Source organism: Brevundimonas sp. (genome assembly GCF_030656255.1).
In the GTDB taxonomy this organism is placed as follows: Bacteria; Pseudomonadota; Alphaproteobacteria; order Caulobacterales; family Caulobacteraceae; genus Brevundimonas.
In genome coordinates this window covers 1-56,577 of sequence record NZ_JAUSOE010000078.1, presented here as the reverse complement: position 1 = coordinate 56,577, position 56,577 = coordinate 1, and the positions used below count along the sequence as shown (strand labels likewise).

The 56,577-nt window shown below is 68.4% G+C and carries 48 protein-coding genes and 1 tRNA gene; 18 read left to right on the top strand and 31 right to left on the bottom strand.

What is annotated here, in order from left to right; genetic code table 11:
- Positions 1–250 precede the first annotated feature (250 nt).
- Positions 251–2,344 carry a catalase gene (locus Q7J26_RS08510; RefSeq protein ID WP_304936032.1) on the top strand — a complete coding sequence of 698 codons (2,094 nt, stop codon included), beginning with the start codon at positions 251–253 and terminating at the stop codon, positions 2,342–2,344.
- A 93-nt stretch (positions 2,345–2,437) separates the two neighbouring features.
- Here the strand turns inward: Q7J26_RS08510 and Q7J26_RS08505 are convergent, their stop codons facing one another.
- Entirely contained in the window at positions 2,438–4,507 is a 2,070-nt protein-coding gene (locus tag Q7J26_RS08505) for an ATP-binding protein (protein WP_304936031.1), read from the bottom strand.
- A gap of 400 nt (positions 4,508–4,907) precedes the next feature.
- On the opposite strand from Q7J26_RS08505, the gene Q7J26_RS08500 reads away from it, so the two are divergent.
- On the top strand, positions 4,908–5,588 hold the full coding sequence (locus Q7J26_RS08500) for a bifunctional 4-hydroxy-2-oxoglutarate aldolase/2-dehydro-3-deoxy-phosphogluconate aldolase (protein WP_304936030.1): 681 nt from the start codon (positions 4,908–4,910) through the stop codon (positions 5,586–5,588).
- 7 nt (positions 5,589–5,595) lie between these two features.
- Here the strand turns inward: Q7J26_RS08500 and Q7J26_RS08495 are convergent, their stop codons facing one another.
- From Q7J26_RS08495 to Q7J26_RS08430, 14 genes are all read right to left on the bottom strand, one after another.
- A complete protein-coding gene (locus Q7J26_RS08495; protein ID WP_304936029.1) occupies positions 5,596–6,129 on the bottom strand; it encodes a periplasmic heavy metal sensor in 534 nt (177 codons plus the stop codon).
- Positions 6,126–6,536: a hypothetical protein gene (locus Q7J26_RS08490; protein ID WP_304936028.1), complete on the bottom strand. Its 411-nt coding sequence runs from the start codon at positions 6,534–6,536 to the stop codon at positions 6,126–6,128. The genes Q7J26_RS08495 and Q7J26_RS08490 overlap by 4 nt, the downstream gene beginning before the upstream one ends.
- On the bottom strand, positions 6,533–7,117 hold the full coding sequence (locus Q7J26_RS08485) for an RNA polymerase sigma factor (protein ID WP_304936027.1): 585 nt from the start codon (positions 7,115–7,117) through the stop codon (positions 6,533–6,535). Before Q7J26_RS08485 ends, Q7J26_RS08490 begins: the two co-directional genes overlap by 4 nt.
- Positions 7,118–7,183: 66 nt before the next feature.
- On the bottom strand, positions 7,184–7,882 hold the full coding sequence (locus tag Q7J26_RS08480; protein WP_304936026.1) for an EF-hand domain-containing protein: 699 nt from the start codon (positions 7,880–7,882) through the stop codon (positions 7,184–7,186).
- A 46-nt stretch (positions 7,883–7,928) separates the two neighbouring features.
- Positions 7,929–10,865 carry a bifunctional [glutamine synthetase] adenylyltransferase/[glutamine synthetase]-adenylyl-L-tyrosine phosphorylase gene (locus tag Q7J26_RS08475; RefSeq protein WP_304936025.1) on the bottom strand — a complete coding sequence of 979 codons (2,937 nt, stop codon included), beginning with the start codon at positions 10,863–10,865 and terminating at the stop codon, positions 7,929–7,931.
- A 143-nt stretch (positions 10,866–11,008) separates the two neighbouring features.
- Positions 11,009–12,427 (bottom strand): ATP-binding protein, encoded by a 1,419-nt coding sequence (locus tag Q7J26_RS08470; protein ID WP_304936024.1) that lies wholly within the window; start codon positions 12,425–12,427, stop codon positions 11,009–11,011.
- A gap of 3 nt (positions 12,428–12,430) precedes the next feature.
- Complete coding sequence (locus Q7J26_RS08465) at positions 12,431–12,832, bottom strand: endonuclease domain-containing protein (protein ID WP_304936023.1); 402 nt, start codon at positions 12,830–12,832, stop codon at positions 12,431–12,433.
- Positions 12,833–12,899: 67 nt separating this feature from the next.
- Positions 12,900–13,571, bottom strand: coding sequence for a response regulator transcription factor (locus Q7J26_RS08460; protein WP_183196194.1), 672 nt, complete (start codon positions 13,569–13,571; stop codon positions 12,900–12,902).
- Positions 13,572–13,656: 85 nt separating this feature from the next.
- The gene (locus Q7J26_RS08455) at positions 13,657–15,195 is read right to left on the bottom strand and encodes a Do family serine endopeptidase (RefSeq protein WP_304936022.1); all 1,539 of its coding nucleotides are present in this window, start codon (positions 15,193–15,195) and stop codon (positions 13,657–13,659) included.
- Positions 15,196–15,301: 106 nt separating this feature from the next.
- Positions 15,302–15,808, bottom strand: a complete 507-nt coding sequence (locus Q7J26_RS08450) for a cytochrome c-type biogenesis protein (RefSeq protein ID WP_304936021.1) — start codon at positions 15,806–15,808, stop codon at positions 15,302–15,304.
- Complete coding sequence (locus Q7J26_RS08445) at positions 15,805–17,793, bottom strand: heme lyase CcmF/NrfE family subunit (RefSeq protein ID WP_304936020.1); 1,989 nt, start codon at positions 17,791–17,793, stop codon at positions 15,805–15,807. The genes Q7J26_RS08450 and Q7J26_RS08445 overlap by 4 nt, the downstream gene beginning before the upstream one ends.
- A complete protein-coding gene (ccmE, locus tag Q7J26_RS08440; protein ID WP_304936019.1) occupies positions 17,790–18,266 on the bottom strand; it encodes a cytochrome c maturation protein CcmE in 477 nt (158 codons plus the stop codon). Before ccmE ends, Q7J26_RS08445 begins: the two co-directional genes overlap by 4 nt.
- A gap of 70 nt (positions 18,267–18,336) precedes the next feature.
- Positions 18,337–19,158: a c-type cytochrome biogenesis protein CcmI gene (gene ccmI, locus Q7J26_RS08435; RefSeq protein WP_304936018.1), complete on the bottom strand. Its 822-nt coding sequence runs from the start codon at positions 19,156–19,158 to the stop codon at positions 18,337–18,339.
- Positions 19,159–19,175: 17 nt separating this feature from the next.
- A complete protein-coding gene (locus tag Q7J26_RS08430; RefSeq protein ID WP_304936017.1) occupies positions 19,176–20,567 on the bottom strand; it encodes a hypothetical protein in 1,392 nt (463 codons plus the stop codon).
- A 164-nt stretch (positions 20,568–20,731) separates the two neighbouring features.
- On the opposite strand from Q7J26_RS08430, the gene Q7J26_RS08425 reads away from it, so the two are divergent.
- Genes Q7J26_RS08425 through Q7J26_RS08415 form a run of 3 tightly spaced genes read left to right on the top strand, consistent with a single transcriptional unit; the run spans position 20,732 to position 23,585 of the window.
- Positions 20,732–21,664, top strand: a complete 933-nt coding sequence (locus Q7J26_RS08425; protein WP_304936016.1) for an ABC transporter ATP-binding protein — start codon at positions 20,732–20,734, stop codon at positions 21,662–21,664.
- Positions 21,664–22,431: an ABC transporter permease gene (locus Q7J26_RS08420; protein ID WP_304936015.1), complete on the top strand. Its 768-nt coding sequence runs from the start codon at positions 21,664–21,666 to the stop codon at positions 22,429–22,431. Before Q7J26_RS08425 ends, Q7J26_RS08420 begins: the two co-directional genes overlap by 1 nt.
- Before the next feature lie 41 nt (positions 22,432–22,472).
- Positions 22,473–23,585 carry a hypothetical protein gene (locus Q7J26_RS08415; protein WP_304936014.1) on the top strand — a complete coding sequence of 371 codons (1,113 nt, stop codon included), beginning with the start codon at positions 22,473–22,475 and terminating at the stop codon, positions 23,583–23,585.
- 5 nt (positions 23,586–23,590) lie between these two features.
- On the opposite strand, the gene Q7J26_RS08410 is transcribed toward Q7J26_RS08415, so the two are convergent.
- From Q7J26_RS08410 to tsaD, 3 genes are read right to left on the bottom strand one after another with little or no spacing between them, the layout of a single operon-like run.
- The gene (locus tag Q7J26_RS08410) at positions 23,591–23,968 is read right to left on the bottom strand and encodes a Rieske (2Fe-2S) protein (protein WP_304936013.1); all 378 of its coding nucleotides are present in this window, start codon (positions 23,966–23,968) and stop codon (positions 23,591–23,593) included.
- On the bottom strand, positions 23,961–24,959 hold the full coding sequence (locus Q7J26_RS08405) for an NAD(P)H-dependent glycerol-3-phosphate dehydrogenase (protein ID WP_304936052.1): 999 nt from the start codon (positions 24,957–24,959) through the stop codon (positions 23,961–23,963). Before Q7J26_RS08405 ends, Q7J26_RS08410 begins: the two co-directional genes overlap by 8 nt.
- A gap of 26 nt (positions 24,960–24,985) precedes the next feature.
- Positions 24,986–26,200: a tRNA (adenosine(37)-N6)-threonylcarbamoyltransferase complex transferase subunit TsaD gene (tsaD, locus tag Q7J26_RS08400; protein WP_304936012.1), complete on the bottom strand. Its 1,215-nt coding sequence runs from the start codon at positions 26,198–26,200 to the stop codon at positions 24,986–24,988.
- Between tsaD and hemC the strand changes: the two genes are divergently transcribed.
- The 4 genes from hemC (at position 26,199) to Q7J26_RS08380 (ending at position 28,732) form a co-directional block, all read left to right on the top strand.
- Positions 26,199–27,152 (top strand): hydroxymethylbilane synthase, encoded by a 954-nt coding sequence (hemC, locus tag Q7J26_RS08395; RefSeq protein WP_304936011.1) that lies wholly within the window; start codon positions 26,199–26,201, stop codon positions 27,150–27,152. The two genes, tsaD and hemC, sit on opposite strands and share 2 nt — an antisense overlap.
- Positions 27,149–27,886 carry a uroporphyrinogen-III synthase gene (locus Q7J26_RS08390; protein ID WP_304936010.1) on the top strand — a complete coding sequence of 246 codons (738 nt, stop codon included), beginning with the start codon at positions 27,149–27,151 and terminating at the stop codon, positions 27,884–27,886. The genes hemC and Q7J26_RS08390 overlap by 4 nt, the downstream gene beginning before the upstream one ends.
- Positions 27,887–27,926: 40 nt before the next feature.
- Positions 27,927–28,002: transfer RNA gene (locus tag Q7J26_RS08385), tRNA-Thr, on the top strand.
- 376 nt (positions 28,003–28,378) lie between these two features.
- On the top strand, positions 28,379–28,732 hold the full coding sequence (locus Q7J26_RS08380; RefSeq protein ID WP_304936009.1) for a helix-turn-helix domain-containing protein: 354 nt from the start codon (positions 28,379–28,381) through the stop codon (positions 28,730–28,732).
- Between the two features lie 4 nt (positions 28,733–28,736).
- On the opposite strand, the gene Q7J26_RS08375 is transcribed toward Q7J26_RS08380, so the two are convergent.
- Genes Q7J26_RS08375 through Q7J26_RS08360 form a run of 4 tightly spaced genes read right to left on the bottom strand, consistent with a single transcriptional unit; the run spans position 28,737 to position 30,397 of the window.
- On the bottom strand, positions 28,737–29,096 hold the full coding sequence (locus tag Q7J26_RS08375; RefSeq protein ID WP_304936008.1) for a hypothetical protein: 360 nt from the start codon (positions 29,094–29,096) through the stop codon (positions 28,737–28,739).
- 21 nt (positions 29,097–29,117) lie between these two features.
- Positions 29,118–29,567, bottom strand: a complete 450-nt coding sequence (locus Q7J26_RS08370; RefSeq protein WP_304936007.1) for a hypothetical protein — start codon at positions 29,565–29,567, stop codon at positions 29,118–29,120.
- A 13-nt stretch (positions 29,568–29,580) separates the two neighbouring features.
- Positions 29,581–29,922: a hypothetical protein gene (locus Q7J26_RS08365; protein WP_304936006.1), complete on the bottom strand. Its 342-nt coding sequence runs from the start codon at positions 29,920–29,922 to the stop codon at positions 29,581–29,583.
- A gap of 28 nt (positions 29,923–29,950) precedes the next feature.
- Positions 29,951–30,397, bottom strand: a complete 447-nt coding sequence (locus Q7J26_RS08360) for a helix-turn-helix transcriptional regulator (protein ID WP_304936005.1) — start codon at positions 30,395–30,397, stop codon at positions 29,951–29,953.
- 135 nt (positions 30,398–30,532) lie between these two features.
- Between Q7J26_RS08360 and metK the strand changes: the two genes are divergently transcribed.
- The gene (metK, locus tag Q7J26_RS08355) at positions 30,533–31,738 is read left to right on the top strand and encodes a methionine adenosyltransferase (RefSeq protein WP_304936004.1); all 1,206 of its coding nucleotides are present in this window, start codon (positions 30,533–30,535) and stop codon (positions 31,736–31,738) included.
- A gap of 4 nt (positions 31,739–31,742) precedes the next feature.
- On the opposite strand, the gene Q7J26_RS08350 is transcribed toward metK, so the two are convergent.
- The 7 genes from Q7J26_RS08350 to Q7J26_RS08320 form a co-directional block, all read right to left on the bottom strand.
- On the bottom strand, positions 31,743–33,014 hold the full coding sequence (locus Q7J26_RS08350; RefSeq protein ID WP_304936003.1) for a pentapeptide repeat-containing protein: 1,272 nt from the start codon (positions 33,012–33,014) through the stop codon (positions 31,743–31,745).
- A gap of 53 nt (positions 33,015–33,067) precedes the next feature.
- Positions 33,068–33,697 (bottom strand): bifunctional diaminohydroxyphosphoribosylaminopyrimidine deaminase/5-amino-6-(5-phosphoribosylamino)uracil reductase RibD, encoded by a 630-nt coding sequence (locus tag Q7J26_RS08345; RefSeq protein ID WP_304936002.1) that lies wholly within the window; start codon positions 33,695–33,697, stop codon positions 33,068–33,070.
- Positions 33,694–34,407 carry a 2,3-diphosphoglycerate-dependent phosphoglycerate mutase gene (gene gpmA / locus Q7J26_RS08340; RefSeq protein ID WP_304936001.1) on the bottom strand — a complete coding sequence of 238 codons (714 nt, stop codon included), beginning with the start codon at positions 34,405–34,407 and terminating at the stop codon, positions 33,694–33,696. The genes Q7J26_RS08345 and gpmA overlap by 4 nt, the downstream gene beginning before the upstream one ends.
- 261 nt (positions 34,408–34,668) lie before the next feature.
- Positions 34,669–37,203 carry a TonB-dependent siderophore receptor gene (locus tag Q7J26_RS08335; protein WP_304936000.1) on the bottom strand — a complete coding sequence of 845 codons (2,535 nt, stop codon included), beginning with the start codon at positions 37,201–37,203 and terminating at the stop codon, positions 34,669–34,671.
- 222 nt (positions 37,204–37,425) lie between these two features.
- Complete coding sequence (locus Q7J26_RS08330) at positions 37,426–39,354, bottom strand: methyl-accepting chemotaxis protein (RefSeq protein ID WP_304935999.1); 1,929 nt, start codon at positions 39,352–39,354, stop codon at positions 37,426–37,428.
- Positions 39,355–39,419: 65 nt separating this feature from the next.
- The gene (locus tag Q7J26_RS08325) at positions 39,420–40,814 is read right to left on the bottom strand and encodes an OprO/OprP family phosphate-selective porin (protein WP_304935998.1); all 1,395 of its coding nucleotides are present in this window, start codon (positions 40,812–40,814) and stop codon (positions 39,420–39,422) included.
- A gap of 138 nt (positions 40,815–40,952) precedes the next feature.
- Positions 40,953–42,308 carry a dicarboxylate/amino acid:cation symporter gene (locus tag Q7J26_RS08320; protein ID WP_370651927.1) on the bottom strand — a complete coding sequence of 452 codons (1,356 nt, stop codon included), beginning with the start codon at positions 42,306–42,308 and terminating at the stop codon, positions 40,953–40,955.
- A 217-nt stretch (positions 42,309–42,525) separates the two neighbouring features.
- Here Q7J26_RS08320 and Q7J26_RS08315 point away from each other — a divergent pair, with 217 nt between their 5' ends.
- A complete protein-coding gene (locus Q7J26_RS08315; RefSeq protein ID WP_304935997.1) occupies positions 42,526–44,385 on the top strand; it encodes an ATP-binding protein in 1,860 nt (619 codons plus the stop codon).
- Complete coding sequence (locus Q7J26_RS08310; RefSeq protein WP_304935996.1) at positions 44,385–45,719, top strand: sigma-54 dependent transcriptional regulator; 1,335 nt, start codon at positions 44,385–44,387, stop codon at positions 45,717–45,719. Before Q7J26_RS08315 ends, Q7J26_RS08310 begins: the two co-directional genes overlap by 1 nt.
- A 32-nt stretch (positions 45,720–45,751) precedes the next feature.
- Here the strand turns inward: Q7J26_RS08310 and Q7J26_RS08305 are convergent, their stop codons facing one another.
- Positions 45,752–48,256, bottom strand: a complete 2,505-nt coding sequence (locus Q7J26_RS08305; RefSeq protein WP_304935995.1) for an ATP-binding protein — start codon at positions 48,254–48,256, stop codon at positions 45,752–45,754.
- Between the two features lie 215 nt (positions 48,257–48,471).
- Between Q7J26_RS08305 and rpsT the strand changes: the two genes are divergently transcribed.
- The 5 genes from rpsT (at position 48,472) to recF (ending at position 53,473) form a co-directional block, all read left to right on the top strand.
- Complete coding sequence (gene rpsT, locus Q7J26_RS08300; RefSeq protein WP_008262250.1) at positions 48,472–48,741, top strand: 30S ribosomal protein S20; 270 nt, start codon at positions 48,472–48,474, stop codon at positions 48,739–48,741.
- A gap of 454 nt (positions 48,742–49,195) precedes the next feature.
- Positions 49,196–50,656, top strand: coding sequence for a chromosomal replication initiator protein DnaA (gene dnaA, locus Q7J26_RS08295; RefSeq protein ID WP_370651926.1), 1,461 nt, complete (start codon positions 49,196–49,198; stop codon positions 50,654–50,656).
- 149 nt (positions 50,657–50,805) lie between these two features.
- Positions 50,806–51,924, top strand: coding sequence for a DNA polymerase III subunit beta (dnaN, locus tag Q7J26_RS08290; RefSeq protein WP_304935993.1), 1,119 nt, complete (start codon positions 50,806–50,808; stop codon positions 51,922–51,924).
- A 67-nt stretch (positions 51,925–51,991) separates the two neighbouring features.
- Positions 51,992–52,279, top strand: a complete 288-nt coding sequence (locus Q7J26_RS08285) for a GIY-YIG nuclease family protein (RefSeq protein ID WP_304935992.1) — start codon at positions 51,992–51,994, stop codon at positions 52,277–52,279.
- A gap of 54 nt (positions 52,280–52,333) precedes the next feature.
- Positions 52,334–53,473, top strand: coding sequence for a DNA replication/repair protein RecF (recF, locus tag Q7J26_RS08280; RefSeq protein ID WP_304935991.1), 1,140 nt, complete (start codon positions 52,334–52,336; stop codon positions 53,471–53,473).
- Here the strand turns inward: recF and Q7J26_RS08275 are convergent.
- A complete protein-coding gene (locus tag Q7J26_RS08275; protein ID WP_304935990.1) occupies positions 53,470–55,065 on the bottom strand; it encodes a tetratricopeptide repeat-containing sulfotransferase family protein in 1,596 nt (531 codons plus the stop codon). The two genes, recF and Q7J26_RS08275, sit on opposite strands and share 4 nt — an antisense overlap.
- 149 nt (positions 55,066–55,214) lie before the next feature.
- On the opposite strand from Q7J26_RS08275, the gene Q7J26_RS08270 reads away from it, so the two are divergent.
- Positions 55,215–56,577: TonB-dependent receptor plug domain-containing protein (locus tag Q7J26_RS08270; protein WP_304935989.1), on the top strand; the 1,363-nt coding region annotated here is incomplete at its 3' end.

The window sequence follows — 56,577 nt, the reverse complement described above, 5'->3', positions numbered from 1 at the left end:
TTCCTAGCGGAATTCAGACCCGGGGGAGAAAAAACACAGTCTGAATCGTCTGAAATGTCTGAAACAGCCCTCGCCGCCTCCAGTGGCTCGCCGCGTCAGATGGGGTGGCGCACGGCCCAGGCAAGTCGTTCCGGCGCTTCCAAACACGCGTCTGTGCGCAACCGGTCAGAACGTTTGCCGCCCCATGACGTTGGTCTGGCGCCGCCCGCCTTTGTGACGGGTCTGGGCTGCCCGAAAAACAGGATCCGACATGGCCAAGACACCGACGAACGCCGGAGGAATCGCGAGCCTACCGGGCGAGGCAGGCGAACTGCATCAAACCGCCTCGACGCCGCAGACGCGCACCACGACCAACCACGGGACGCCGATCAGCGACAACCAGAATTCGCTGAAGGCCGGGCCGCGCGGCTCGCCCCTGCTGGAAGACTTCATCCTGCGCGAGAAGATCCAGCATTTCGACCATGAGCGGATCCCCGAGCGGATCGTCCACGCCAGAGGCTCTGCCGCGCATGGCTTCTTCGAACTGACCGATAGTCTGTCGGACTTCACCACCGCCAAGATCCTGACCGAGGTCGGCAAGAAGACCGAACTGTTCACCCGGTTCTCGACCGTGGCGGGCGGCGCCGGGTCGGTGGATACGCCGCGCGACGTGCGCGGCTTTGCAGTCAAATTCTATACGACCGAGGGCAATTGGGACCTGGTCGGAAACAACATCCCCGTCTTCTTCATCCAGGACGCAATCAAGTTCCCGGACCTGATCCATGCGGTCAAGATGGAGGCCGACAAGGGCTATCCCCAGGCCGCCAGCGCGCACGACACCTTCTGGGACTTCATCGGGCTGATGCCGGAAAGCACCCATATGGTCATGTGGGCCATGTCGGACCGGGCCATTCCCCGATCCCTGCGGATGATCGAGGGGTTCGGGGTCAACACCTTCCGCCTGATCAACGCCGAGGGCGTGGCGACCCTGGTCAAGTTCCACTGGCGGCCCAAGCTGGGGACCCAGTCCACCTGCTGGGACGAGGCGGTCAAGATCGCCGGCGCCGACCCCGACTATCACCGCCGCGACCTGTATGAGGCCATCGCCCAGGGCGACTTCCCGGAGTGGGAGTTCGGGGTTCAGCTGTTCACCCAGGAAGAGGCCGACGCCCTGCCCTTCGACATTCTGGACGCGACCAAACTGGTGCCGGAAGAGGATTATCCGATCCGGGTGATCGGACGGATGGTGCTGGATCGCAACCCGGACAACTTCTTCGCCGAGACCGAACAGGCGGCCTTCCTGCCGACCAATATCGTGCCCGGCATCGACTTTTCCGAAGACCCGCTGCTGCAGGGGCGGCTGTTCTCCTATCAGGACACCCAGCTGTCGCGTCTGGGCACGGTCAACTTCCACCAGATCCCGATCAACCAGGCCAAGGGCTGCCCCTTCCAGAACTTCCAGCGCGACGGTCATATGCAGACCCAGGTCTTCAAGGGCCGCGCCAACTATGAGCCCAACAGCCTGGCCGAGGCGGGCGAGGACGGCGGCCCGCGCGAGGATCCCAAGGGCGGCTTCCGCACAGCGCCGGCGCCGGTCGAGGGCGAAAAGGTGCGGCTGAGGGCCGAGAGTTTCGCCGACCACTACAGCCAGGCGCGGTTGTTCTTCCAGTCCCAGACCGCGCCCGAACAGGCCCACCTGGCCAGCGCCATCGTGTTCGAGCTGTCCAAGGTGTCGCTGCCGCACGTGCGCGAGCGGATTCTGTCCAACCTGATCAACGTCGATCAGACACTGGCCCAGCGGGTGGCCGAGGGGCTGAACCTGCCCCTGCCCAAGGCGTCCAAGCCGGCGGTCGCCCCCATCAATCTGGAGCCGTCGCCGGCGCTGCGGATCATCGGCAAATATCCGGACATCCTGAAGGGTCGCAAGGTGGCCATCCTGGTCGCCGACGGGTCCGACGGGGCGGTGGTCGCCCAGGTCCGCAAGGCGGTGGAGGGCGACGGGGGTTCGGTCTTCGTCGTCGCGCCCAAGATCGGCGGGGCCAAGCTGGCGGACGGTTCGACCCTGGCGGCGGACGGTCAACTGGCCGGCAGTCCCTCGGTGCTGTTCGACGCCGTGGCCATCGTCCTGTCGGCGGACGGCTGCGCGCAACTGATGAAGGAAGGCGCCGCCGTCGATTTCGCCAAGGACGCCTTCGGCCACCTGAAGGCCGTCGGTTTCACCGCCGAGGCCCAGCCCCTGCTGGACAAGGCCGGGGTCGAGCCGGACGAGGGGGTGATCGACCTGTCGTCGGGCGCCGACGCCTTCCTGACGCCGGCCCGCACCCGTCAGTGGGACCGCGAGCCGAAGGTGCGCATGCTGGCGTAACCCGGACAGGGACCCGATGGAGCCGCACGAACCGTCCCATCATCCAATGGTAGCGGCTCCACCCCTTGCGCTTCAACTCAGGCCCGCTTCGACTCAGGCGGCGGACCCGAAGCGTCGCTCATGGCGAGGGTCCGCCGCCTCGGCGGCCCCATCGTCCAGCACGTCGAGAACGCGCTGCAGCAGGATCGCCGGCGTGATCGGTTTGGCCAGATGGCCGTTTGCGCCGGCGGCGACGCTTTCGGCGATATGTTCGGGCAGGGTGTTCGCGGTCAGCATGATCAGGGGGATGTGGCGAGCCGTTTCTCCCGCCTCCCCTGCCCTCAATCGACGGGTGGCCTCCACGCCGTCCATCTCCGGCATCATCATGTCCATCAGGATGAGATCGAAATCTTCCCGGGCCACGGCCTCCAGCGCCTCGCGTCCATTTTCGGCGAACTGCGGGCTCAGACCTGCGGCTTCGAGGATCATGCCCACCACCTGCCGATTGGTGTCATTGTCGTCCGTAACCAGGACCCGCAATCCGGCAAGCTCTGTCCCGGCGCCCGTCCCGGCGCCTTCATCGGCGGAGCGAACTGACTGTTCGGCCCGAATGACCGCCTGCAGGTCCAGCTCGACCCAGAAGACCGAACCTTTGCCGGGGGTCGAGCGGCAGTCCATGACCCCGCCCATGGCCTGCACGATGTCGCGGCAGATCGCCAGGCCCAGACCCGTGCCGCCGAACCGGCGCGTGATCGTCGCGTCGGCCTGCTGAAACCGGTCGAAGATGGCGTTTCGCTGTTCCGGGCTGAAGCCGATTCCGGTGTCTCGGACCTCGAACCGGAACCTGTCTCCCTTGCGAGAGACATTGAGGCGAACCTCGCCCGAGTCGGTGAATTTGATGGCGTTGGCCAACAGGTTGACCAGCACCTGTTTGAAGCGTGCTGAATCCAGCCAAACCCGTTCGCCGAGGATGTCTCTCAGATCCAGCCTCAAGCCCACGCCCTTTTCATCGGCCTTCAGCCGGCACAGGTCGGCGGCGCCCCTGACCAAGTCCTCCAGGTCCACGGGGGCCGGATTGAGCTTCAGCTCGCCGGATTCGATGCGCGCCAGGTCGAGAATGTCGGCGATCAGGCCGCTCAAATGGTCCGCGGCGCCGGTGATGATGCCGACCAGACGCTGTTGATCCGGCGTCAGGACGGAACTCGACAGCAGCCCGGCGCAGGCGGTCACGCCGTTCAGCGGCGTTCGCAGTTCGTGGCTCATATTGGCCAGGAAGGCCGTCTTGGCTCGGTTGGCTTCTTCGGCCTTGGCGACGGCGGCGGCCAGTTCGCGCGCCTGGGCGCGGCGTTCGGAGATATCGCGGATGTTGGCATGCACCTGCGGCCGCCCGTCCTCGTGCGACACCGACATCCACAGTTCGATGTCGATGGGCGAGCCGTCGCGTCGGATTGCGGGAAGCTCGAGACGACGGCCCAGTCTGGCGGCCCCGCTGTCTCGCCAGCGACGCATGCCTTGTCGATGCCCCTCCTTGTGTTCCGCAGGAATGATGATCGAGACTTCGGCGTTCAGGGCCTCGTCACAGCTGAAGCCGAACAGTCGCTCGGCGCCGTCCGACCAGCCGATGATGCGACCGTCGCGGTCACAGTCCACCAGGGCGTCGGCCGAGGCCGCCAGCGCCTGTCGCATGGCGTTGGTGCGGTGCCGCTCGGCGAGTTCAGCCGCGCAGGCGTCGCCGATCAGCCTGAGCCGCGCGGCCAGCCCGGCGTCGAAGGGGCGGGGCTCAGGATCAAGGACGCACAGGGTGCCGACCATGCAGTCGTTCACCAGAAGGGGCACGCCGACATAGAAGCGGATGTGCGGTTCCCCGACGACGTAACGCCCGGCGCTGAAGCGCGGATCGGCGCGCGCGTCCGACACCCACAACAGGTCTCGGGGGTTCAACAGGGCATGATTGCAGAAGGAGTCCCACCGACAGATCGGAGACGCGGGGAAGCCTTCGGCCCCGACGATGCGGATATGATCGCTCTCGATCAGATTCACCAGACCGATCTGCGTCTGGGCCAGATCGGCGCCCAGTCGGGCCAGCGCCTGAAGACTGGCGTCCGGCGCGCAATCACTCAGCCCCAGGGACTGAAGCATGGCTAACCTGCGGACTTCGTCTTGCGCGCTTGGCAGCTGGATCATGTGACCCTCCTGCGGCTGGTTTTAGATAACGCGGGTTAAGCGGCCGTTTCGTTGCGCGTACGCGTTGTCTCTAACTCGCGCCGCAGTGCGACGCACATGCCGCGCCCCGGCGGCCGGAAGCTTGACGATAAAGGGCGCCATAGACGCCCTGATGGCTCGGCCCCCCGGCGAGCGCCTCGTCATCTGAACACTCGCATTTCAAGCCCGCGCGCCGACATCCTGGGGACTGAGCCTCGCGCCTCTGACACCGGTGAAACAATATGTTCCGCTGCGTCGTCGTAAACCCGGCCCCGCCGCTTTCGCTTTCCGCGTTGGCTGGGATAAGCAGGGGCGACGCCGGGCGACCGGTCGGTGCAACACAGGCGTTCCGGCGCGGGTCGGAACAGGCGGAGACTGAGACATGGCCCATGATCGCGTCAGCGTGCTTCAGGCGCTGGAGACCCAGGGCGTCTGCCCGGTCTTCTATCATTCCGATCCCGAGATCAGCCTGAACGTCATCCGCGCCTGCGCGCGCGGCGGGGCGCCGGTGGTGGAGTTCACCAATCGCGGGGATTTCGCCTGCGACCTGTTCGGCGAGATCAATCGCGAACTGATCAGGACCGACCCGGACGTGGTGCTGGGCATCGGTTCGGTGGTCGATAGCGGCACGGCGTCGCTTTACCTGAACCGCGGCGCGCGTTTCGTGGTCAGCCCCTGCCTGGTCCCCGACGTGGCCAAGGTGTGCAACCGGCGCATGGTGGCCTATTTCCCCGGCTGCGGCTCGGTGACCGACATCGGCGAGGCGCACGAGCTGGGCTGCGACATCGTCAAACTGTTCCCTGGGTCGTCGGTCGGCGGACCGGACTTCGTCAAGGCGGTCCGGGCGCCCATGCCCTGGGCCAAGATCATGCCGACGGGCGGGGTCGATCCGGATGAAGCCTCCATCGCCAAATGGTTCGGCGCGGGCATCGTGGCGGCGGGCATGGGCTCAAAACTGGTGACCGACGAGGCCGTCAAATCGGGCGACTGGGCCGCCATCGAGGCCAAGGTCCGCGCCACCGTGGACGCCGTCGCCGCCTATCGGGCGTCGAAAAAGGGCTGAACCCGCCTTAACCCGGACCGTCGGGGCCGTCCGGTCCCGGCGGCGGGGGCGCGGCGTTGCGGCCGGTCTCGGGCGCCTGGGCGCCGGGACCGGGGCCACGTCGCATCAGCAGGCCGGACAGAACCTTGCGGTCCTCGACATCCAGGTTTTCCAGCATGGCGATGGCCCCGCCTTCCAGACGGGCGCGGCCCCGCATCTCGGCCGTGCGCGACTGATCCAGCAGGGCCTGGACACGGGCTGCGTCCATCCGGGGTTCGGCGGCCGCCTGAACCGCCTGATCCCGCGCCGAGCGGGCGGCCTCGAAATCGGGCCGGGCCGCGAGCGCGGCGGCCCGCATCTTGGCGCGGACGTCGCGCCGCACCTCGGGCTCGAGCTGGGCCATCACCTCTCGGAAGGGGCCGGGACGCGCGGGGCGGCGCAGTTCGGCGACCCGTTCGTCCACCTTGGCCCGGCTGACGGCGAAGGCGACTCCGCCGGCCAGGGCGAACAGGTTCAGGGCCACCGACGCCGCCAGGGCGATCTTCAGGCTGCGTCCGCTCATCCCAGAACCTCCGTATCGTCCACCCCGACCAGGGAGGATTGGTAAAGCACCGCGTCGGCCCGTTCGTCCGCGGTGACATGGGTGGTCAGGCCCACGCCCGCGACCACGCCGGCGCAGGCCGCCGCCGCCCAGCCGGCGCCGAGATAAAAGGCGATCCGATCCAGATGGAAGCGACGGGCCCTGGCCTTCGGCGCGGCGGCCAGCAGGCGCGCCGTCAGGTCGGCCGAGGGCGTCGGGGCGGGCGAGGCGTCCAGCAGGGCGTCCAGCGCCGCCGCCTGGGCCAGCACCGTCTTCAGCGACGGATCGGCGGCGATCAGGCTTTCGGCGAAGGCGCGTTCAGACGCGGGCCACCGACGCAGGTCGGCGCCGTAAGCCTCCGCCAGGGCGTGCAACCGATCCGCCTTCATCGTCCGTCTCCCTTAGTCATCCCTGGCTCCATCCCCGGCGCGATGTCCGCCAGGGCTAGACGCAATGCGCGGCGTCCGCGCGACAGCAAACTCTCCAGCGCCTCGACGCTGACGCTCATCAGGGCGGCCGCCTCGATATTGGTCAGCTCCTGATAATGACACAGGACCACCGCCTCGCGCTGGCGGTCCGGCAGGCGTTTCAGCGCCCCATCGACCCGTGCGCCCGTCTCGGCCGCCAACAGGCCGCGATCCGGCGCCGGACCGTCGTCGGGGCGATCCGGCGGCGTCTCCGTGGGGATCTCGCGCCGTCGCCGCAGCCGGTCGTAGCAGAGGTTCAGCGCCACCCGGTGCAGCCAGGTGTCGAACTTGGCCTGGCCGGGGGTCCATTTTGGCGCCTGTCGCCAGGCCTTCAGCAGCGTCTCCTGGGCCACGTCCTCGGCCTCGCCCGCGTCGCCCAGCATGCGCTGGGCCAGGGCCAGGATTCGCGGCAGCTTGCGCGCGACAAGCGTCTGCGCGGCCGCCGGATCGCCCTGACCCACGCGGCGCACCAGATCCTCGTCGGGGTCGACGATCGCGACCAAACCCGCCTCTTCCGCTGCTGACGAAAGGGACCGATTCGCACGATACGGCCGACCCCGACACCGTTCTTACTCCGAAGCCGGAGCCGGGGAAGCGGGTTGTTGCACCGGACGGCCGGCGCGGCGTTGCTGACGCTCGGCCCCACGCTCGGCCTGGCGTTCCGCACGATGGGCGGTCATGGCGGCCCGACGTTCGTCGGCGGTGACCACGCCGTTGCGGTCGGCGTCCATCTTGTCGAACTGCTCGCCCAGTTTGGCGGCGACCTCGGAGATCACCACGGGGCCGCGTTCACGCCCTTCGGGACCGCGCCCTTCCGGACCGCCGTGACCGCGCATGGCGTGACGGGGACCGCCGCGAGGACCGGACCGAGCGCGTTCAGGACCGGGGCCGCGGTCGGCACGGTCCGGGCGGGCGGCGTGGCCGGCGTCGAACTCGGCACGGCTGATGGAGCCGTCGCTGTTGGCGTCCAGCTTGGCGAAACGGTCGTCGGCGCGCTCGGCCCGCTTGGCCTGCATGGCGGCCTCACGCTCGGCCACGCTGACCGTGCCGTCGCGGTCGGCGTCGAGCGCGGTCAGGCGGGCGACGCGAGCCTCGATGAAGGCGGCGCGGGTCAGGTCGGCGTCGCGGTCTGCGGGTCCGCGCGCATGGGGCGGCGGAGGACCGTCGGCCGGGGGCGGCGGAACCTGGGCGGTGGCGACCCCGGCGCCGGCGTCGAGGACGGCGGCCAAGGCCATGGCGCTGAAGCCGTTCAGAACGATCTTTCTCATCTCGATAATCTCCTCGAACCGCGTTGAGCGGTCGTTGACAGCCCTGTCAGGAGATTGAACGCGGCTCTTCGGACTCTCCGTCGCGACTGATCTCTTCGCGTGTGAGGGGCACCGCACGTTCGAAGGCCTTGCGCGCCCTGGCCCGCAGTTCAGCCAGTTCGGTCTTCAACGACTCGAAGTCCTGAGCGCCCGCCGCCTCGGCCAGCCGCAGCCGGAAGACCGAGGGTTCGGCCTCGGGATCGACCCGGCCTTCGAAGGCGGCGGCCAGCAGATGGGCCAGCCGCTGCTGCACCCGCCAGGCCTCGGCCAGGACCGGGTCGTCGTGCAGGGCCTCCAGCGTCGACAGGGTCAGGGGCTCGCCCAGTACCGCCGCCTGGAGCTGGCGGTACTGGGCCGCGAACTCGGCGTCCACCTGGCCGCCGGGCGACAGTTTCAGGTCCCAGAAGCCGTGCGGGCGGCGCTCCCGATCCATCAGGGCGCGCATCTTGCGGATGTCGGCGGGCACGTCCACGCCGGGACGCGGCCGACGCAGGGCCGCCTCGATCGCCGCCGAGACCCGGTCGCCGAAGGTGGGATCGCTGGCCCAGACGACGCGGGCGCGGGTCAGGACCATGAACTCCCAGGTCTCGGCCTCGCCGGCGTAATAGTCGTCGAAGGTGGACAGCCGCACCGAGACCGGCCCCTTGGACCCGGTGGGGCGCAGCCGCATGTCCACCTCGTACAGGCCGCCCTCGGCGGTATGGGCCGACAGGGCGGCGATCAGCCGCTGGGTGAAGCGGGCGTAGAAGACGTCGGCGGTCCAGCCCTTGATCTCGGACACGGTCTCGGGCGGGGCGTCGTACAGGGTCATCAGGTCCAGGTCGGACCCGGCCGTCATCTCGCGCGAGCCCGCCTTGCCCAGGGCCACCACCGCGACCGCGCCGGGGAAGGCCCCGCCCAGCCGTTCGGTCTCGGCCAGGGCGGCGGGCGACAGGGTGCGCATGGCGGCGTCGGCCAGGGCGGCGTAGGCGCGACCGGCGGCCTCTGGGCCGGCGCGGCCGGTCATGGCGTGGATGCCGATGCGGAACATCTGTTCGCGGTGCAGGCGGCGCACGGCGTTCATGGCGCCTTCGAAATCCTCGGTCTCGCCGGCTTCGCGCAGAATCTGTTCGGTCAGGCCGGTCTCTTCCGACAGGTCGGCCAGGAAACGAGCGTCCAGCACCCCGTCCAGGGCCGCCGGCTGACGCCCCAGGGTCCGGGCCAGGCGCGGCGCGAAGGCCATGACGCCCAGCACCATTTCGAACAGTTTGGGCTGGTTCAGGAACAGGGCCTGGACCTGAACCCCCGCCGCCAGACCGGAGAAGAAGACGGCGAACCGGCGGAAGGCCTCGTCGGGCGCGCCGGACCGGGCCAGGGCCTCCAGCAGGCGGGGCGCCAGGCGGGTGAACAGCTCACGGCCCCGCTCGGTGCGGGTCGCGGGAATGCGGCCGTGGTGCCAGGAGCGGATGGTGTCCGCCACCGACGGCGCCTCGGAAAAGCCCATGCGGCGCAGGGTGTCCAGGGTCTCAGGATCGTTCTCGACCCCGGTGAAGACCAGGCTGCCATAGGCGGAATCCAGCTCCTCCCCGCCCTCGAATAGTTCGCCGTAGCGGGTGTTGACCCGGACCAGCAGGGCCTCGACATGGGCGTCGAAGGCGGCCAGATCGGTCCAGCCGGCCAGGGCGGCGACGGCGGCGCGGCGCTGGGGATCCTCAGGCAGGCGGTGGGTCTGTTCGTCGTCCAGCATCTGGACCCGATGCTCCAGACCGCGCAGTTCGACATAGGCGGCCGACATCTCCTCGGCGACGGCGGCGGGGATATGGTCGGCCTGGGCCAGGGCCGTCAGGGCGTCCAGGGTGCGCGTGGCGCGCAGGGCGGGGTCGCGACCGGCCAGGATCAACTGCTGGGTCTGGGCGTAGAATTCGATCTCGCGGATGCCGCCCCGGCCCAGTTTCAGATTGGCCCCGGCGGCCTGCAGCCCCTCGCCCGTCTTGTGGACGTGGATCTGGCGCTTGATGGCCTGGATGTCGAGGACGGCGGCGTAGTCGAGGCTGCGACGCCAGATGAAGGGGCGCAGGGCTTTCACGAACCGGACGGCGGCGCGCGGGTCGCCCAGCACCGGCCGGGCCTTGATGAAGGCCGCCCGCTCCCAGTTCTGACCGACGCTCTCGTAATAGGCCAGGGCCATCGGACCCGACACCACCGGCGGGGTCGAGGACGGATCGGGCCGCAGGCGCAGATCGACGCGGAAAACATAGCCGTCGGCCGTCCGTTCGGTCAGCAGGGTCGCGATCCCCTTGCCGACGCGATTGGCGAAGTCCTGCATCTCTTCGCCCTCGCGCAGGGCCAGGCCCATCAGGCGCGGCTCGAAGAAGAGCGAGATGTCGATGTCGGACGAATAGTTCAGCTCGTTCGCGCCATGCTTGCCCATGGCCAGGCCGAACAGGCCGGGGATGGGGCCGCGCGAATCGTCGGGGGGCGAAATCAGTCGGCCCCGCGCGCGCTGCTCGGCGGCGACAGCGCGCAGGGCGGCGCGGCAGGCGGCGTCGGCGAAGCTGGACAGGGCGCCCGTCACCTGGTCCAGGTCCCAGACCCCGCCCAGATCGGCCAGCGCCGTCAGCAGGTGCAGATCAGCCTTCAGCACCCGCAACGGGGCGCGCACGGCGTCGGGTTCGTCGTCCAGGGCGTCGGTGTCGGCGAGGATCCGGATCAAGCCCGAGGTCGGGTCTCGTTCCAGAATCCGGCGCAGATGGGCGGGGCGGCGACGCATCAGGCCCGCCAGATAGGGCGAGGCGCCCGCCACCGGCGCCAGGGCGGGCCAGGCGGCGTCCAGGGTCTCGCGCCAACCGTCGGCGTCGGCGGCCTCGATCAGGGTCTCCAGCAGGCGGTCGGCGGCGGCGGGATTGGCGACAGGCCCGGCGGGGGTCAGGATCTGGAACAGGGGCTGAGGCTTGGGATCGGGCATTCAACTCTTCCGCTCATCCCGGCGAAAGCCGGGACCCAGTGCTTTCGCTCGGCGCCGCCGTTGGACCACAATCCTGACACGCGCCACAAGGCCGCGCGCCCAAAGAACTGGGTCCCGGCTTTCGCGGGGATGAGCGGAAATCTCTAAGCCTGCCCCGCGGGGGGCAGCACCAGGGCCACCCGCAGACCTGGTCCGAAGCCCCCATAGGCGCCGGGGCCTTCGTCCAGCACCACCCGGCCGCCGTGGGCCTCGGCCACCGCCGTCACCAGCGACAGGCCCAGGCCCGAGCCCGGCTCGGTGCGGCTGTTGTCAAGGCGGACGAACCGCTGGACGACGCGCTCGCGGTCCTCTTCCGGCACGCCGGGGCCGGTGTCGGTGACCGAATATTCGATCTCGCCCGACGATCGCCGCCGCGCCCGTAGTTTCACCGCCCCGCCGGCCGGGGTGTATTTGATGGCGTTGTCGATCAGATTGGCCAGGGCCTGGGCCAGGAAGGGCTGGTTGCCCTCGATCATCAGGCCGGTTTCCACCTCGGACGAGAAGTCGATCGACTTGTCCTCGGCCGCAGGTTCGTAGAGCTCTGCCATGTCGGCCGCCAGTTCACCCGCGTCCATCGGCTTGGGATCCGGCGCTCCGCCGGCTTGCAGGCGGGCGATGGCCAGGACGGTGTTGAAGGTCTTCAGCAGGTGATCGGCCTCGTCCAGGGCGATGCCCAGGGCGTCCACCCCGTCGATCTTGCCCGCCTCGGCGTCGATCAGGGCCACCTCCAGCTTGGCGCGCATCCGGGTCAACGGCGAGCGCAGGTCGTGGGCGATGGCGTCGCCGGCGTGCCGGATAGAGGCCATGGACCCCTCAAGCCGGTCCAGCATGGCGTTCAGCCCCTGGCCCAGTTCATCCAGTTCGTCGCCGGAGTTGCGGATGGGGGCGCGGACCTTCAGGTCGCCCTCCTGCACCGCCTGGACCACGCGGTTCAGCCCGGCCATGGCGCTTTCGACCCGGCGGCTGATGTAGAGCCCGCCCGCCAGGCCCAGCAGCATGACCAGGGCCATCGCCCCCCACAGGGCCTGGGTCAGGCGCGACAGATATTCCTCGATCCCGCCGATATCCTCGCCGACGAACAGGGTGTCGCCCCCCGCCAGCGGCATGATCACCCCGATGGAGCGGCGGGTCTGGACCCGACCGTCGGGATCGGTGCTGGTCAGGCGGAAGGTGCTCCATTCGCCGGTCCCCGGCCGACGCGCCTCCTTCAGGTCGAACGGCATGACCGACAGATTGCCGGTGACGATCTTACCGTCCGGTCCGGTCAGCAGATACAGATAGGGACCGCCCCGGATCGTGCGTTCGACCAGGGCCTGGTTCAGGGCGTCGATCCCGCGCGTGCGGTGGACGGCGGTCAGGGCGGCCAGTTCCGTCTCGACATCGGTCCGCGCCCGCGTCTGGGCCTCGGACGCCGAGGCGAAATAGACATAGGCCAGGCTCGCCCCCGCCGCCGCCACGAACAGGGCCAGGAACAGCAGGGTCAGCCGGAAGGGCGTGCGGCGAAGGAGGGAGGGAAGACGCATGGGTTAAGAGAACTCTCCCTCCCCCTGCGGGGGAGGGGGGTCGCCGCGCTGCGGCGACCGGGTGGGGCGGGCCAGGCAATGCGCGCGCACATCTTCGATGACCTGGGCCAACTGATCCCGGACCCTGAGATTGTCATAGCGCAAGGTTATCAGCCCCTCTCGGGCAAAGACCGCGTCACGCACGCGATCTTGCCGGGCGCGGTCTTCGTCGAGATGAGACCCGCCGTCCACTTCCACGATCACCCCTCGGGCCCAACAAAAGAAATCAAGGTAGTAGCCCCGCAGGGGCGCCTGTCGACGAAAATGCAGACCGTCAGATCGGAGAGCGCGAAGGGCGACCCACAGACGGGCTTCCGCCGGGGTGAGCGCTTTCCGCATGGCGCGCGCCCGAGCAATGATCGCCATGTCGCCCTGCCCTCCCCACCCGGACGCTACGCGTCCCCCCTCCCCCGAGGGGGAGGGAGAATTATGGCTACGCCTCCAACCGATAACCCGCGCCGCGCACCGTCTGCAGCATCGCCCGGTCGAAGCCCTTGTCGATCTTGGAGCGCAGGCGGCTGATATGGACGTCGATGACGTTGGTCTGGGGGTCGAAATGATATTCCCACACCTTCTCAAGCAACATGGTGCGGGTCACCGACTGGCCGGCGTGGCGCATCAGGAACTCCAGCAGCTGGAATTCGCGCGGCTGGAGATCGATCTCAGTCGTTCCGCGATGGACGGTGCGGGCGATCAGGTTCATTTCCAGGTCGCCGACCTTCAGCACGGTCTGGACGCCGCCGGTCTCGCGACGGCGCGACAGGGCCTCGACGCGGGCGATCAGTTCGGCGAAGGCGTAGGGCTTGACCAGATAGTCGTCGGCGCCGGCCTTCAGGCCCGTGACCCGGTCCTCGACCTCGCCCAGGGCCGACAGGAACAGGACCGGGGTCTGGTCGCCGCCCTTGCGGACGGTCTCGACCATGCCGACGCCGTCCAGGCGGGGCATCATCCGGTCGACCACATAGACGTCATAGCCGCCCTTCTGGGTTTCCAGCAGGCCGAAGGCCCCGTCCACGGCATGGGTGACGTCATGTCCGGCTTCGGACAGGCCCCGCACCATGGCGGTCGCCGCCTCTGCGTCGTCTTCGACCACCAAAATCCGCATCGAAACCCCTCCCGGAATCAAAATCGCCGCCGATGGTAACGCATCGGCGGCGATTCAGTGAGTTACGGCTTAGTCAGATTGCCGATCATTCGCGCGAAAGTTCCAGCACTACCGAGATCGCGCCGCCTCGCTGGCTCCGAACCATGAGAAGAACACCAGGACGTCCCGCGGCGCGAGCGGCTGCAATGGCGCGTTCCAGATCGGCGGGGGTGGCGACCACCTGGTTGTTCGCGCGCTGAATAATAGAGCCGGCCGGAATACCGAGTTGCGCGGCCTTCGAGCCGGGCACGGTTTCGGTCACAACCACGCCCTGAACATCGTCGGAAAGGCCGAGACGTTGGCGGACGGCGGCGCTCAGCGGCGAGACCTTCATTCCCTCAACCGTCGCACCGGACGTAGCCCCCGGAACGGACGGCCCGTTTTCGCCACCCGAAGCGGATTCAAGCTCGTCTTCCGGCGGGCGTTTCGCAGCACGAATGTTGAGCTCCTGGCGCCGCCCGTCGCGAAGGATGGTGAAACGCACATTCTGCCCAGCTTCGGTTGCGGCGACGAGTCGGCGCAATTCGGTCGATCCATCGATATCGCGGCCGTTTACCTGGATGACGACGTCACCGACCTGAACGCCGGCCTTCTGCGCCGGACCATCGGGCGTGACTTCACCGACATAAGCGCCCTTCGTACCCGCCGGCAGACCAAGCGCGCCAACGCCGCCGTCAGGGATATTTTGAATGCTAACGCCGACATAGCCGCGCTCGATGGTCTGTCCCTGCATCAAGCGGGACGTGACGGTCTTGGCGACTTCGGCTGGAATGGCGAAGCCGATGCCGACTGAGGCTCCGGTGGGCGAATAGATGGCCGAGTTCACGCCGATGACGCGCCCATAGATGTCGAAGGTCGGGCCGCCCGAGTTGCCCCGGTTGATGGCGGCGTCGATCTGGATGTAGTCGTTATAGCCGGACGGATCGATGTCGCGGGCCTTGGCCGAGACGATGCCGGCGGTCGCCGTGCCGCCCAGGCCGAAGGGGTTGCCGACCGCGATGACCCAGTCGCCGACGCGGGGCTGGGCCGTCTCTTCGAAGCTGACGTATTTGAAGTCGCTTCCCTCGACCTTGATCACGGCCAGGTCCGTGCCCGGATCGCGGCCGATCAGGCGGGCCGGAAGCTCGCGGCCGTCCGACATCTTGACCTTGATCTCGGTGGCGTCGGCGACGACGTGGTTGTTGGTGACGATGAAGCCGTCCTGGGAGATGAAGAAGCCCGAACCGGCGCCCTGGGTCGTCTGGGGTTCGTCGTCCTCGCCCTGACCGCCGCGACCTTGCGGCGGGACGAACTGGAACGGCAGGCCGGGGATCTGGAAGGCGCCGCCCTGGGGCTGTTCGACCTTGACCGTCACGTCGATCTGAACGACGGCCGGGGCCACCTGTTCGAAGATGTTGGCGAAGCTGTTGGGCGCGCCGGGCGGGGGCGAGAAGCTGTTTCCATTGGCCGGGACAGGGGTGATCCGGTTCACCGCCTGGGGGTCGGCGTGGGCGCCGGGCCAGTTGATGACGCCGCCGGCGGTCGCCGCCGCCGCCAGGGTCAGGCCGGCCGCGGCCCCGAGAATGAACTCTTTGCGCTTCAGCATCGTGGTCCTTGCGATCCTCTGTCAGGGCCGAGCGGGCCCCGCGTTCGCGTTTGATATAGATGGATCCGGCGAGACGCCAATTCCAGCGTTCGATGGATGATCCCGACTAGCGCCCGTCGTGAGGCGAGGTTGCGTCCAGATCGCGGCGAAGCTTCTCATTTTGCAGAGCTTCGTCCAGGCGGCGCTCTTCGTCCGGCGACAGGGGGGCGGCCTCGACCGGGCGGCGGCGCGCGCGCAGCATCAGGACGACGGCGGCCGACAGGACCAGGGCGAAAGGCCCGAACCACAACAGCCAGGTTCCCGCCCGGATCGGCGGGGTGAACAGCACATAGTCGCCGAACCGCCGCACCAGATCGCCGCGCACCGCCTGATCGCTGGCGCCTGTGGCGATCTGTTCGCGGATCAGGCGGCGCATGTCGCCGGCGACGCCCGCCGGACTGTCGGCGATGGCCTCGTGCTGGCAGACGACGCAGCGCACGTCTTCGAACAGGGCCTGGGCGCGGGCCTCCTGCGCCGGGTCGGCCAGGGGCCGGTCGGGTGCGGCGGCGGGTTCGGCCGCCGTCAGCATGATCGCCAGGACCGGCGCGGCCAGCAGGATCGACAGCCGCCTCACGCCGCCGTCCTCCGCCGCGCGCCGACGCCCAGCCGCAGGCGGCGGTCCAGCAGGGACAGCAGGCCGCCCAAGGCCATGATCATCGGCCCCAGGAAGATCAGCCGCGCCCAGGGGTTCCAGTACAGGCGCACGACCCAGGCGGGTTGATCCGGCGTTCCCGCCCGCTCGCCCATCACCACATAGACGTCGTCCAGGCCCCGGAAATCCAGACCGACCTCGGTCGTCGTCTGGCCCCCGGCGGGGAAGAAGCGGCGCTCGGCCGTGACGGTGCTGGCCCGGCCCCGGTCGTTGGACGGCCGCACCGTCAGCCGGCCCTGTTCGGCCAGATAGTTCGGCCCCTCGACCACGCGGACCTGATCCAGGGTCACGGTCCAGGGGCCGGCGGAGACGCTCTGACCCAAGGACAGGGCGCGCGCGGCCTCGGCCTTGAAGCCGGTCTCGACCACCGCCCCCAGGATGAAGACGCCCAGGCCCAGGTGGGCCAGGCTCATGCCCCAGGCGCCCAGCGGCAGGCCCTTGAGCCGGCGCAAGGTCTCGGCGCCCGAGGCGCGGAACAGCCGCGCCCGTTCGGCGACCTCGGCCAACGAGCCCAGGATCAGCCAGGCGCCCAGGCCGATCCCGGCGGCGGCGAGGGCCTTCTTCGGCTCCCACAGGGCGTAGGCGGCCAGGGCCGAAACCAGGGCCAGGCCCGCTGCGACGGCCAGCCTCTGCATCGCCCCGGTCAGGTCGCCGCGCTTCCACGCCAGCAGCGGCCCGGCGGGCAGGATGATGAAGGCGACCGTCATCAGCGGAACGAAGGTGGCGGCGAAATAGGGCGGGCCGACCGAGATGGTGGCGCCGGAGGCCGCCTCCAGGATCAGGGGATAGAGGGTGCCCAGCAGCACTGTCGCGGCGGCCGCAGTCAGGAACAGGTTGTTCAGCACCAAGGCGCCCTCGCGGCTGACGGGAGCGAACAGGCCGCCGCCCTTCAGCTGGGGCGCGCGCCAGGCGAACAGGGCGAAGGCGGCGCCGGCCGTGATCCCGAGAATGGCCAGCAGCATCAGGCCGCGCTGAGGGTCTACGGCGAAGGCGTGGACGCTGGTCAGGACGCCGGAGCGCACCAGGAAGGCGCCCAGCATGGAGAAGCTGAAGGCCAGCAGGGCCAGGAAAACGGTCCAGCCCGCCAGGGCCCCGCGCCGCTCGGTCACCACGGCGCTGTGCAGCAGGGCCGCGCCCGCCAGCCAGGGCATGAAGGAGGCGTTCTCGACCGGATCCCAGAACCACCAGCCGCCCCAGCCCAGCTCGTAATAGGCCCAGAAGGACCCCAGGGTGATGCCGACAGTCAGAAAGGCCCAGCTGGCCAGGGCCCAGGGCCGCACCCACCGGCCCCAGGCGGGCCAGAAGGCCGTCTGCGCCCGGCCCTCGATCAGGGCGGCGACGGCCAGGGAGAAGCAGACGGAGAAGCCGACATAGCCGGCGTAGAGCAGCGGCGGATGCACGGCCAGGGCCGGGTCTTGCAGCAAGGGGTTCAGCGACGCCCCCTGGAAGGGGGCGGGGTCCAGACGGGTGAAGGGGCTGGAGGTGAAGACGGCGAAGGCCAGGAACAGCGAGCCCAACGCGCCCTGCGTCGCCACGGCCGAGGCCTTAAGCCCGAACGGCAGACCCCGCGCGCGGGCCAGGGCGCCGCCGAAGACCGTCAGGACCAGGCACCACAGCAGCAGCGACCCTTCGTGACTGCCCCAGGCGCCGGCGATCTTGTACAGCATCGGCTTGTCGGTGTGGCTGTTGGCCGCGACGTTGGAGACCGAGAAGTCGGACACGACAAAGGCGTAGATCAGGGCCGCGAAACTGAGGGCGACAGCCGCCGCCGCCGCCAGGGCCGCACCCTGCCCCGCACCGGCCAGCACCGGACTGCGCCGCGCCCGTCCCGCCGCGGACAAGGCCGTCTGCAGAATCGACAGAGCCAGGGCCAGAGAGAGGGCGAAGGCCCCGAGTTCGGCGATCATAGGGGGGCGGTCTTGGTCGAAGCGTCCGGCCGCCACTCGCCCTTGGCCTTGATCCGGTCGGCGACCTCGCGCGGCATATAGTTTTCGTCGTGCTTGGCCAGGACCTGGCTGGCGTGGAAGACGCGGTCGGCCCCGAACGAACCCTGGGCCACGATCCCCTGCCCTTCGCGGAACAGGTCGGGCAGGTCGCCATGATACTGAACCTGGGTCGTCGCGATATTGTCGGTGACGGTGAAGACCACGACCCCGTCGCCGGATTTCTGCACGCTGCCGGTCTCGACCAGCCCGCCCAGGCGGATGTTGCGCCCCTCCGGCGCCGTGTCGGCGGTGGCTTCGGACGGGGAATAAAAGAAGGTCACGCTGTCCTGCATGGCCCACAGCGACAGGCCGACCGCCAGTGCCAGGATCGGCGCCACGGCGGCGACGACCCACAGACGACGGCGCGCCTTCGGCGATTTCGGCAGCCAGCTCATGACTCGGCGTTTCCGCTCCCAGACGGAATTTTTCTTGGGTCTATAGCGGCGGAGGCCGGCCGCCAACGCGTCATTGCGCCTTATCCGCCGGCAGACGCCGTTCCAGATCGATCCGGCGGGGGTCGGCCGGGTAGAGGGCGGCGATCAGGGGCGTCCACTGGGCGCGCGTCGCCGCCGCATCGCCCCGCTCGAACGCCGCCTGCCCCAGGAAGAAGCGCGCGCCCAACTGATCCGGGTCCAAGTTCACCGCCTGACGGAAGGCGGCCTCAGCGTCGCCGCCGATCCGGCCGTCATTGGCCCGCACCAGGCTTTCGCCCAGTCGCGCCCAGGCCTGGGCGTCGTCGGGCTCCAGTTCGATCAGCCGGCGAAAGGCCGAGGCGGCGCCCAGCGGGTCCTCGGCCGCGAACCGGGCCGCGCCCAGCATGGCCAGGGCCTGGCGGTCCTGCGGATTGTCGCGGGCCACCCGCGCCGTCACCGCCGCCAGCTGCGCCGGCTCCAGGGTTTCCAGCTGGGTGGACCATTGATCGACCCGCCGCTCATAGGCCTGGTCCGGCAGGCCCGGCGATCCGGTCAGGACATAGAGGGCCAGCGCCCCCGCCGTCGTCGCCGCGATCCCGCCCAGCACCCAGAACCGGTCCTGGCGACCGACGACCGGCGCAGCTGCAGCCACGGCCTGTCCCGCCAGAAGCCGCCGCCCCGCCTCGGCCCGAGCGGCGGCGTGGGCCGCCTCGTCCAGCAGGCCGCGCGCCTTCAGCCGGTCCAGTTCGTCCAGTTCGCGACCGCCGACATCGGCGTCGGCGCCGGCCGGATCGGCCCCGCGTCGCGCCCCGGTCAGCACCAGCAGGCCGGCCATCGCCGCCGCCAGACCGGTCATTATCCAGAAGACGATCATCCCCGCCGTCTATCGCATCAGACGACGCCGGGCGAGGCCCCTCGCGTCGCCCGTGCCGCCTCGGCAGCGGCGGCGCGTCGTCGCACCGCCCGCGCCGCCTCCAGCGCCTCGATCAGGGTCAGGAAGCGGGCCGCCGTCCCGACCAGACGCAGGGCCTGGTCCGGATCGGCCACATCCCCGTCCGATATACTGTCCAGCGCCTCATTGGCCCAGGTGGACAGATAGTCGGTCAGTTCGGTCTTCAGCGCCATCCGGTCCGCCTCGCAGCCGAAGGTGTTGGCCGCGCCGCGCAGGCCCGAGACCGCCCCCAACAGGGCCGCCGCCGCCTCGATGGGTTCGCCCTTGGCCGGCGCCTCCAGCCAGGGGCACAGGCGCGTCATCCGCCCGGTCAGGACCTGGCGCTTCATCGGCAGGGCCGCGTGGACGGCGGCAGACGTCGATTTCATCAGGCCCGAAAGCTGGCCCGCCATCTGGACCCGCGCCATCCGCGCCGTCTTGCCCCAGGGCGAGTCGGGCCGGACCATCAGGGTCATGTCCATTTCCGCCAGCACCCCGGCGCACCAGGTCGCGTCCTCCACCGCCTGGGTCATGTCCGCCCCCTCGCGGGGCGACAGACAGGCGGCGATGCGCTGGACCCGTGTCTGGACCGAGGCCAGCAGGCGTTCGACGAAGACGCCCATTTCGGAATGGCTGAGAATGGCCTCGGTGTCGGCCAGACGGCTGGTGCGGGTGACGATCCGCAGCATCCGCTCGGCGTCGGCGACATGGGCGAACAGGATGTCGATCATCCGCCGCCCGCCCTCGGGCGATATCGCCAGACAGTCCTGGATCAGCAGCCGTAGCCCCGCCAGCTGATTGTCGTCAGGCCGCTCCAGCCAGACCGGCAGGCGGGCCACGGCGGTTCGCGCCAGGGGCACCAGATCGAAACAGCCGGCCAGCTCCGCCGGGCTGGCGGCCGGGGTTCCCGCCTGACCGGTCGTGCGGCCGGGCCACTGGTCGTCCGGCCAGACGTCGTGCGGCCGGTCGCGCAGCACAGCCGCAGCCCGCGCGCACAGCCGATCCGCCGCCAGGGTCCATTCGCCCTCGACCGCGCCCGCCCCGTCCAGCAAGCCCAGGAAGGCCTCCTCGCCCGTCCGCGCCTCGCGCCAGACCCGCGCCAGGACGGCCGGGGGAAAGATCAGGGCCGGGGTTCCGTCGGCGCGGGGCTGGAACAGGGGCAGAAGGGGGGCGAAGGCCAGATCGCGCCGGGCGCGATCGCGGGCCTCCTGCATGATCATCACGGCCAATTCTGCGGCCTTGTCCCCGCCCAGGGACGGCATAGCCGCGCCCAGCTGCGTCAGGGCGGCGTCCGGCGCGGCCTGGACGACCGCCTGCAGGGCGGCGCGGTGGGCGGCGGACAGCGAGGACAAGAGGCACTCCCGTCTGCGAGCGACGAAGACGCCACCGTGCCGTCTTCGGGTTAACAACGGCTTCTCTTTCTTACAAAGACCGGCGCCCCTTGAGCCGGGCGGTCGGAACGCCATATTCCCGCCACGACGACGCCAGGCGCTTCCGCCTCGGATCAGGAGCGCCCATGCCGGTTATCGAGATCGAAGGCCTGACCAAGACCTACAAGTCCGGGCTTCAGGCGCTGAAGCGCGTGGATCTGACTATAGAGAAGGGCGAGATCTTCGCCCTGCTGGGTCCGAACGGGGCCGGCAAGACCACCCTGATCTCCATCGTCTGCGGCATCGTCAACGCCACGACGGGGACGGTGATCGCCGACGGCCATGATATACGCAAGGATTTCCGCGCCGCCCGCACCAAGATCGGCCTGGTGCCGCAGGAACTGACCACCGACGCCTTCGAGACCGTGCTGGCCACCGTCACCTTCAGCCGGGGACTGTTCGGCAAGGCGCCGAACCCGGCCCTGATCGAACAGATCCTGAAAGACCTGTCGCTGTGGGACAAGCGCGACGCCAAGATCATGACCCTGTCGGGCGGGATGAAGCGCCGGGTGATGATCGCCAAGGCCCTGAGCCACGAGCCGGACATCCTGTTCCTGGACGAGCCGACCGCCGGGGTGGACGTCGAACTGCGCCGCGACATGTGGGCCATGGTCCGCAAGCTGCGCGAGCGGGGCGTCACCATCATACTGACCACCCACTATATCGAGGAGGCCGAGGAAATGGCCGACCGGGTGGGAGTGATCCTGAACGGCGAACTGATCCTGGTCGAGGAAAAGACCGCCCTGATGAAGAAGCTGGGCAAGAAGACCCTGACCTTGAACCTGATCGAACCCCTGCCCGCCCTACCGGCCGATCTGTCCGACTGGGATCTGGCGCTGAAGGCCGACGGAAGCGAGCTGGAATATAGTTTCGACGCCCAGGCCGACGACACCGGCGTGCCCTCGCTGATCCGCAGCCTGGAACGGCTGAACATCGGCTTCAAGGATCTGAACACCCGCCAGAGCTCGCTGGAAGACATCTTCGTCAGCCTGGTCCACCGCGATGGGGAGACCGTCTGATGAACTTCAACGGACATGGCGTCTGGGCCATCTATCGGTTCGAAATGGCCCGCGCCCTGCGCACCATCTGGCAGAGCGTGGTCACGCCGGTGATCACCACCGCCCTGTATTTCATCGTCTTCGGCGGCGCGATCGGCAGCCGAATGGAGGCCATCGACGGCGTGGCATACGGCGCCTTCATCGTGCCGGGCCTGATCATGCTGAGCCTGTTCACCCAGTCGATCTTCAACGCCTCGTTCGGCATCTATTTCCCCAAATTCACCGGCACCATCTACGAGATCCTGTCGGCTCCCGTGTCGTCGCTGGAGGTGGTGATCGCCTATGTCGGGGCGGCGGCGACCAAGTCGGCGGTGTTGGGCCTGATCATCCTGGCCACCTCGACCCTGTTCGTGCCGCTGCAGGTGCTGCACCCTGTAGGCATGCTGGCCATGCTGGTGCTGATCTCGGTGACCTTCAGCCTGTTCGGCTTCATCATCGGCATCTGGGCCGGCAGTTTCGAACAGCTGAACTTCATCCCCATGCTGATCGTGACGCCCCTGACCTTCCTGGGCGGCTCCTTCTATTCGATCAATATGCTGCCTGACGTCTGGCGCACGGTGGCCCATTTCAATCCGGTGGTCTATCTGATCTCGGGCTTCCGCTGGACCTTCTATGGCCAGGGCGACGTTCCCATCGGCATCAGCGTGGCCGCCACCGTGGGCTTCTTCGTCGTCTGCCTGGCCGTGGTCATGTGGATGTTCAAGACCGGCTACCGCCTCAAGAGCTGAGCCGTCACGAAACCGGCCAGATCGCCAGCGATTAGAGTATCATGTCCGACGACTCCAAGATCACCCCCGCCACGCCGCCCGCCTCGAACGGTCCATCGGGGGGACCGCCGGAGCCGTTCGTGCGCAAACAGGTGACCTGGGGGCGTATGCCCACGACCACCTTCCACGTCGGCCCCGTGCCGATCGCGCCCAATCCGCTGGACCGGATTCCTGATCGCCCGCTGCGCAAGACGCCGCTGGGCCAGACAGGCCAGGGCGAGGGCCCGGTTTCGGGCCAGGTTTCGAGACAGGCTCAGGAGCCGCCGCGTCGTGTCCCTGCGCCGCGCGCCGGCGGCAATATCCTGAGCGGCTCGCTGATCCCCCAGGCGCGTCAGGGCGCCGGTCCGTTGACGCCGGCGCCTGCGCCACAGCCAGAACCCACACCCGCGCCCAGCGCCGACACCACCGTGCGGCCCCTGCCCGGCGCGGCTGTGGCAGACGCCCCTTCGGCGCCCGCCCCCCTGCCCCCCGTATCGGCCGAGCCGCGAACGGCGCCTGTGGTCGCCCCCGCCGCCTTGGCCCCAGCCTTGGCCTCAGTTGAGCCGTCTCCTGCTGTTGAGGCCGCCCCTTCGGTCACGCCCAGTTTCGCGCGCGCCGCGACCCGACGGCCGTCGCGCCTGCCGCTGTACATCGGCGTCGGCCTCCTGGCGGTTCTGGCGGTCGGCGGCGGCCTGTGGTTCGCTATGCGTCCCGCCCCCGTGGCCGCGCCGGTCGCGCCCGCCCCGGCGGCAGCGCCCGAAGCCGTGACGCCGGCCGCCGCGCCTGTGGAAACCCCGCCGGTCGAGACCGCTGCGCCCGCGCCCGTCGAAGCCGCGCCGGTCGAGGAAACACCCGCCGTCCCGGCCGCCCGGCCTGCGGCCACCCCGGCGCCGACCGCCGCCCAGACTTCGTCCGCTCGACCCGCGACGACGACGCGTCCGCAGACGCCGGCGCAATCCACGACTCAAACCCCGGCGCCCCGTGTCCCTGCGGCTCAGACCCCGGCGGCCGTCGCGACTCCCCAGCCTGCAACGCCGGCCCCGGTCGTCGTCGTCGCGCCTGCGCCGACCGCCGCGCGTCCGCCCCAGACCGATCCGAACGCCCCGGTCGTGACCCGGCCCCAGCCGCTGGACTGAAACAGCTAGGCCGTGCGGATGACGCCGCCGCTGGCCGTCACCGGCCAGGGCGTCAGCCGCCCGCCGGCGCAGGGCCCGCCCTTGCATTCGCCGGTCAGGGGCTCGAACACCGCCCCGTGCCAGCCGCACAGGATCAGGGCGCCGTCCGGGGTCAGATAACGGTCGATCTCCATGGCGATGGGAAAACCGGCGTGGGGACAGCGGTCGACCCAGCCGGCCACCGCCCCGTCCTTGCGCACCACGAAACCGTGGAAGAAGGCCTCGCCGATCTGAAGCACGAAGCCGCGCGCGCCGGGCTCGGCGATGTCGGCCTCGGCGCACAGGGCCACGTTCGGCGGCGTCTTCCAGACCCGTTTGCGCTCGCTCGGCGCCTGGTCAGACACGTTCGGCCTTCAGCGGGCGCGACAGCAGGCCGTCGATCAGGCCGTCCACGGTGATTTCCCCGGCCAGAAGGGCGGCGATGCCCTCGGCGATGGGGGTCTCGACGCCCAGGCGCGCGGCCAAGGCGCGCACGGCCGGCGCGCTCTCATAGCCTTCGGCCACCGAACGTTTGCCGGCCAGGGCCTGTTCGACCGTCTGGCCCTGGCCCAGGGCTAGCCCCAGGCTCATGTTGCGCGACTGGGGGCTGGAGCAGGTCAGGACCAGGTCGCCCAGGCCGCACAGGCCCGCCACCGTCTCGGCCTGACCGCCCATGGCGACGGCCAGACGGGTCATTTCCGCAAAACCGCGCGTGATCAGGGCGGCGTGGGCGCTGCGGCCCAGCTGACGCCCCTCGGACACGCCGCAGGCGATGGCCAGCACATTCTTCAGCGCCCCGCCCGCCTCGGCCCCGACAAGGTCGGTGGCCAGATACGGCCGGAAGCCCGGCGCCGACAGGGTGTTCAGCAGGGCCTGGCCCAGCACCGGATCGGCGCAGGCCAGGGTGACGGCCGTCGGCAGGCCGCGCGCCACCTCGCCGGCGAAACTGGGGCCGGACAGGACTGCGGCCGGGGCGTCCGGCAGGGTCTCGGCCAACACCTCCGTCATCAGCTTCATCGTGCCGCGCTCGACCCCCTTGGAGCACAGCACCACCGGTACGCCGGCGCGGTGATGGGGCGCAAAGGCCGACAGGGTCGCCCGCATATGCTGGGCCGGGGGCACGGCCAGGATCAGGTCGCAGTCGGCCAGATCGGCCAGATCCGCAGTAAACCGCAGCTCCTCCGCCAGGGTCACGCCCGGCAGGTACAGGTCGTTAGCCCGCGTCGCCGTCAGGGCCTCGACCAGTCGCGGCTCGCGCGCCTGAAGCGTCGTCTCCAGTCCGGCGCGGACGCAGACCTGGGCCAGGGCCGTGCCCCAGGCGCCGGCGCCGATGACCCCTGCGGTGCGGAATTCCATGCGCCCTCCCGAGGCGGTCTCGTTGGTCATGCTTTCGCGCCCTTGCGACCCGGCTTGTGCGAAGGATCGGCCAGGGCGCGCGCTTCGTCCAGCGGCCATCGCGGCCGGGCGACCACGTCGATGTCGCTGGTCAACCCCAGGGCCAACCGTTCCGCCCCCGCCAGGGCGATCATGGCCGCATTGTCGGTGCAATAGGCCAGGGGCGGCGCCAGGAAGTCGAAGCCGTGTTTCGCCGCCGTCGCCTGCAGGGTAGCGCGAATGGTCTTGTTGGCCGCCACGCCGCCCGCCACCACGAACAGCCGGTGATCATGGGTCTCGGCATAGGCGGCCAGGGCCCGCTCGGAGCGATCCGACAGTTGGCGGGCGATGGCGCTCTGGACCGCATCGGCCAGATCGGCCTTGTCCTGCTCGGTCTCGCAGGTCTGGGCGATGCGGAAGGCGGCCGTCTTCAGACCCGAGAAGGAGAAGTCGCAGTCCTTACGGCCCAGCAGGGCGCGCGGAAGATCGATCTTCGATCCGTCGCCTTGCTGCGCCAGCCGCTCCAGCGCCGGGCCGCCGGGATAGCCCAGGCCCAAGGCCTTGGCGATCTTGTCGAAGGCCTCGCCGGCCGCATCGTCGATGGTGGCGCCGATCCGGCTCATGTCGCCGACGCCGCGCACCTCGAGCAGTTGGCAGTGACCGCCCGACACCAGCAGCAGCAGAAAGGGATAGGCGACCTCCTCTCCCAACCGGGCCGAGACCGCATGCCCCTCCAGATGGTTGACCGCCACCAAGGGCAGGCCCCGCGCCAGGGCCGCCGCCTTGCCGAAGCTGAGGCCCACCATAACGCCGCCGACCAGGCCCGGCCCCGCCGTCGCGGCGATCCCGTCCAGGCCGTCATAGCCCAGGCCGGCCTCGGCCATCGCGCGGCGTGTGACCCCGGCGATCATCTCGACATGGCTGCGGGCGGCGATCTCGGGCACGACGCCGCCATAGGCCGCGTGATCGTCGATCTGGCTGTGAACGACCGAGGACAGGACCTCGGCCCGGCCGCCCCGTTCGGACGGGTGCAGGCGCACCACCGAGGCGGCGGTCTCGTCGCAGCTGGTCTCGAGGCCCAGCACCGTCAGGGCTTCACCAGGAACGGGGGGGACATCCCGTCCAGTTGCCGCTGCGGCGCCGCTGCTATAGTCGGCGGAACTCTCCATCGGGTCGAGGTAGCGATCCGGCGCCCTGCACGCAACGACCCAAGCGAAGACCATGACCTTTCCTCTCCGCATCGGCACCCGGCGCTCCAAGCTGGCCCTGGCGCAATCCGGCATGATGCAGCGGGCCATCGGCCGCGCCCTGGGCGTGGCCGAGGCCGAGATCGAGGCCGCCGTGCCCCTGGTCGAGATCGTCACCACCGGCGACCGCATCCAGGACCGCCGCCTGATGGAGCTGGGCGGCAAGGCCCTGTTCACCAAGGAGATCGAAGAGGCCCTGCTGGCCGGGCGGATCGACATCGCCATCCACTCGATGAAGGACGTTCCCGCCGAACAGCCCGAAGGTCTGTGCATCGCCGCCATCCCGGAACGCGAGGACGCCCGGGACGCCTTCATCAGCCGCGACTTCGCCGCCTTCGACGACCTGCCCTTCGGCGCGCGCCTGGGCACGGCCAGCCTGCGCCGCCAGGCCCAGGCCCTGGCCCTGCGGCCCGACCTGCAGATCGAGATGCTGCGCGGCAATATCGACACCCGGCTGCGCCGCGCGGCCGAGGGCGACTTCGACGCCATACTGCTAGCGGTCTCGGGCATGGCCCGATTGGGCGTGACCGACCATATCCGTGAAAAACTGTCGCTGGACGCCTTCCTGCCGGCGCCGGGCCAGGGCGCCCTGGCCATCCAGACCCGCGCCGCCGACATCGACGCCCCCTGGGTCGCCGCCCTGAACCACCCGGAGACTGCCGTCGCCGTCGCCGCCGAGCGCGGGGCCATGACGGCGCTGGAGGGGTCGTGCCGCACCGCCGTCGGCGCCTATGCGCTGATCGAGGGCGACACCCTGCGTCTGACCACCGAAATGCTCAGCCCCGACGGCTCGGCCCGCTGGCGCCGTGTCGGCGAACTGTTCCAGCCGACCGAAGCCGACGCCCGCGCCCTGGGACAGCGGCTGGGCGGCGAGGTCCACGGCTTCGCCGGCGACCAGGAAGTCGATCCGGCGACCCTGGACGGATGACCGCCCCGGGCGCCGCGGATCGGAGCCCCCGTGTCTGGATCACCCGCGCTGAGCCCGGCGCATCGCGCACCGCCGCCCGCCTGCGCGACATGGGGTTCACGCCCCTGATCCAGCCCCTGTTGGCGGTCGAGGCCCTGACGCCGCTGGTCCCGGATCTGGATCGGTTCGCGGCCCTGGCCTTCACCAGCCGGAACGGCGTCGCCGCCTTCGCCGCCCTGACGCCCCGGCGCGACCGGCCGGTCTTCGCCGTCGGGGACGCCACCGCCCAGGCGGCGCGCGAGGCCGGCTTCGTCGCCGTCCGCTCCGCCTCGGGCGACCTGACCGCCCTCGCCCGCCAAATCGCCGCCGAACTGAGCGACGCCGCCCTGCTGGCGCCCCAGGCCGAAACGCCCGCCGGTGACCTGGCCGCCGCCCTGGCCGCCGCCGGCGCCCACGCCGTCAGCCTGTATCCCCTGGCCGTCTATCGCACCATCCCGACCGCCGCTGCGCCGCCAGAGGCGTTTGACGCTGTGCTGATCCATTCGCCGCGCGCCGCTCAGGCCCTGGCCGTCCTGGTTGCCGGCACGCCGTCTGCGTTGCGCCTGGCTGGAGCCGTGATCGCCTGTATCTCGCCCGCCGCGGCCGCGCCCCTGACCGCCGTCGGCCTGACCTCGGCGACGGCGGGGACCCCGGACGAGACGACATTGCTCGCAACCTTGAAAGCGGCGCTTGGCAAGCGCGATACGCCCGTATAAAGAGCCCCTCTCGCGCGGGCCGCTTCGCCCTCGCGACCGGGCCGCTTTAGCTCAGCCGGTAGAGCACATCATTCGTAATGATGGGGTCAGGTGTTCGAGTCACCTAAGCGGCACCACCACTTCCCGAGTCTCCAGAGGGCTTATGGCCCCGAGACTTCGATGCGAAGATCCAGCATCGCACCGCTGCAGGAAAAATATCGGAATCGGATCCGACCAGTAGTTGTCGGGCTTTCCTCGGGCCCGGCTTTCAGTCCCTGGGAGGGACGTCACAAGCTATCCCGTTAACCTGATGCGAGTTTGAAACACCAGCATCAGCCGGAACAGTCTTGGTTACTTTCGTTTCAGTTGCGAAAGATTCGCTCAGAACCTCTCCCTCAAGTTGAATATTTACCTATTTGCGGTACGTAGGATTCCTGTATCGTCGAGCTTTGGCTTGACGCACCTGTCGTTTTCAGGCCTGACGCTGGTATTCTCGCTCCCCCGAAGGCCAAGATGAACGACGCAGTCGACCCTGTAGACATCGCAATCGGCGCCCGCATTCGCGCCCGTCGCGAGGAACTCCGCATCACCCAGGCGCAACTGGCCGCCGGCGCCGGCGTGACCTTCCAGCAGATTCAAAAGTATGAGCGAGGCGTCAACCGCGTCTCGGCCGCACGCCTGCTTCAGATCGCTGCTGTGCTCAAGTCCACGGGCGCGGCTCTTCTGGGCGAACTCGAGACGGCCGAGGGCGACGAACTGGTTCTGGCCGCGCCGGGCGTGGCGGAACTGTTGTCCGCCTTCCGCAGCATCCGTGACGCCGAAAAGCGCGACGCCCTGCTGATCGTGGCCAAGGGCCTGCGCGGCTGACCCGTCAGACCTGAGTCTGTCTCAGCACGCGCTCCACCGGTTCGCCGCCCAGCGCGCCGGCCGAGGCGTCCGCCAGCCAGGTCTGGACCGCGACGATCGCACGAAGATCGAGACCGTCAGAACGTCCCGCATCGGCGATGTTCTGGCGCACGACCTCGAGCAGACAGGCGGCCTCGGCGGCGTTGACAGGCTGGTGGTTGAGCAAGCTGGTCTCCGCCTCGACCATCGGTCCGAGATCCAGGTCGGCCAGCAGATTGTCTTCGCTGCCCGAGAGGCCCGATCCGCCGAGCTTGTCGGCCAGTCGGGCCGTGTCGAACCAGGACCGGAAAAGCGGCATGAAGGTCTTCAGAGGTTGGGTATTCACGCTGTGATGTCCTTGTAGATTTCAGGCGATGCGCGACTTGGCGCTAAGGGATGTTTGAGGTCTGGCGTAGGGGGCCGAGGTCGCTTCCCAGACGCCGATCAGACCCAGGATCATGATCTCCACCCAGACCACCATCCGCGTCGTCACGATCGACCAGGTGAGGACGTCGGATCCAAACAACGACGCGGCATGGGTGCCGAGCGCGAGAAGCTGGGCCCCGGCCGCGAACAGCAGCCACCACCGATCGTAGCGAAGACTGAGCCGGACGAACCAGGCCAGAAGACTGACGGAAACGACGGCGACCGCCCATCGGAATTGACCGATGACCAGATGATCGACCCAGCCGGAAGCCAGCTGGGCGACGAAAAGGCCCACGGCGGCCTCGCGCTCGGGCCGACCGCCCTTCCAGATGAGCAGCCCCAGCGCCAGGATGGTCAGGGCCGTGCCGAATATCCAGAGCGGCGAAGGCATTCCGTCGGACCGATCAGGCGGCCAGATGCAACACGCCGGACGACGCCGACGCCTGGGGTTTGCTCTTGTCTTCGCCCATGCCTTCCAGACGCCAGCCGATGGCGTGGTCGTCCGCCACCATCGACAGCCCCGCGTGGCCGGCGGCGACCGCCGCTCGAACCGTCGCGAGCCGGTTCAGACCGGTCACGATATCCTCGAGCGCCGCCTGACCGACCTCGGCCGCCAGCCGCGCCTCGACCCGCCCCTCGAGCGCGGTCTGGATCAGCTTGCTGACCTCGATCATGGCCTGGTCGATCGCGTGTTCGGCGGTCCTGACCTGGCGAGCGACTTTCACCCCGACGTTCATGTTTCGCATTCTGCCGTCCTCCAAAAGGATCCCCGCGTCAGCGGGCCCATTCGGGAGCGATCCGGTCAAACAGGGAGGGAACCACCATGCCTGCCGTCACGATCCCGATGGCGAGCAAGAGGGCGACGGCGGCCCCCGCCACGATGACCGCCAGTCGTGCGCCGACGCCGCGAGGCGGAGCCGGCAAGGACCAGGCGGACCGAACGAGCGGGCCGTCGTCGTCCGATCGTTCGGCCGACGCCGCATCAACAAGCCCGTCTTCCGCCGGTTCGGGAATGAGTATCGGTTTCCCTGAGTAGCCGTTACTCAGCCGGCGGGCCGCCAGTCTGCGGTCCGACACGCCCAGTTTGACATAGGCGCGATGCAGGTGATTGCCGACCGTGCGTGGGGAAATGCCCAATCGCGCAGCGATCTCCTTGTCCTCGAGGCCCAGGCCGGCCAGGCGAACGCACTCGATCTCTCTTGGCGACAGGCTCTCAGGCATCACGCGCTCCCCCGCTTGGTCATAGCGGATTTCGCCGCCACGACCAGACACGGCGTGACCAAAGACGGGAAGATCACTTGAACATATAAGCATGTCTTTATATGTTTGCCGGGCTGACATTGACAGGAGCCTCTTTTGGCCGCTCGTTCTTCCTTCTTCTTCACCTCGGAAAGCGTCTCCGAGGGCCACCCCGACAAGGTCGCCGACCGTATCTCGGACACCGTCGTCGATGCCTTCCTGTCGAAGGATCCCGAGGCCCGCGTGGCCTGTGAGACCTTGGTCACCACCCAGCGCATCGTCCTGGCCGGCGAGGTCCGCGCGACCCAGCCGGGCAACACCAAGGAAGAAAACGAGGCCTTCACCCAGTCCATCATCGACAGCCTGGAGCCCCTGGTCCGCGCCGCAATCAAGGACATCGGCTACGAGCAGGACGGCTTCCACTGGGAGACGGCGGACTACGCCTGCCACCTGCACGCCCAGTCGGCCGACATCGCCGTCGGCGTCGACTCGACCAATGAGAAGGACGAGGGCGCGGGCGATCAGGGCATCATGTTCGGCTATGCCTCTAACGAGACGCCGGAAATGATGCCGGCCACCCTTCAGTACAGCCACAACATCCTAAAACGTCTGGCCGAGGTCCGCCACGCGGGCGGCTCGCAACTGGAGCCGGACGCCAAGAGCCAGGTGACGATCCAGTATGAGGACGGCAAGCCGGTGCGCGCCACCTCCATCGTCCTGTCGACCCAGCACGCCAAGGGCCTGAGCTCGGAACAGGTCGCCGAGATCGTCAAACCCCATATCCTCGACGTGCTGCCGGAAGGCTTCACCGATGAGAACACCGTCTGGCACATCAATCCGACCGGCATCTTCGAGATCGGCGGACCGGACGGCGACGCCGGCCTGACGGGCCGCAAGATCATCGTCGACACCTACGGCGGCGCGGCGCCCCACGGCGGCGGCGCCTTCTCGGGCAAGGACCCGACCAAGGTGGACCGTTCGGCCGCCTACGCCTGCCGCTACCTGGCCAAGAATGTGGTCGCGGCCGGCCTGGCCGACCGCTGCACCATCCAGATCTCCTACGCCATCGGCGTGGCCAAGCCCCAGTCTATCCACGTCGACCTGCACGGCACCGGCAAGATCTCTGAAACCCTGCTGGAAGAGAAGCTGCTGGGCCTGATCGGCGGGGCGACCCCGCGCGCCATTCGTAGCCATCTGGGGCTGAACAAGCCGATCTACGCCCGCACCACCGCCTATGGGCATTTCGGCCGCGAGCCGGACGCCGACGGCGGTTTCAGCTGGGAAAAGACCGATCTGGTCGATCAGTTGAAGGCGCTGGCCTAATCGCTCAGGTGGCCTGATCGTCCAGGGTCAGGCCGCGAACGCCCGTCAGATTGGCGCCCGTGAGGTCCAGCTGACGGGTCTGGGCGCCGTGCAAGGTCGCGCGGCCAAGGTCTGCGTTGGTCATGACGGCCCGGCGCAAATCGGCGCCCGACAGATCCGCCCCCCTCAACACCGCCCCGGTCAGGTCCGCCGACAGCAGCCGATCGGCCGCGATCAGCAGGGGACCGAGCTGGGCGCCCCGCATGTCGGCGCCGTTCAGCTTGGCGTTCTTCAGTCGCGCCCCGCGCAGGTCGGCGCGATAGAGTTTGGCCGAACGCAGGTCGGCGTTCTCCAGGTGTGCGCCTTGCAGCTGCACCCCCTCCATATCCAGGCCGTAGAAGATGGCCCCCTTGGCCGATAGGGCGGTCAGGTTCAGGCCGGTGATCGACTTCAGCGGTCGCAGGTCCACGCCGTCGAACACCGAGGGCTGACCTTCGCTTCCGCCCGTTTCACACCAGCGGGCGTGTTCGCGCAGCATCTCCGCCGCCGGCATCCGGGCCACAGACTCGCCGACCGTGCTCTTGTCAGTCAGGGCGCCTTCCATATTGGCGCCGTCGGCGCACCACATGGTCATCTTGCAGCCCACCAGAATGGCGTCGCGCATATCGGCGCCGGACAGGTTGGCGCCCGAGAGGTCTGCGCCCGCCAGGTCGGCGCCGCGGAAATCGGCCTGTTTCAGGTTGGCGCGGACCATCTTGCAGTCCTTCATCACCGCACCTGAGAAGTCGGCCTTGATGGCGATGATGCCCGACATCTTGGAGCGTTGCAGATTGGCGCCGGCCAGACAGGCCCCGGTCGCCTCGGTCTCCTCGCGCTGACGCGGCTCGATGACCTTGAAGCCCAGTTTGGCGTCGGCGGCGGCGATGGTGCCCTCGCGCAGATCGGCCTCGAACAGGTCGGCGCCCGACAGGTCGGCGCCGCGCAGACAGGCGCCGCGAAGGTCGGCGCGGCGCAGGCTGGCGTCGGCCAGGACGGCGTCCTGCATGTCCGCGCCGAAGAAGTTGGCGTTGTCCAGCTTGGCCCCGGTCAGGTCGCAACCCTCAAGACAGGCGGCGGCGAAGTCGGCGTCGGCCAGGTTGCGCCCCTTCAGGCTCAGACCCGAGATGTCGAGCCAGGCGAAGACCGCGCGCGCGCCGCCGGGACGGGCCTGAAACAGACGGTCGTGCCGGGCGCAGACGACGTCCAGTTCCGCCTGGGTCAGGCGCTTGCGCACAAGGGGTTCAGCAGCCTGGACCATTCAGCCAGATTAACCGCAACCGACTTAAGAAAGCCTTGCGCAACAGGCGGTTGTCACTCGGTCAGCAGACCCTGTTCGCGAAGGGCGTCGGCCAGATCCCCCGCAGAGGTCCAAAGGCGGGTGTAGCCTGCCTCGCCCAGCCGCTTCAGCTCTGTCACCAGATCGGCCTTGGCCGCAGCGACGAACCGGCCGTCGAAGCCGACGCCGTCCGTGCTGATCCGCACCATGGGCCGTCCCGTCTCCAACCGGTGCAGGAAGCCCTCGCACAGGGTCGCGCCCTCGTCGCACATCAGGCCGGTCTCGACCGTCAGACCCTTGGCGCGCAGACGTTCGGTGCCGCGCCCGGCGGCGAAGGGCGACGGATCCAGGCAGGCGATGACGACCCGCTCCACCCCCGCCTCGGTCAGGAAATGGGCGCAGGACTGGCGACCCGACGACCGGGCGCCGCAGGGCTCCAGCGTGACATAGACGGTCGAACCCGCGACCTCGGCCCCGGCGGCCGGCACGGCCTGCTCCTCGGCATGAGGCCGCCCGCCCGGCGCCGTAGCGGCCTGGGCGATGATCCGGCCGTCCTTGACGATGACGCAGCCCACGGCCGGGTTCGGCCAGGTCTCGCCCATGCGAGCGGTGGCCAGGCCTATGGCCTGGGCCATGAAGGCGCGGTCTGCGTCGGTCCAGCTCATGCGACGGTCGGCAGCGCTTCGGCGCGGTCAGCGTCGAGGTAACGGGCCGCCGTCGGCTTCAGATCGGCGTCCAGGTCAATCTCCAGCGGATTTCCGGTCGGGATCTCCACGCCCACGATCTTGTCGTCCGGCACGGCGAACAGCAGTTTGACGATGGCGCGCAGCGAATTGCCGTGGGCCGCGATCAGCACGTCTTCGCCCGCCTTCAGGCGCGGCGCGATCTCGGCGTCCCAATAGGGTTCGACCCGCTCCAGCGTGGTCTTCAGGCTTTCGGTGTCCGGGATCGGCTTGTCGGCGTAGCGGGGGTCGGTGTTGAAATCGAACTCGCCGCCCGGCGCCAGCGGCGGCGGGGGGACATCATAGCTGCGACGCCAGATCTTGACCTGGTCCTCGCCGTGCTTCTCGGCCGTCTCGGCCTTGTTCAGCCCGGTCAGACCGCCGTAGTGGCGCTCGTTCAGGCGCCAGTCCTCGATCACCGGGATGTCGGTCAGACCCGCCGACTGCAGGGCCAGAGCGCCGGTGCGTTTGGCGCGCGTCAGGACCGAGGTGAACATGACCGCCGGCGTGAACCCCGCCTCGGCGATCAGTTCGCCGCCGCGACGCGCCTGGGCCTCGCCCTCGGCCGTCAGATCGACGTCGACCCAGCCGGTGAAACGGTTTTCGAGGTTCCATTGGCTCTGGCCATGGCGGAGCAGGATCAGGCGCGGCATTCGGTCGGTCCTATGCAAACAGACTGTTCGGGTAAGCCGCTGTCATGAAGGGGTCAAGGTTTGCGCCGCGAGGCGATGCTGCATCGCACGCCCGCGCTGCGGTCGCGCCGCTTGCCGCGCCGCAGACCGGCCGCTAGGCTTTGGCCATGTCCGACCGCCTGTTCTTTCCCCTGGCCCTGGCCACCGTCGTCCTGCTGATCGCCCTCGCCGTCGTCTGGCCCTGACGGGCTGGGACGGGCCTGACGCCCGCCCCGCCGAGGATCAGTACAGGATCTTGCGCAGGTTGATCCGGAAGACCCGACCCTGCGGGTCCAGATAGTCGCTCTGATAGTTGACCGGCGTGGCGCCGTCGCTGCTGGTCACCGACACCCGGTCATCGAAGATGTTCTGCACCCCCATGCCGATGCGGGCGCCCTTCAGGAAGGGGAAACGCTCGACCAGGGCGGTGCGCTGGGTCAGGTCGGCGAAGGTGAACAGATTGATCGTCGTCCGGCCCGAGAAGTCCAGATCAGCCGAGCCGGCGGTGTCGCCGTCAACCCTCGTGCCCGACTTCCAGTTGGCGTTGACGAAGGCGCCGAAGCCGTTCTTGGACACGCCGGTCTGCAGCTGGACCTCGTGGCGCGACTGACCGCCCGAGCCGGAGATGGAATCCCCGTCCAGCAGGTCCAGCGGCGCCAGGCCGTCGCGGATAACCACCTCGTCCTGGACACGCCAGGTGTGGGTCACGGAGAGGTTGAACATGCCCTGTCCGGGCTGCATGCCCGGCCCCCGCGAACCGCGCAGACGTCCGCCGCCCGGACCGCCGGGTCCGCCGCCGGGTCCGCTCATGACCACGGTCGTTCCGCCGCCAGGACGTCCGCCGCCGGGGGGCGGACCACCGCCCGGGCCGCCGGGACCCTGGCCCATCAGGGCCGGATTGGCCTTGCCGAAGGGCTTGGAGAAGTTGAAGCCCCACTGCACGTCCTGCTGCTTGCGGCTGGAGAAGTTCAGGGCGCGGGCGTCGATCGACACCAGGTTGCCGTCGGCGTCGCGGACGAAACGGTCCGGCAGGGCGGCCTCGAGATCGGGGGTGATGGCCGGGAAGCTCGAAATCTCGTCTTCCGCCTCGGTGCGGGTATAGGCCAGGTTCAGTCGGAAGTCGGTCGCCGAGAAGGGCTGCCAGTTGACGCCCAGCTTCAGGATGCGCCGATCCTCGGCCTTCAGGTTGGGATCGCCGCCGGTGACCTGTGTGACCTCGACGGTCTGGCCGGTCGAATAGTCGAAGACCGCAGTATTGGGCGTGGAGATCGTGGGATCGTTCAGTTGCTGGATCGTCGGGGCCTTGCCCTCGTTCGAATAGTTGGCCGACAGCGACAAGCGTTCGACCGGCGACCAGTTCAGACCGGCGCCGACGGTGGAGACGCCGCCGAAGTCCGACAGCTCCTGATAGGCCAGGTTCATATTGGCCGACAGATCGCCGATCTTGGGCAAGACGCCGCGATCCACGCTGGAGATCGGAAGGTCGAAATTGGCCTGCAGGCTGCCCAGGTCGCGCGACAGCGACCGGTCGGTCGTGTCACCTGAACTGACGCTTTCGGAATCCAGAGACTGGTGTTCGGCCCCGACCTTGAATGTGGTGGTGACGCCCCCGGCCGGCAGTTCCCAGGCCGTGCCGTTCAGCACCAGTTCGGCCTCAGCCGATTGGGAGATCGAGTTGGCCGTGTCGCGCGCGACGGTCGTCACTGCGCTGGACAGATCGCCGTAAGGATTCACGGTCGTGTCGCCCGCCATGATCGCGTCCTGCAGCGCGGTTTCGTTAACGCCGCGGCCTGTGGTGGTGTCCGTCTCGGTGCGGCTGTATTCGCCCGTCGCCGTCCAGCGCCAGTCGCCCAGATAGCCGTCGAACACCGTGCCCAGCTCGGCGGCGCGGGTGTTGGTCTGACGCGTCAGGGCGTCCGGCAGGTCCACATAGCGATACAGGGTCGCGGCGTCGCCGCCCGCCGACCAGGGATTGTTCTCCGGCAGGTTCAGGGTGAAGCCAGGCAGGCCCAGATAGCTGCGGCTGCTGCTGTCCTCCAGGCTGCCGCTCAGGGTCATGCCGACCTTGTCGTTCAGATCGTGCTTGTAGGTGCCGGCGACCGACGCCTCGGCCGCACGCGGCAGCAGGGTGCGGTAGGCGTTCCGCTCGCCATTGTCGCCCGCCGAGTCGACCGTGTTCGACGCGGATCGGTCGATATTGCGTTCAGTCTCGTAAAGAGCGTTGCTGCTCTCGCCGTTGATGTCCAGCGACCAGCGGTCGGCCCCGGCGATCTTCAGCAGATTGTTTTCGCTGGCCGTCGTGGTGCGGCCGCCCTGGTCCGACCGGCTGACGTTGACCGAGGCGGTCAGCGAGCGGAAGTCGGCCTTCAGCACGATGTTCACGACGCGCTGGTTGGCGCTGTAGCCATAGGACAGGGCCGTCTCTTCCGGCAGGACTTCGAACCGCTCGATGGCCTCGGGCGGAATGCCGCGGATTTCGCGGAAGCCGGAGATGCGGCGACCGTTGACCAGGAAGACCGGCGACCCGCCGCGCGCGCTGCGGGTCTGGGCCTCCAGCAGGGTCACCAGTTCGCCGATATTGGTCGCGCCGAAGGCCTGAATCTGGGTCGAGTCATAAGAGACGATCGGCTCCTGACCGCCGAGGGCCACGCCGCGCCTTGCGGCCGTCACCTCGATGTCGGGCAGAACCGCCGTCGGCTCTTCCTGCTGCAAGGGCTGGATATCGGCGGCGCTGGCGGTCGGAGCGAGTGCGAGCAGCATGAGCGCGGTCGGAGTCATGAAAACCGTGTTCCAGAGTGAAGATTTCAGCCCCTTTGGGCGTGACAAACATGGCTGGAAAGCGGCGGAATTCATGACGTTTTGGAAAGCGTTGCATGCACTCCACACAGCCGGAACTTGTGCGACGGAAACGGATCGATGCCGCGTTCAATAGAGTTTGGCCGGTCTGAATGCGCCCCATGACGGGGACGAGGCGGAACCTTTGTCCCGCCCCGGGTCTGATCAGAATTCTTCCCAGCCGTCGGCGTTCGAACCGACCGCCATGTCGGGTCCGTTGGCGACCTTGACCACGCGCTGTTCCGCGCGCGGGGCCGGGCGAGGCGTAGAGCGCGCCGACGGGGTCGCCGGCGCGGCGGAGGCCGGTTTTCCGCCCGAGACCTGGAAGAAGGACACCTGGGCCGACAGTTCGGCGGTCTCCTGACGCAGGGCGTTGCTGGCCGCCGTCGCCTGTTCGACCATTGCGGCGTTCTGCTGCGTCACCTGGTCCATCTGATTGACGGCGATATTGATCTCGTGAAGGCCGGTCGCCTGTTCCTTGGCGGAGGCGGCGATCTCGACCACCAGATTGCTGATGTCATTGACCTGGGACGCGATGGCCTGCAGGGCCGAACCGGCCTCGCTGACCAGGCGCACGCCGTTCTCGACTTCAGCGCCCGAGCTGTTGATCAGGGCCTTGATCTCCTTGGCGGCCTCGGCCGAGCGCTGGGCCAGGGCCCGCACTTCCGAGGCCACGACAGCGAAGCCGCGTCCGCTCTCGCCGGCCCGCGCCGCCTCGACGCCTGCGTTCAAAGCCAGCAGGTTGGTCTGGAAGGCGATTTCGTCGATGACGCCCACGATCTGGCTGATCTGGCGCGAACCGCCCTCGATCTTCTGCATGGCCTCGACGGCGTTCATCACGACGGCGCCCGAGGCCTCGGCGCTCTGGCGGGCGCCGCTGGTGACCGTGGCGGCCTGGGTGGCGCCCTCGGCGGTCTTGCGGACCGTGACCGTGATTTCATCCAGGGCCGCAGCGGTTTCTTCCAGGCTGGCGGCCTGTTGTTCGGTGCGGCGCGACAGGTCGTCGGAGGCCTGGCTGATCTCGCCGGCGCCGGAGTCGATGCCGCGAACCGAGCCGAGCACGCCGGTCACCGTCTCTTCCAGACGGGAGATCGAGCGGTTGAAATCGGTTTTCAGGACTTCGCTGCGTTCCGGGAAGGGGGCGTCGATGCGATAGACCAGATCGCCGTCCGCCAGGGCGGACAGGCCCTTGCCCAGGCTTTCGATCACGACCGCATTCTCGGCCGCTTCCTTCGCGGCGGCGGCTTCGCGGCGACGGCGCTCGACTTCCGACTCGTCGCGCATCGCTTCTGTTTCGAGCTCCAGCGCCTTGGCGCGCAGACTGTTGTCGCGGAAGATCTGCATGGCCTGGGCCATGGCGCCGACCTCGTCCTTGCGGTCGGTGTCGGGGATGGCGACGTCCAGCTTGCCGTTGGCCATGACCGACATGGCGCCGGTCATGCGACGGACGGGCGCGACCATCAGGATGGAAAGTTGCACGCCCAGGAAGACGGCGGCGGCGACCAGGATCAGACCCCCGACCGCCAGGGCGATGAAGGAGGCGGTGATCGCCGACGCCTGTTCGGCGTCACGCACGTTCATCCGCTCGACTTCCATATCGCGAAGGTCGGTGATGGCTTTGGTGATGTGGGTGACGCGCACCCGGTCGCCGGAATCGATCACGACGCGGCGCGCGGCCTCGATACGGGCGGGGTCCAGCGCCGCTTCTGTCAGCGGCGTGCCGAACTCGGTGCGCCAGGCGGCGGCGTCGGCCTGGGCCTTCTCAACCAGGGTCTTCTCTTCCGGGGTCAGATTGGCGGCGCCAAGAGCGGCGACCGAGGCTTCGAACTGTTCCCAGCCCTTGCGGTAAACCTCAAGATAGTCGGCGTTCCCGGTCAGCAGCACGCCGCGCATCTGCGAGTTCAGGCGAATGAAGCCCTTCTCGGCCACATGGGTGTGGTCGATGATCGACTTGCTCTCGGCGTTCAGTTCAGCCGCCGTCTTCATCGCCGACAATTGGAAGAAGACCGCCCCGATCATGGCGGCCGCGACGGTCAGCAGAAGGGCGAAGGCGATCGCCAGTTTCCGCTGCATCGGGATGTTCTTCGGGTTCATGCGATCATCTCGGCGGCTTTAGGGCGGAAGCCCGGAACGGCGGACCGTTCCGGGCAAGGTGTAGTCTAGAAGGCGGTTTGGACGCGGACAGTGGCGGTGTTGCCGCTGTCGTCGCCGATGAAGGTCCCGGTGCGGTTATCGACCGACCAGGCGCTCCAGTGGGCGGAGACGCGGGTGTTGTTCGTGGGGTACCAGTTGACGCCCAGCAACCAGGTGTCGCCTTCGCCGCCGGTCGGGTTGTCGCTGTAGTCGGCGGTGTCGTAACGGCCGACGATCTCGACCGCGCCATAGCCGTCGGTTCCCAGCGGGTTCAGCACCTTGGGACGTCCCCAGGTGCCGGTGCGGGCCGAAAGCGGCGGCTTTTCACCGGTGATGAAGAAGCCGGCGGAGATGCTGTAGGCGTCCTGATCGAAGTCGCGCGCGGCGGTCTCGACGACGCGCTTGCCGCCTTCGGCCATCAGCCAGCCCGAACGATGCACGCCGCCCAGTTCCAGCCCCAGACCCTTGCTGCCCTTGGGATCGGCGTAGGTTCCGCCCGAGAGGCGCAGATTATCATTGCCGCGCGACGAGACGACCAGGCTGCGCGACGCGATCGACGCATTCGGCGTCAGATCCTCGACGAAGCCCCAGCCGCCGAGATGCAGGAAGCCGGCGTCGGTCTTGAACGGCGACCAGTGGGTGCGGCCCATCAGGGTGACGCTGTCATTGGCCGTGCCGGTGCTGATGGCGTCGCCGGTCACCGACAGCGAGGCGTGCCAGACGCTGCCGGTCAGTTTGGACGACAGGCCGACGCCGTAGGCGCCGCGCTCGGGGCCGATGGTCGAGACCATCAGGCTGCGTTCCAGGAAGGGAGTGACGTCTTCGGCCGTGCCGCCTTCGACGCCACGGTCGTTCAGGCGCTGGCCGGCGGAGATTTCCAGGTCACGACCGCCCAGCTTGCGATTATAGGCCATGAAGGCGTTGGCGACGCTGACCGCGTTGTCGGCGATGTCGCCTTCGATCCAGTAGGTGAAGCCGCCGGGGGTCTTGCCCTGGGCGCCCAGGCGCAGACCGCGCAGTTCGGTGGTGGTCAGGTTGCGGCCGTCGAAGTCCGACCCGAAGGTGTTGGACAGGTCGGCCGTGACGCGGATGCGCGGCTTGAAGGTGAAGGCGCCGTCGGGGCTGCGCAGTTCGGGAAGCCCGCTCGACCAGTCGACGCTGGAGGGCGCGCTGGCGGCCTGGACGACCGGGCGCGGCGCGGCGGCCGTCACCGGAGCCGGCGTTCCTGCGGCGGCGGTCGCCTGAGCCTGAGCCTGGACCTGCGATTGGGCCTCAAGCTGTTCGAGGCGCGCGGACAGGGCCTGCACCTGGGCGCGCAGGGCGGAGATTTCTTCCGCCGTCGGCGTCGACGACTGGGCGAAGGCGGAGGTGGCGAGCGCGGCGAGGCCGACACCCGCCGCGAGGGAGCGGTGGATGATCATGGATAACACTCTTAGGGTGCGATTGTTAAGGAAGGCCCAAGCGGCAATAAGCAGAAATGCGTATCATCGGTTGAGACGACGCCGGATGCAGAACAGGCGCCGCGCTTTCGCGACGGCGCCTGTTTTCCGGGGAGGAAATCAGTCGGCGGTGACCAGCTCTTTGTCACCGGGGCCGGCCGCCGGATCGGGCTGGGCCGCGATCGGTTGGGCCGGGCCGTTCAACGCCGCATGCAAGGCGTCCTGGTCCAGTTCGCCCTCCCATCGGGCGACGACGATGGTAGCCACCGCATTGCCGATGAAGTTGGTCAGGGCCCGGCACTCGCTCATGAAGCGGTCGATGCCCAGGATCAGGGCCATGCCCGCCACTGGAACAGTCGGAACCACCGACAGGGTCGCCGCCAGGGTGATGAAGCCGGCGCCGGTGATGCCGGCCGCGCCCTTCGACGACAGCATGGCCACCAGCAGCAGCAGGATCTGTTGCTGCAGCGTCAGCTCGATGTTCAGCGCCTGGGCGATGAACAGGGCCGCCATGGTCATATAGATGTTGGTGCCGTCCAGATTGAACGAATAGCCGGTAGGCACGACCAGGCCGACGACCGACTTGGAGGCGCCGGCGCGTTCCATCTTGTTCAGCAGCGACGGCAGGGCGGCTTCCGACGAAGAGGTGCCCAGGACCAGCAGCAGTTCTTCCTTCAGATAACGGATCAGCTTCAGGATGTTGAAGCCGTTGGCCCAGGCCACCAGGCCCAGGATGCCGACCACGAAGATGATGGCGGTGATGTAGAAGGTGGCGACCAGGGCGGCGAGGTTGGCGATCGAGCCGATGCCGTACTTGCCGATGGTGAAGGCGAAGGCGCCGAAGGCCCCGATCGGCGCGGCCTTCATCAGGATGGCGACCAGTTTGAAGAAGGCGTGGCTGATCGATTCCAGGAAACTCAGCACCGGCTTGCCGACGTCGCCGACCAGGGCCAGGGCCAGGCCGAACAGGACCGAGACGAACAGGACCTGAAGGATATTGCCCTCGGAGAAGGCCGAAACCATGGTGTCCGGGATGATGCCCATCAGGAAGCCGGTGATGGTCGTCTCGTGCGCCTGTTCCGAATATTTGGCGACGGCGCCGACATCCAGGGTCGCGGGGTCAATGTTCAGGCCGCGTCCCGGCTGGACCAGGTTGGCGATGATCAGGCCGACGATCAGAGCCAGGGTCGAGAAGGTGAAGAAATAGGCGAAGGCCTTGGCCGCCACCCGGCCGACCCGGCCGATGTCGCTCATGCCGGCGATGCCGGTGACGATGGTCAGGAAGATGACCGGGGCGATGATCATCTTCACCAGCTTGATGAAGGCGTCGCCCAGCGGTTTCAGACTTTCACCGAAGCCCGGCCAGAAATGGCCGATGATCGCGCCCGCCACAATGGCGGTCAGGACTTGGAAATAGAGATGCTGATAAAAGGGGCGGCGGACGGCCGGCTCTGCGGTGGAGGGAAGCGCGATCACGGAAGGCTCCTGTCACTGCGGGACCATCCCGCGGTTTCCTCGGCGGGCCTCGCTCTGCGGCGAGACTCCGACATCCAGTGTCCAGCAGCCCTGGATCGGGTCCAAATTCATTCGAAGAACAGTCTAAAAGGCTGATTTTATGAACTAGTCGCATCCAGCCCAGGCCCGCCGCCCGATGTGCGATTGTACGCACAGACGGATGGCCCTTTAGTGCGAAATGTCGCACAACACCGCCATGACCCGCCCGCGCTTTCGCCGAATTATCGAAAGACTTTCGACAATAGAGCTGCGACCATGGATTCTGCTGGGCCTGGGCTGGCTGATCGCCAGCGCGGTCCTGGCGGGCGTGGCCGGGGAGGCTGCGCGCCGCGACGCCGTGGGCGAGCTGGAACGCCAGGCGACGGCCGGCGCCGCCCTGCACGCCGCCGTGCTGCGCAGCGAACTGGACAAGCAGCGGGCCATCCCGATCGTTCTGGCCGGCGATCCTGATGTGGCCGCCCTGCTGACGCGGCCCGGCGCGCGGGCCGCCGCCGGGGTGGACCGCAAGCTTGAACGGCTGGCGACCCAGACCCGCGCCGCCGTCATCTATGTGCTGGACGCCGAAGGTCTGACCCTGGCGTCCAGCAACTGGCGAACCCCCACCAGTTTCGTCGGCTCGCGCTACGAGTTCCGGCCCTATTTCATCAATGCGATGCGCGACGCCCAAGGCGAATTCTACGCCCTGGGCACGCGCAGCGGCCGCCCCGGCCTGTATCTGTCGCGGCGTGTGGACGCCGCCGACGGAACGCCCCTGGGCGTCGTGGTGCTGAAGGTCGAGTTCGACGCCCTGGAAGCTGAATGGCGCGGCTCGGGCGAACCGGCCTGGGTGGCCGACCCCGGCGGGGTCGTGCTGGTCTCCAGCATCCCGGACTGGCGGTTCCGGGCGACCGAACCGATGGATGAACGCCGACGTCGCCTCAGCCTGACCGACCTGACCCTGAGCCCCGGGGCCCTGACGCCCCTGCCCTTCCAGACGCCGGACGGCGACCGGCCCCGACTGGTGCGAACGGCCGTCGGCGACGGCCGGCCCCAGACCTGGATGCATTCCGAGACCGGCACGGCCACGCCGGGTTGGACCCTGCATCTGCTGACGCCCGAACGGGGCGCCGTCGGGACGGCCGTGGCCGGCGCGCGCGGACTGGCCCTGCTGATCACCAGCCTGCTGGCCCTGGGCGTCGCCGTGCTGCTTCGCCGACGTCATCTGGCCCGCGCCAAGGCCCGGGCTGAGGAGGAAGGCCGGCTGGAGCTTGAACGCCGCATCCACGAACGCACCCGCGAACTGCACGACGCCAATCTGGCTCTGAACCGCCAGATCGAGGAGCGGCGGCGCGCCGAGGCCGCGCGGGAGCTGTTGCGCGACGAACTGGTCCAGGCCAGCAAGCTGGCCGCCCTGGGCCAGATCGTCGCCAGCGTGGCGCACGAGATCAACCAGCCCGTCGCAGCCATCTGGACCCACGCAGACACGGCCGTCCTGTTGCTGGAACGCGGTCAGACGGACATGGCCCGCGACGCCCTGCGGCGGATCGGCGACCTGACGCGGCGGATCGGCGCCATCACCCAGGACCTGCGGCTGTTCGCACGCAAGGCGGCCCCGACCATCGACGAGATCCAGTTGGAGGACGCCATTCAGGGCGCGCTGCAACTGACCCGCGGCAGGTTGGAGGAACGCAATGTGGCGCTGGAGCGGATCGGCGACGGCGAGGTGAAGGTCCACGCCGACCAGTTCCGGCTGGAACAGGTCATCGTCAATCTGGTCAAGAACGCGGCCGAGGCCCTTGAGGGTCAGGACGACGCCCGACTGACGCTGACGGTGGAGCGGCGGGGCGAGCGGGTGCGTCTGATTTTCGCCGACAATGGCCCCGGAGTCGCGCCCGAGGTGGCGAGCCAGTTGTTCACCCCCTTCGTCACGACCCGCACCAACGGCCTGGGCCTGGGCCTGGTCATCTGCCGCGACATCGTCGCCAGTTTCGGGGGCGAGCTGGATCTGGTCCCCGCCAAACGGGGGGCAACCTTCGTCGCCGTCTTGAAAGCCGCCTGATGCGCCCCTCCTCGCCCCAGACCGTCGCCCTGATCGAGGACGACGCCGACTTTCGCCAGGCCCTGGTCGAACGTCTGACCCTGGAGGGGCTGGAGGTCCGCGCCTTCACGGCGGCCGAGCCTGCGCTGAAGGCCCTGGACGCCGACTTCTCCGGCGTGGTCGTCACCGACCTGCGGATGCCCGGCATGGACGGCCGCCAGCTGCTGACGCGGCTGCAGGCGCTGGATCCGAGCCTGCCGGTCATCATGATCACCGGCCACGGCGACATCGGCGACGCCGTCGCCGCCATGCACGACGGCGCCTATGATTTCGTGGCCAAGCCTTTTCCGTTCGAGCGCTTGCAGGACAGTCTGAACCGGGCGCTGGAGAAGCGCAGTCTGGTGCTGGAGAACCGCCGCCTGATCGCCATGGCCGCAGAAGGCGGGCACGAACTGCCGCTGGCCGGATCGTCGCGCGCCATAACGGCGCTGCGGGCCACCATCGCCCAGATCGCCGACGCGCGAATGGACGTGCTGATCGAGGGCGAGACCGGAGTCGGCAAGGAGGCGGTCGCGCGCGCCCTGCACAACGGGGGCCGGCGCCGGCTGGCGCCCTTCGTCGCCGTCAACTGCGGCGCCCTGCCCGACGGCCTGATCGAGAGCGAATTGTTCGGTCACGAGCTGGGTGCCTTCGCCGGGGCGATGCGGCGGCGGGTGGGGCATGTGGAGCGCGCCCACAACGGCTCGCTGTTTCTGGACGAGGTCGAGAGCATGCCCCTGGCGGTCCAGGTCAAGATGCTGCGGGTGCTGGAGGAGCGGGAGATCCACCCGATCGGCGCAAATGAGCCGCGCGTGCTGGACCTGCGTATCCTGGCCTCGGCCAAGATCGACCTCAGCGAGGCGGCGCGGCGCGGCGATTTCCGCGAAGATCTCTATTACCGGCTGAACGTGGTGCGGCTGCGCGTGCCGCCGCTGCGTGAGCGGCGCGAGGACATCCCCCTGCTGTTCGCCCATTTCCTGCGTCGCGCCGCAGACCGCCACGGCGTCGAGCCGCCGAGCGTGACCGACGGCGTCCGGCGTCGACTGCTGGAAGAGGACTGGCCCGGCAATATCCGCGAACTGGCCCATTTCGCCGAACGGGTCGTCCTGGGCCTGGACGAGGGGGCCGGCGGCGCCGAGGCCGATCTGAGCCTGCCGGACCGGCTGCATCGGTTCGAAGGCGAGCTGCTGCGCGGCGCGCTTCAGACCCATAGGGGCGACATCGTCGCCGTGCTGGACGAGATGCGGATTCCGCGAAAGACCCTGTACGACAAGCTGCAGCGCCACGGCCTGAAACCCGCCGACTTCCGCGCCTGACACCTAAGCGACGCCTCCTTAAGCGACGCCCCTCAAGCAGTGACGGGGTTTTCCCGTCGTTCGGCCGCCGCCAGGGCCGCAGCCACGCCGTCGAGCAGGCCGACCAGGGTGATCGGCTTGGACAGGTGGCCGTCCGCGCCCGCAACCCGTCCCGCTTCCACATGGTCCGGCAGGGCGTTGGCGGTCAGCATTATGATCGGCGTGCGTGCGCGATTTTCCCCGGCCTCCAGGGCGCGAATGGCGGCGGTGGCGGTCAGGCCGTCCATCACCGGCATCTGCATGTCCATCAACACCAGGTCGAAGTCGCCCTTTCGGAAGGCCTCCACGGCCTGCCGCCCGTCCTCCACCACCACCAGTTCGGTTGGCATGTCGGTCAGCAGGATCTCGACGACCTTGCGGTTCGCCGGATGATCGTCGGCCAGCAGGATCCGCGCCGGGAAGGCGCGCGCATCCGTCTCGTCCTTGTCGCCTTCGCCCGGGCCGGCGGGCGCGGAAGGCGACTGGACGCTCCCGACCCTGGTCAGAGGAATTTCGAACCAGAAGTCGGCGCCCTCGCCCGGCCGTCCGTCGCAATCCAGCAGGCCGCCCATCAGTTCGACTAGGTCACGCGAAATGGCCAGGCCTAGGCCCGTGCCGCCGAACCGGCGGGTAATGGAGCCGTCGGCCTGTTGGAAGCGATTGAAGATCCGGCCCTTCTGGTCCGCATCAAAGCCGCAGCCGGTATCGCTTACGGTGAACCGGACCCGCTCTTCGTCCACCGCGACGGCGGCGACGACGACGGCTCCCGTTTCGGTGAACTTCAAGGCGTTGGAGATCAGGTTCGACAGGACCTGGCGCACCCGGACCACGTCGCCTTCGACGGCGCCTTCGATCGCCGGCTCGACCTCGACCCGCAGGGCGACGCCCTTTTCATCGGCGCGCGGCCGATAGAGGGCCGCCGCGCCGCGCACCGTGTCGCCCAGATCAAAGACCGACCGTTCCAGAACGATCTGGCCCGCCTCGATCTTGGACGTATCAAGAATGTCGGACAGCAGCCGCTCCAGGGTCACGGCCGAGGACCGGATCACTTCCACCATCTCGTGTTCACGCGGCTCCAACCGGGCGCGCGACAGGGTGTCGGCCATGGCCACGACCCCGTTCAGGGGCGTGCGGATCTCGTGGCTCATATTGGCCAGGAACTCCGACTTGGCCCGGCTGGCGTCTTCCGCGCGGCGACGGGCGATGCGCAGGTCCTTGGCCTGGCTACCCATCCACAACAGGGCCCCCAAGGCCGACAGGACGAAGATTGCGGCGATGGCCAACACCATGCCCTGCAGTCTCGTGTTCGAGCGCGCGGTCTCCAGCTGGGCGCGGCGTTCGGTCAGCTTGTGCTGCATGTCGCCGGTGACCTGGCGGATCCCTCCGCTGAAGATGCGGGCTTCGGCCACCCGCTCCGCACGGCTGTAGGCGCGCAGCTTGGCGTAGGCTTCTGCGGCCCGCCCCTCGGCGAAGAGGATCTCGGCCTCGACATGCGCCCCTTCCAGCCGCCCTTCCTCTCGGAAACGGTCTGCGGCGATGCGACGGCGGATTTTCGCAAGATCGCTCCGGGCGGCCTCGATCTGTCCGGTCTGGGCGCGGGCGATGGCGCGGGCCGGAAGCAGTTGCGTCGCCAGGAAAGAGGCCTCCCCCAGGCTCTCGCCATAGGGCGCCAGGCATTGCAGCACGTCCTGCGGGGCATCGGCGCTCTGGGCCACCATGGCGCACAGGCGGGCGTCATAGACCGCCAGGCTGGGCAGGCCCGCGCGCAGCGTCAGCCGATGATGGGCCTGATACAGGCGCTTCGCCTGTTCGACATCGCCCAATTGGGTCGAGAGCCGAGCCAGATTATAGACGGCGTCGAAGTCCGGTCGGGGGTAGTCCGGATTGGCGAAGTCGATCTCGAACCGCCCGAAAGCCGCAGTGGCCCCATCAATGTCGTTCAGCTTCATCAAGCCGATGCCGGTCATCTCCCACAGGCCCGCCTGCGCAATCTGCGCATAGGGGGCGTCCTCTGGGATCAAGGCGTCGGCGTCGGTCAGCAGCTTCAGCCCCTCCCCGATCTGATCGCGGTCCATCAGGGCCAGCGCCCAGAGCCGGATGGCGTGCGTGCGTGCGAACCAGTCGGGCTCCATCGACGCAAGCCGGCGCATCTCGTCGGCGGCGGCCGTCTCCCCCTCGTCGTACCGCAGGGCCAGGGCGTTCAGCCGCGCAATCTGGATGTAGCGACGGTCGCCCTGGTGACGCGCGGCCTCCATGAGCCGGTCGTTCCAGATCCCGGCCGTGTCGAACTCGCCCTGGTTCGTGAATATCCAGGCGACATGATAGAGGCGTTGCAGACCTTCGCGGTCGTTGCGGCGCATCGCCTCGTGGCCAAAAGCCTCCAGCGCCTTGAAATCCGTCGCCCCGGCCCGCCGTTCGACGGCCTCGGCCAGTTGCAGGGGTGTGCGCGTTTGCGCCGCAGACTGAGCTGAGACGTCCTGCACGAAGACCGCCGTCAGGACGAAGGCGAGGGCAAACACTGCGGCTTTTATAGGCATACGGCTTCCGATCTGATCGGAAGCTGTCATGTTTTGGTTGAATAAGGTTTATCGAGGCGATGAGGGCTGGCGCGCACGACGACCTTTGTCGGAACTGCGCGTTGACCGCCCCCGGGCTTTCGGCTATAGGCCCGCCCTCTTGAGATTTCCGCGCCGTGGACGTGTGCTCCGCGGCGTTTTCCGTTCGAAGGTTTGAAATGGCTAACAACCCCGGCGCCCGCAAGGCGATCCGCAAGATCGAAGCGCGGACCGAAGTGAACAAGGCGCGCCGCTCGCGCGTCCGCACCTATCTGCGCAAGTTCCAAGAAGCTCTGGCCGGCGGCGACGCCACGGCCGCCAAGACCGCCTTCGTGGAAGCTCAATCCGAGCTGATGCGCGCCGTCTCCAAGGGCGTCGTTCACAAGAACACCGGCTCGCGCAAGGTGTCGCGTCTGGCCGCCCAGCTGAAGAAGCTGTCGGCCGCTTAATCCTTTAGGGATTTCCCGGACACGGAACGGCTGTCGCTGTTCCGTTACGGGATTATGCAGAGTTTTCAACGGCGAAGGGGCATATGCTCCTTCGCCGTTTTGCGTTTGGTCGTTAACCCTCTCTACGCAGGAATACGGACTCCAGGCCGCCTTGGAGGCGAAATTCTCAAGCAGGATTAGCGTTTGACGGAGTCAAACAATTTAACTGCGAATCGACCAACGAATCAGCGTTGACCCAACCGGCTCGCAGCGTAAGTTTTGGCCTCTAACGCACTTCCATCCCAACACGGATGAAGACGGCGCGGGACAATAGTTTCGCGTTGGCGGGAGATGTCTGTCCAGGAGCTCGGCCCCGACCGAAAAGCATCGCTTTTCGGCGCAGGAGAAGTCGTCCCTGAACCATCGCCCTGAAGCGCCGAAGGTCGGAATGGTTTTTGAAGCGGGTGGCGGAATTATGGTTGGGGGTGCGACGGCGATGGCAGGCGGTGTGAACGGATCGAACATGACGGATCCGGATCGCATCTGGAATGAGGCCTCGGTGCGTCTGCGCGCCGAGATCGGCGACGGTCCCTTCTCGTCCTACATCGCCCCTTCCGCCGTTCGCGTGGATTCCTCCGGTCAGCTGATCCTGGTCACCCCCACCGCCTATGCCCGCGACTGGGTCCGCAAGAACGCCCTGCGTCGCATGAACGAGCTGTGGCTGGGCCTGGACGGCCTGAACCGCCGCCTGGACGTGCGCTGCCGCGCCGAGGTGGGCTCGGCCCCTCCGGCCTCGGCCGTCATCGCGGGCAATGTCCTGGACGCCACGCCGCGTCTGGCGGCCTTCGCCAGCCCGACCGTGGCCCCCATCGCCGACGGCGCCCGCGCCGTGCGCGCCGCCGGTCTGCAGGAGCGGCTGACCTTCGACAGCTTCGTCGAAGGTCAGGGCAACGCCTTCGCCCTGGCCATCGCCAAACAGGTGGCCAGCTGGGCCGACGGCCATTTCAACCCGGTCTTCTTCTGCGGCCCCTACGGCTACGGCAAGACCCACCTGCTGAACGCCATCGCCTGGGAGGCCCAGCGCCTGCGGCCCGAGGCCAAGGTGGTCTATCTGACCGCCGAACGCTTCCTGTCGACCTTCGTCAAGGCGATGCAGGACCGCTCGACCGCCGCCTTCAAGGAAAGCCTGCGCTCGGCCGACATGCTGCTGCTGGACGACGTCCAGTTCGTCGGCGGCAAGACGAGCACCCAGGAAGAACTGCTGTCGACCCTGACCGCCCTGATCGAGGACGGCAAACGGATCGTCTTCTCGGCCGACCGCGCGCCCATGGCCCTGACCGAGGTCGAGCCCCGTCTGCGCAGCCACCTGGCCGCCGGCCTGACCTGCCCGGTCGAGGCGGGCGACCGCGAGCTGAAGATCGCCGTGGCCCAGAACCGTCTGAAGGCCCTGTCGGCCCTCGGCGTCGTCCAGGGCGAGGCCGCGCCCGAGGTCCTGGCCCAGCTGGTGGACCGCACGCCGGGTTCGATGCGCGAGCTTGAGGGCGCCGTGAACACCCTGGCCGCCGCCGCCGGTTCGCGTCTGGCGACCGTCTCGGTAGACGAGGCCTCGATCCTGCTGGGCGCCGCCCTGCGGGGCGGACCGGAACGTCGCATCACCGTGGACGAGATCCAGAAGACGGTGGCCGACCACTTCAACCTGAAACAGGCCGACCTGCTGAGCGAGCGCCGCACCCGTTCGGTGGCCCGCCCGCGCCAGATGGCCATGTACCTGTGCAAACAGCACACGACCCGCTCCTATCCCGACATCGGCCGTCGTTTCGGCGGGCGCGATCACACCACCGTCCTGCACGGCGTGCGCAAGATCGAAGAGCTGATGGCCCAGGACGACCAGATCGCCCGCGACGTCGAGGCCCTGACCCGCAAGCTGCGGGGCTGAACAATCTCCCTCCCCTTCATGGGGAGGGAGAAACAGAAATCTGTGAACGGCTTCCGTCGCCTTCCTTGCTCCTTGCGCCCAATCCGCTAGTGTCCAAGGCCCTCTATCGCGGCGCTCCAGCCTGAGTCGCCGCTTCCGGGCGAGACGACATGCAACTGACCATCGAACGATCCGCGCTCCTGAAGGCCCTGGGCCATGTGCAGAGCGTCGTCGAACGCCGAAACACCATCCCGATCCTGTCCAATGTCCTGCTCAGCGCAGGCCGGGACCGGCTGGCCTTTGCGGCCACCGACCTGGACATGGAGATGGTGGACGAGGCCGAGGCGACGGTGAACGTCGAGGGCCAGATCACCGCCCCCGCCCACACCCTGTACGAAATCGTGCGCAAACTGCCGGAAGGCGCCGAGGTGTCGCTGCTCTATTCGGGCGACGATCCCCGTCTGGTGGTTTCGGCCGGGCGGTCGCGCTTCAACCTGCCGGTCCTGCCGGCGGGCGACTTCCCGATCATGTCCACCGACAGCGCCGGCGCCTCATACGTCATGCCCAAGGAAGACCTGGCGCGGCTGATCGACAAGACCCGGTTCGCCGTCTCGACCGAAGAGACCCGCTATTATCTGAACGGCCTGTACCTGCACACGGTGGCCGAGGCCGGCGTCGCCCTGCTGCGCGCCGTGGCCACCGACGGCCACCGCCTGGCCCTGGCCGAGACCCCGGCGCCCGAAGGCGCGGCCGGCGGCCCCGGCGTCATCGTGCCACGCAAGACCATCGATCAGGTCCGCCGCCTGCTGGACGACGCCGGCGGCCCGGTCCAGGTCACCGTCTCGGCCCAGAAGATCCGCTTCCAGATGGGCGAGGCGTCCCTGACCTCCAAGGTCATCGACGGCGCCTTCCCCGACTATCTGCGCGTCATTCCCAAGGGCAATGACAAACAGGCCGACATCGACAACGCCCTGTTCGCCAAGGCCGTCGACCGCGTCGCCACCATCTCGGCCGAAAAGAGCCGGTCGGTGAAACTGGCCTTCGACAACGATCGGGTGAAACTGACCGTCCGCAACATGGAGGCCGGTCAGGCCGAGGAGGAGGTCGAGATCGGCTATTCCGACGAGCCGTTCGAGATCGGCTTCAACGCCCGCTACCTGCTTGACGTCGCCGGCCAGATCACCGGCGAAAACGCCGCCTTCCGCTTCGCCGACCCGGCTTCGCCGACGCTGGTGCTCGATCCGGGCGATCCGGGCGTGCAGTATGTGCTGATGCCGTTGCGGGTGTAGGCAAGAGTCTTCCGCTCATCCCGGCGAAAGCCGGGACCCAGTTCTTTCGTTCGTACCGGAGGCTGGCTTGGCGTTCTTCACCTACATCATCGCCAGCCGCCGAAACGGTACGATCTATACCGGCTCGACCGACGATCTGATCAAGCGGATCGCCGAACACCGCGACAAGCTGCGTCCCGGCTTCACGCGTAGATATGGCGTCGCGCTTCTGGTCTGGTACGAGGTGCACGAGACGCGTCATGCGGCCTTCGTGCGTGAACGGCAGATCAAGGAATGGAAACGGATCTGGAAGCTGGAACTGATCGAACGCAAGAACCCGGCATGGGCGGATCTGTTTCCGACGCTGCTCGGTTAGATCGTGCCGAGCGAAAGGACTGGGTCCCGGCTTTCGCCGGGATGAGCGGATAGATTGAGCCTGATTTCCCTCACCCTTACCGACTTTCGCTCCTATGCGAGCGCGCGGCTGGAGCTCGCCTCCGGCCCGGTGGTGCTTCACGGCCCGAACGGGGCGGGCAAGACCAATCTGCTGGAGGCCGTCAGCCTGCTGACCCCCGGCAAGGGGCTGCGCGGCGCGACCGCCGCCGAAATGGGGCGGCGCGAGCCCGGCGAGGCGGTGGGCCGCGCCTGGGCCGTCATGGTCGAACTGGACGACGAGACGCGGCTGGGCACCGGCGTCCAGACGGCGGGCGCGGCGCGGCGCATCGTCCGCATCGACGGCGAGACAGCCCAGCCGGGGCGGTTGCTCGATTATCTGCGGCCCGTCTGGGCCACTCCGGAACAGGATCGGCTGTTCTCCGACGCCCGGGCCGAACGGCTGAAGTTCTTCGACCGGCTGGTCTTCGCCGCCGATCCCGACCACGCCGCCGCCGTCTCCGCCTACGAAAAGGCCCTGCGCGAGCGGCTGCGGCTGCTGAACGACGCCCAGGACGGACGCGAGGCCGACCCCGTCTGGCTGGACGCCCTGGAGGCCCGGCTGGGCGAGGCCGGCGCCCGCGCGGCCCTGGCCCGCGTCGCCGCCCTGCACGCGCTCCAGGCCGCCATCGACGCCCGCCGCGACCGCCCCTTCCCCCAGGCCGACCTGGGTCTGGACGGTCCCGCCGAACAAATGGCCGACGACGGCGCCGAAGAAGACGAGATCGCCGCCGCCATCCGCGAAGGCCTGGCCAAGGCGCGCGCCCGCGACGGCGCCGCCGGCCGCTCCCTGTTCGGCCCGCACCGCACCGACCTTACCGCCCTTCACCGCGAGAAGAACCGCCCCGCCGCCGAGGGCTCGTCCGGCGAACAGAAGGCCCTGGTCCTGAACCTGATCCTGGCCCAGATCAGCCGCCTGTCGCACCCTGACGCCGCCGGGGCCGCCCGCCCGGTCCTTCTGCTGGACGAGGCCCCCGCCCACCTGGACGAAGCTCGTCGCGCCGCCCTGTTCGACGAGATCGTCGCCCTGAACCTCCAGGCCTTCATGACCGGCACCGAACGCAGCCTGTTCGCCGGCCTGGACGGCCGCGCCCAGTTCGTCCGCGTCGCGGGCGGGGCGCTGGAGAGCGACGTCTAGTCTGGAACGACCACGCCCTCGGCGCTCAAGGCGTCGAGCAGGGGCCTGAGACCGTCGCCATAGCGTTTCCACCGGCCGATGGAGGTGGAATACAGCGGCGAGCGAACCTGAACCGAACTGGCGGTCGATACCGCCGCCCGATTTTCATGGAAGGCCAGACAGGCCGGATCGAACGGCAAGCCGATGAAGCCGAGAAGGCGCCGGGTCTGACCCTCCAGATCCTCGACCATGTCCTCATAAGCCACTTCCGCGAAACGATCCGCCGGCAGGGCCTCGCGCCAATGGGCGACCAACCGGTCGAACAGGGCGTAGTAACGCCCCGCGTCGGCCAGATCGAAAGCGTAGTCGTAATAGGGAAAATCGGTCGCGAAGAGCTGGCGATAGTTGGATAGGGCGCTATCGACCGGGTGGCGTCGCAGGCACAGGATGCGCGCGTTAGGCAGGGCGCGATGGATCAGGCCGACGTTGAGAACGTTCAGCGGCATCTTGTCGATCACCCGCGCCGCCGTCAGACCGGCGCCGTCCTCGACGGCCGCGCGGCAGCGTTCGACATAGGCCCGGCCCAGGGCGGCGAAATCCAGCCGATCGGCGGCTTGGAAGGTCTCGACGTCCAGCACCAGCGGCGACGGCGTACCCGCCATCCGCTTCACCAGCAGGGCGAAGTCCCCAAGTTCGCCGGCCGAAACAATGTCCGGATGGCTGGACAGGACCCGATCCAGCAAGGTCGTGCCCGTACGGGGCAGACCTACGATAAACAGCGGAGACGGATCATCGTATCCGGCCATCGCGGGTTTCGCGGTCTCGGCGGCCGCCGCAAACAGCGCCCGGTCGCGGTCGATCCCATAGGCCGAGGTGCGTCGTCGCCCCGCCTTGGCGCGGACCAGCCAGGACAGGGCCGCCGGATGGTCTCCTATATCCTCGAACGACTTGGCCAGGGCGTGTCCCAGATGCTGCTGGCGGGCCGGGTCCGGATCGGCGTCGTCGAACAGGGCCTCCAGCGCCGCGATCTGATTGTCCGCCTCTGTCTGGCGCGACAGGGACACGAGAGAAGACAGGGCGCGATGGTGGTCAGGGCGCGTCTTCAGCGCGGCCAGATAGGCCTGGCGGGCGTCATCCAGCTCACCCGTGAACTGCAGGGCGGCGCCGAGATTATACTGCCAGTCCGCCTGGTCGGGTCGCCGCGCCGTCGCCCGGCGGAACAGGGCCGCCGCCGCCTGATAGGCGCCCGTCCGACTCAGCACGACCCCCAGCGTGTCCAGGACATGGCCGTCCTCGGGATCCGAAGCGGCCGCCGCCTCGGCCTCGGCGCGCGCTTCGTCGTGACGGTGCAGGGCCAAAAGCGCCCGCGCGCGCTGCGCCCTTGCACCCATGTGATCTTGCTCCGTCTCCAGCGCCCTGTCCGTCAGTTCCAGCGCCTTGGTCGGATTGCGATGGTCCGCCGCGATCAGGGCCAGCAGAAACAGGGCCTGGGCCTGAGACTCGCCGTTGTGCAGCGCCGCAAGGCAGGACGCGTGCGCGCCCCTGTGGTCGCCCGCCGCGAGTAGGGTCGCCGCTTGCCGCAGATGGGCGTTTCGAGACGAGGTTTCGGACATTTGTTTCATTAATCGCACAGTCGCCGGTCAAACATTCGAAAAAACGTCATCTTGATCGCAAACGGGTCGAAGCAAAAGCCCGCCCGCTTGACGCCCGCTTTTATCGCACCGCAGCATTCCTTTTTGGGCAATGCGCGAGGGGATTCCGCATGAGACTGTCTAACCGGATGAAGTGGGGGCTTCTCGCCTCGGTCAGCGCCGTCACGCTGACGTCAGGCGCCGCGGCGGCTCAAGAGGCCGCGCCCGCCACTGTTGATGACATCATCGTCACCGGCACACTGCGGGGAGCCTCGACCGTTCAGGATGCGCCGATCAATATTTCCGCCATCGGCAGCGAGCAGATCGATCAGTTGGGCGTGACGGATCTGGCCCAAATCTCGCGCTATGTGCCCGGCCTGTACGTTGTGGATCAGGGCCCTCGCAACGCCAACCGCATCGTGGTGCGCGGCCTGAACATCGACCCGCTCGGAGAATCGGTCGGCCAGGGCGCCGGCGGCACGGTGGCCACCTATCTGGGCGATGTGCCGATCGCGATCGATCTGAAGCTGAACGACGTCCAGCGCGTTGAATTCCTGCTGGGACCGCAGGGTACGCTTTACGGCGCCGGCACGCTGGGCGGCGCGATCCGCTACATTCCCAATCCGGCGAGCTTCAGCGAGGCCTTCGTCGATGTTCGGGGCGACGCCTACGGCTATTCCGAAGGTTCGGGCGTCTCGACCGACTTCGGCTTCACCGCCAACCTTCCCATCAGCGACACCCTCGCCTTCCGCGCCAACCTGGACCAGTTGAACGACAAGGGCTTCATCGATCAGCCCTATCTGGTGCGCGAAATCGGCGTGTCTCTCGCCAACGACTTCTCCAGCCCCGAGGCCGTCGCCGCCAACCTGTACGGCAAGGAGGACGTCAATACCGAGGACGTGCTGTCCGGCCGCGCGGCCTTGCGCTGGCGACCGAACGCCTGGCTCGACGCCACCCTGTCCTACAACTACCAGAAATCCGACGTGGGCGGACGCCAGGTGTCCGGCCGCCGGGTCGACAGCTTCCCCGTCGCGGTCGGCGAATACGAGGCCATCCAGCGCGTCGAAGAGCCCAATATGCGCACCAGCGACCTCTGGGCCCTGGAAGCGAAGATCGACCTGGGCTGGGCAGACCTGACCAGCGCCTCCGGCTACCAGACGTTCGAGGAAGATGGGAAGCGCGATCAGACCGACCTTCTGATCAGCCTGGGCTACAGCTACGAGGCCTTCCCCGCCTTCACGGCCTATACCCAGGAGCTCGAGGACAACGACACCTTCACCCAGGAACTGCGACTCACCTCCAAGCCTGACAGCGGCGCGCTGAGCTGGATCGTGGGCGGCTATTACAGCAAGGAGGATTACTGGAACTCCTCGGCCGAATATACGCCCGGTTATGCGGAATATCTGGGCGGCTCCCGCCCTGACAATCTGGAATATTATTCGGTCAGTTACGGTGAAATCACCGAGACGGCGATCTTCGGCGAACTGACCTATC

What these genes read in the sequence shown, in the direction of transcription:
- Q7J26_RS08490 (WP_304936028.1), bottom strand. Translation starts at nt 6,536, where the DNA reads ATGAAGGCGGATCGGTTGCACGCCCTGGCGGAGGCTTACGGCGCCGAC.
- Q7J26_RS08495 (WP_304936029.1), bottom strand. Translation starts at nt 6,129, where the DNA reads ATGAGCGGACGCAGCCTGAAGATCGCCCTGGCGGCGTCGGTGGCCCTG.
- Q7J26_RS08500 (WP_304936030.1), top strand. Translation starts at nt 4,908, where the DNA reads ATGGCCCATGATCGCGTCAGCGTGCTTCAGGCGCTGGAGACCCAGGGC.
- Q7J26_RS08505 (WP_304936031.1), bottom strand. Translation starts at nt 4,507, where the DNA reads ATGATCCAGCTGCCAAGCGCGCAAGACGAAGTCCGCAGGTTAGCCATG.
- Q7J26_RS08465 (WP_304936023.1), bottom strand. Translation starts at nt 12,832, where the DNA reads ATGGCGATCATTGCTCGGGCGCGCGCCATGCGGAAAGCGCTCACCCCG.
- Q7J26_RS08415 (WP_304936014.1), top strand. Translation starts at nt 22,473, where the DNA reads ATGTCCGACGACTCCAAGATCACCCCCGCCACGCCGCCCGCCTCGAAC.
- dnaN (WP_304935993.1), top strand. Translation starts at nt 50,806, where the DNA reads ATGCAACTGACCATCGAACGATCCGCGCTCCTGAAGGCCCTGGGCCAT.
- Q7J26_RS08275 (WP_304935990.1), bottom strand. Translation starts at nt 55,065, where the DNA reads ATGTCCGAAACCTCGTCTCGAAACGCCCATCTGCGGCAAGCGGCGACC.
- rpsT (WP_008262250.1), top strand. Translation starts at nt 48,472, where the DNA reads ATGGCTAACAACCCCGGCGCCCGCAAGGCGATCCGCAAGATCGAAGCG.
- ccmI (WP_304936018.1), bottom strand. Translation starts at nt 19,158, where the DNA reads ATGATCGTCTTCTGGATAATGACCGGTCTGGCGGCGGCGATGGCCGGC.
- Q7J26_RS08460 (WP_183196194.1), bottom strand. Translation starts at nt 13,571, where the DNA reads ATGCGGATTTTGGTGGTCGAAGACGACGCAGAGGCGGCGACCGCCATG.
- Q7J26_RS08510 (WP_304936032.1), top strand. Translation starts at nt 251, where the DNA reads ATGGCCAAGACACCGACGAACGCCGGAGGAATCGCGAGCCTACCGGGC.
- Q7J26_RS08425 (WP_304936016.1), top strand. Translation starts at nt 20,732, where the DNA reads ATGCCGGTTATCGAGATCGAAGGCCTGACCAAGACCTACAAGTCCGGG.
- Q7J26_RS08390 (WP_304936010.1), top strand. Translation starts at nt 27,149, where the DNA reads ATGACCGCCCCGGGCGCCGCGGATCGGAGCCCCCGTGTCTGGATCACC.
- ccmE (WP_304936019.1), bottom strand. Translation starts at nt 18,266, where the DNA reads ATGAGCTGGCTGCCGAAATCGCCGAAGGCGCGCCGTCGTCTGTGGGTC.
- Q7J26_RS08480 (WP_304936026.1), bottom strand. Translation starts at nt 7,882, where the DNA reads ATGAGAAAGATCGTTCTGAACGGCTTCAGCGCCATGGCCTTGGCCGCC.
- Q7J26_RS08325 (WP_304935998.1), bottom strand. Translation starts at nt 40,814, where the DNA reads ATGATCATCCACCGCTCCCTCGCGGCGGGTGTCGGCCTCGCCGCGCTC.
- Q7J26_RS08455 (WP_304936022.1), bottom strand. Translation starts at nt 15,195, where the DNA reads ATGCTGAAGCGCAAAGAGTTCATTCTCGGGGCCGCGGCCGGCCTGACC.
- Q7J26_RS08370 (WP_304936007.1), bottom strand. Translation starts at nt 29,567, where the DNA reads ATGCCTTCGCCGCTCTGGATATTCGGCACGGCCCTGACCATCCTGGCG.
- Q7J26_RS08335 (WP_304936000.1), bottom strand. Translation starts at nt 37,203, where the DNA reads ATGACTCCGACCGCGCTCATGCTGCTCGCACTCGCTCCGACCGCCAGC.
- Q7J26_RS08380 (WP_304936009.1), top strand. Translation starts at nt 28,379, where the DNA reads ATGAACGACGCAGTCGACCCTGTAGACATCGCAATCGGCGCCCGCATT.
- Q7J26_RS08310 (WP_304935996.1), top strand. Translation starts at nt 44,385, where the DNA reads ATGCGCCCCTCCTCGCCCCAGACCGTCGCCCTGATCGAGGACGACGCC.
- Q7J26_RS08405 (WP_304936052.1), bottom strand. Translation starts at nt 24,959, where the DNA reads ATGGAATTCCGCACCGCAGGGGTCATCGGCGCCGGCGCCTGGGGCACG.
- Q7J26_RS08470 (WP_304936024.1), bottom strand. Translation starts at nt 12,427, where the DNA reads ATGCGTCTTCCCTCCCTCCTTCGCCGCACGCCCTTCCGGCTGACCCTG.
- gpmA (WP_304936001.1), bottom strand. Translation starts at nt 34,407, where the DNA reads ATGCCGCGCCTGATCCTGCTCCGCCATGGCCAGAGCCAATGGAACCTC.
- Q7J26_RS08445 (WP_304936020.1), bottom strand. Translation starts at nt 17,793, where the DNA reads ATGATCGCCGAACTCGGGGCCTTCGCCCTCTCTCTGGCCCTGGCTCTG.
- dnaA (WP_370651926.1), top strand. Translation starts at nt 49,196, where the DNA reads ATGGTTGGGGGTGCGACGGCGATGGCAGGCGGTGTGAACGGATCGAAC.
- Q7J26_RS08365 (WP_304936006.1), bottom strand. Translation starts at nt 29,922, where the DNA reads ATGCGAAACATGAACGTCGGGGTGAAAGTCGCTCGCCAGGTCAGGACC.
- Q7J26_RS08330 (WP_304935999.1), bottom strand. Translation starts at nt 39,354, where the DNA reads ATGAACCCGAAGAACATCCCGATGCAGCGGAAACTGGCGATCGCCTTC.
- Q7J26_RS08360 (WP_304936005.1), bottom strand. Translation starts at nt 30,397, where the DNA reads ATGCCTGAGAGCCTGTCGCCAAGAGAGATCGAGTGCGTTCGCCTGGCC.
- hemC (WP_304936011.1), top strand. Translation starts at nt 26,199, where the DNA reads ATGACCTTTCCTCTCCGCATCGGCACCCGGCGCTCCAAGCTGGCCCTG.
- Q7J26_RS08345 (WP_304936002.1), bottom strand. Translation starts at nt 33,697, where the DNA reads ATGAGCTGGACCGACGCAGACCGCGCCTTCATGGCCCAGGCCATAGGC.
- Q7J26_RS08315 (WP_304935997.1), top strand. Translation starts at nt 42,526, where the DNA reads ATGTCGCACAACACCGCCATGACCCGCCCGCGCTTTCGCCGAATTATC.
- Q7J26_RS08475 (WP_304936025.1), bottom strand. Translation starts at nt 10,865, where the DNA reads ATGCCCGATCCCAAGCCTCAGCCCCTGTTCCAGATCCTGACCCCCGCC.
- Q7J26_RS08350 (WP_304936003.1), bottom strand. Translation starts at nt 33,014, where the DNA reads ATGGTCCAGGCTGCTGAACCCCTTGTGCGCAAGCGCCTGACCCAGGCG.
- Q7J26_RS08420 (WP_304936015.1), top strand. Translation starts at nt 21,664, where the DNA reads ATGAACTTCAACGGACATGGCGTCTGGGCCATCTATCGGTTCGAAATG.
- tsaD (WP_304936012.1), bottom strand. Translation starts at nt 26,200, where the DNA reads ATGGTCTTCGCTTGGGTCGTTGCGTGCAGGGCGCCGGATCGCTACCTC.